The following is a 40641-nucleotide window of genomic DNA, read 5'->3' as shown; positions in this document are numbered from 1 at the left end:
ACCGATGGATGTGCATTCTACAGCATTTCAGTTCAGGCGCAACCCCTTTTTCAATTTATTTTCAAAAAAACACTCTGTCTGTTTATTTATTCTACAATTATCGCTTTTTTGATTACTTTCCAACCTAAAATACAAATTGTTTTTTGAGATTACTATCCATCTGTTACGCTTTAAATATATCTTAGAGTTTGTAATCTTTTCTATTTACATAGTTTTTTTGAACTATGTCTCATTTTTTATTAGAATAAAACTATTATTATTCCACTACTATTATTATTGTTATGCGGCTAATTAAATTTAGGCAGTTTATTGTAATTGGAGTTTTGCTCGTATGTGGCAACTTCTCTTTAGCAAACTCTACGCATAATATTTATATGATGACTCTTTCCATTTTAAGTTATGTAAAATGGAGTAATGATTCACCTACTTTATGTGTCATTGATAATAGTAATGCGGTCAAACAATTCAATTTGTCCATGAAAGCACAGAATTCCACATTGATCGTCAAGAGTATTTCTCAAGATGCAATGAAAACAATAGAATGTGATGCCGCCTTTTTTTCAAATACATCAGCCTTAACTGAGCAAAAATTAATTAATACTTCATTTAAAAAAAATATGCTGTCTTTTAGTACAAGTAACAATGATTGTGAAATTGGAAGTTCTTTTTGTTTACAAAATGCAAAAAATGGCAACACCATTTTCAAGGTAAACTTAGATAGCTTGGCACGTACCAAAGTGCATGTCGATCCTCGTGTTTTACTCTTAGCCAAGAATTCGGAGTAATAACAGATGATTCACAAATTTTATAAATCAACATCTTTACAAACATTATTTCGCAAATCTCAATTCATCATTTTTGCAATTACTTTTTTAATTTGCACTTTTACTTTTGCCACTATTTCTGTATTCACAGTTGAATCTTATGCTGAACAAAATTTACAATTGATTAGCCGTACAGTATCTGAGCGCATCCAACCTGCTTTAGTTTTTCAAGACCAAGGGGCTTTAGCTCAAATTTTGCATGAATACACACATCAGCATTCTGTACGCCTGATTGAAGTATATGACACAAATAACCATAAAATTTATGAAAGTATAAAAACGATAGACCATTACTCAACGTTACAAAATCTGTTTGATCATCTTTTTTTACGCAATCCTATTGATGTTGCTGTACTGCATAATGGTCAATATGTAGGTAAAATTATTTTATATGGTAGCTCCAATGAAATTATGATGTTTATTATTAAAATCTTCATTGGCTTAGGCATCGGCATGCTGTTTATGATTTTAGCTTTATGGTGGTCTGTCAATTTAACTTATCGTCATATTATGCAATCTATCCGCCCTATAGTAGATATTGCCCAATTGGTCAGCACACAACGTGCCTATAATTTGCGTTTTCCCAAAAATGATATCCAAGAATTCAACCATGTGAATGGTGTTTTTAATCAACTACTTGAAGAAATTCAATCTTGGCATACACATTTACAAAATGAAAATCAGCAACTTTCTTATCAAGTCCAGCATGATCATTTGACAGGTTTACCAAATCGTAATTATTTTCATCAAGTTCTAGTGAGTTCTTTTAAAAACACCTCAGAAAAACAACCTATTGCATTACTTTTTATTGACACCAATAATTTTAAAGTGATTAATGATCAATATGGGCATCAAGCAGGTGATGCGGTTTTAAAAGAAATGGCAATACGTTTAAAACAAAATATTCGCCAAGATGATTTTGTCGCCCGCTTAAGTGGAGATGAATTTGCGATTATTTTAAATTCTATTCAGCGTGTCGACCACCTCATTTCTATTGCTGAAAATTTAATTAAAAGCGCTGAACAACCTATATTCTATAAAAACCAAAGTATAAATTTTGGTTTTAGTTTAGGTATTTCTTTATCAAATCAAGCAATCTCTCCTGAAGACTTAATCTCACAAGCAGATCAAGCAATGTATAAAGCAAAATCCTTAACTCATCATTGGTTTATTTATCACAATTATTAATCTGGAAGTTTCATTATGTTGAACAGCCTTAAATTACCCCTACTCGCTTTATTTTGTATCGCATTAACAGGATGTTTAAATTTGGGTGGTTTAAAATACAAGCAAGTACAAGCATTAAAAAAAGAAGGTTTCGTTTTGACTGAAGAAGGTTGGAGTCTTGGCTTGCCTGAGCGTTTATTGTTTGATTTTGATAAATCTGAAGTTAAAGATCACAACCGCGCTAGCTTAGTTCACTTATCACAACAATTACAAAAGTATAATTTAACTAAAGTAAAAATTATTGGACATACTGATGATATTGGCTCAAGCAGTTATAATACAACCCTTTCCCAACAACGTGCACAAAGTGTTGCCAACATCTTTATTGCTGAACATTTTAATTCAAATAATATTCAAGTGATTGGTCGTGGTGCAGAACAACCTATAACTACAAATGATAATGAGGAAAATCGTGCTGAAAATCGTCGTGTTTCTGTGATTATTATCCCATAATATTTTTAATGAATTCAAAAGGTCTTTAATAGACCTTTTTTTATTTTCATAATATGTATTTATCAAATTTCAGACATAAAAAAACCGCATTTAAGCGGATAATTTATATTTAAGCTATTTAAAAAATTAACTTAAATTGGTCGGAGCAGTAGGATTCGAACCTACGACCCCCTGGTCCCAAACCAGGTGCACTACCAGGCTGTGCTATGCTCCGATTTCAACTTTTAAGTACTAGACTTAAGAGATTGGGGTGGATGAAGGGGCTCGAACCCTCGACAACCGGAATCACAATCCGGGGCTCTACCAACTGAGCTACAACCACCATTACAACAAGCTTTAGATTCGACAACATCAAGCAACAATGGTGCGCCTGACAGGATTCGAACCTGTGACCATCCGCTTAGAAGGCGGATGCTCTATCCAACTGAGCTACAGGCGCATGACTGATAATTTTCACTATCAATAAACCTTTGCCTTGAAGAATTGGTCGGAGCAGTAGGATTCGAACCTACGACCCCCTGGTCCCAAACCAGGTGCACTACCAGGCTGTGCTATGCTCCGATTCATCTCAGCTTTTCGTATCGAACATGTCGTTCGGTACGGTGTGCATTCTAGGCGTGACGCCCTTGGACGTCAACACCTATATTGAAAAAAAAGTTAAAAAAAACTATCAAATGTATATTTATCAGGCATTTCTATTATTTTTTATACAATTTTAGCGTTTTAAACTCGCACTAAAGTTCAACATACGATCTAAAGGTAATTTAGCACGTTGTGCCAATGCTGAATCAACGAATATTTCTTGATCACCTTTTTGTAAAACTTCTAAAATGCCATCTAATTCATTCATTGCCATCCACGGACAATGTGCGCATGAACGACATGTTGCCCCTTCTCCTGCGGTTGGTGCTTCAATCAGCGTCTTATTTGGAACTGCTTGCTGCATTTTATAGAAGATGCCACGATCAGTTGCCACGATCAATGTATCATGTGGCAGTGTTTGTGCAGCTTTAATCAATTGCGATGTGCTGCCAACAGCATCAGCGACATCAATGACTGACTCAGGTGACTCGGGATGTACCAGTACAGCAGCATTTGGATATAGTGCTCGCATATTTTCAATACCACGCGAACGGAACTCTTCATGCACGATACATGAACCATCCCAAAGCAACATTTCTGCACCTGTTTTCTTTTGAATATAACGTCCCAAATGCTGATCAGGTGCCCAAATAATTTTTTCACCTAAGCTATCTAAGTGCTCAATAATTTCCACTGCACAGCTTGATGTAACTACCCAATCTGCACGTGCTTTAACAGCGGCTGAAGTGTTAGCATAGACCACTACAGTATGATCAGGATGTGCATCACAGAATGCTGTAAACTCATCTACAGGGCAACCCAAGTCAAGTGAACAAGTTGCCTCCAAAGTTGGCATAAGGACCTTCTTTTCAGGAGAAAGGATTTTGGATGTCTCTCCCATAAATTTTACACCTGCAACAACCAGTGTCGATGCAGCATGATCACGTCCAAAACGTGCCATTTCTAATGAATCAGAAACACAACCACCTGTGAGCTCAGCTAACTCTTGCACTTCAGGATCGCAGTAATAATGCGCAACCAATACAGCATCACGTTTTTCTAATTCAGCTTTAATTTGGGCAAATTTTTGCTGTTTTAGCTCAGGACTTAATGTTTTGTCCTTTGGCTCTCCTAGTCGATCCAAATGTGCTGTGACAATTGATTTTGCATCATTGGCAATTAAATTGGTCGCATCATTCATAAAAGCTATTCTCTATTCGCATGCTTGTCACTCAACAAGCGTTCCATGTCATTCACGGGTCAAATTTAGCGTTGGCTGATTTGACCAGTTATTAAAAAAACATCCACTTATAAAAAAACCTCACAACGGAGGCTTTTTCAATTTTTTAAATCTTAAGAGCGATAATCTGCATTAATTTTGACATAGTCATATGACAGATCACAGGTATAAACTGTATCTTTTGCTTGCCCACGTCCCAAATCTACACGAATGGTGATTTCAGTTTGTGCCATGACACGTGCGCCTTCTGCTTCAGTATAATCTACGGCTGCACCACCATCTTTACAGATTTGTACATCATCCAACCAAACTTGGATTTTTTCAACATCCAAATCTTTCACACCCGCATAACCAATCGCAGCGAGAATACGTCCCCAGTTTGGATCTGATGCAAAAAATGCAGTTTTTACCAAAGGTGAATGCGCAATGCTATAAGCAATATCACAGCACTCTTGTGTATTATTACCGCCTTCTACTGCAACAGTCATAAACTTCGTTGCACCCTCACCATCACGAACAATAAGCTGTGCAAGACGTTTCATTACACGTATTAATACATCTAAAACAACAGTATAACGAGCATCATCTACCAATTGGATTTCTGCACCGCCTGCACACCCTGTTGCAGCAAAAATACATGAATCATTAGTCGATGTATCACCATCAATAGTAATACGGTTAAATGATTGCTCTACCGCTGTCTTTAACATTAATTGTGTTAATTCACGTGAAATAGGTGCATCAGTTGCAACAAAGCCCAACATAGTTGCCATGTTTGGGCGAATCATGCCTGCGCCTTTGGAAATACCTGTCATGGTATACACCGCACCATCTAACTCAAATTGCTCAGATGCGCCTTTTGGTGTGGTATCCGTGGTCATAATCCCTGTTGCAGCATCCGTCCAAGCACTTTCATTCAGTGAGTCCAATGCAGGTTGTAAACCTTGCGTTAAACGCTCGATTGGTAGTTGCTCTCCAATCACACCTGTAGAAAATGGTAAAACTTCAAATTCTTCGACCTGTGCCAATTCAGCAAGTTTTAGGCATGTAAATTGTGCATTTTGCATACCTAACTTACCAGTACCCGCATTGGCATTGCCTGTATTAATCACTAAATAACGTGGATTTGCTTGTGCTAAATGTGCTTTAGAAATATGCACAGGTGCTGCACAAAATGCATTTTGGGTGAATACGCCCGCAACATTTGTACCTTTAGAAAATTCAAAAATAACTAAATCACGTCGATTTGGATAACGTACATACGCCTCTGCCGAGCCAATTTTTACACCTTGCACCACATGCATGTGTGGCATAGTTACGTCACCAACAGCCATTTTTTATATCCAGAATCAAATTAAGAAAACAACAGCTTATTAGAAAATGCATTAAAAATCGAGCCTATTCCTCAGTGAATTGTTTTTTATTATCAATCAACCTATTTTGAGTTATTTTTCATGTTGATATTTAAAAAAATCAAAGTGAAACAACATCATAAAACATCATATTTACAAAACAAAAAAGCCAGCATTTTCATTTAAACACTGACTTCAACATTTTTACAATTTTAACTTATTGAGCAGCTGCTTGAGGCTGTGCTTGCACTTGAGCAACAGTTTGCTCTGCAGGTAAAAGCGCTAGTTTTACTTTTTCTTGACTTGAAGTAGACAGTGCTGGATTTGAAGCCACAACACGATTAATTGTTGCTGGAGTTACAGCTGCAATCGCTGCTGTTTTTAAGATAATTGGACGACCACCAGTATTCCCCAAGGTATAACGAATGCCTGTACGTGGACTAATCACTGTTGTTGAATCATTTTTCACTTCCGCTTGCGCTTTCACTGTCCCTGCTGCTGCTTGAAGATTTTCAACGGTCGTAGTTTGTGTCTCTGCAAATGCAAGCACTGGCATTGCCAAAATTGCAATAAATAATGCTTTAGATTGTATTTTCATTATCATTCCTGAATCATTCAAACGGGTTGTGAAAGTAAATAACATTTAATCATGAAAGGTGCAATAAATATTCACCTCATGTAATAACTTGTAAAAAAGCAGAACTAATGTTCTGCTTTTTCTACGATATATTCAATTTTTGAAAAAAATTAAATTTTACCGTGACATTGTTTGTATTTTAACCCTGAACCACATGGACAAGGTGCATTGCGACTTTCTGGCGGTGTAAATGTTGCTTCAGGTTTATTCAAACTTAATTCATCTTCCGTTTGGAAGTTTGCATTCACTTCACCTGTCAAACCATCTACATCATCATGTGCAAAACTCAAACGCATTGCCTCTGCTTGTGCTTGCTGTTGTGCTTCCATCTCTGCAAGCTCTTCTGCAGTCGGAATATGTACACGAGAAAGATCAGTTACAACATCTGATTTGATCACACCAAGCATATTTACAAATAAGTTAAATGCTTCTTTTTTGTATTCTTGCTCAGGATTTTTTTGCGCATAACCACGTAAATGAATCCCTTGTCGTAAATAATCCATCGCAGCCAAATGATCTTTCCAATGGCGGTCTAATGAACCTAATAGGAAATGGCGTTCTAAAGTTGCAGCAGATTCAGCACCCATATTTTCACGGCGTTGACGATAGCGTTCAATCACTTCATCACTGATACGCTCAACTAAAGCTTCTTCATCTAAACGACGATCTTCTTCAAGCCATTGAGCAACAGGAAGTTCAATGCCAAAGTCCATACGCAAGGCAGTTTCCAAACCTTCAATATCCCATTGGTCATGAATAGACTCTGGTGGAATATAAGTTTCGATTAAGCCTTTCATCACTTCTTGATGCATTTCTTCAATATAATCTTGAAGTGTTGCCTCTTCTAAAACTTCATCACGTTGTGAATAAATGATCTTACGTTGTTCATTATTCACATCATCATATTTCAATAAGTTTTTACGAATATCGAAGTTACGCGCTTCAACTTTACGTTGTGCATTTTCAATCGAACGTGACACCATTTTATGTTCAATGGCTTCATTTTCTTGTAAACCCATTGCACGCATCATGGCAACAACACGATCACCTGCGAAAATACGCATCAAATCATCTTCTAAAGATAAGAAGAATCGTGATACACCTGGATCACCTTGACGACCTGAACGACCACGCAACTGGTTATCAATACGACGTGATTCATGGCGCTCTGAACCGATGATATGCAAACCACCTGAACTTAACACCATTTCATTGTTCTTTTCCCACTCGGCACGAAGACGTGTTTCATCTTCCTCAGTTGGGTTTTCAATTTTGGCAAGCAAGGCTTTCCAGTTACCACCCAGCAAAATATCTGTACCACGACCTGCCATATTTGTGGCAATGGTTACTGCATTTGGCGCACCTGCTTGGGCAATAATATCTGCTTCACGTTCATGCTGTTTTGCGTTTAAAACTTCATGATGAATACCAGCTTCTTTAAGTTTTTCTGATAAAATTTCAGATGCTTCAATGGTTGCTGTACCAATCAAAATCGGAGCAACACCTGCGGCATGAATTTTTTCAATTTCTTCAATAATGGCGTTGTATTTACCACCACGGTTTAAATAAATTAAATCGTTTAAGTCTTTACGTACCATTGGGCGATGGGTTGGAATCAACACCACATCTAAACCATAAATTTCTTTCATTTCCGCAGCTTCAGTATCGGCTGTACCTGTCATACCTGATAGCTTTTTGTATAAACGGAAATAGTTTTGGAATGTTGTAGTTGCCAATGTTTGGTTTTCAGGTTGAATTTCCAAACCTTCTTTGGCTTCCGTCGCTTGGTGTAAGCCCTCAGACCAACGACGACCTGGCATGGTACGACCTGTATTTTCATCGACAATGATCACTTCACCATCGTTGACAATGTAGTGCACATTGCGTTGATACAAATAGTGCGCACGAATTGCTGCTGACACATGATGAACAAGGTTCAAATTACCTGCTGAATATAAGCTTTCACCTTCAGCCAATAAACCCATTTGAATCAATTCTTGCTCTACAGTTTCATAACCAACTTCTGTCATTTCCACTGAACGTTGTTTTTCATCAATCCAGAAATGACCACCATCAGGAACTTTTTCTTCTTTTTGTGGGGTTAATTTGGGCGGAATTGTATTCATCAATTGATAAAGCTGTGATGAATCTTCGCTTTGACCTGAAATAATCAATGGTGTACGTGCTTCATCAATTAAGATCGAGTCAACCTCATCAATGATGGCATAAGTGAGTCCACGCTGTTTTTTTTCAGCCATGGAAAAAACCATATTGTCACGCAGATAGTCGAAACCAAACTCGTTGTTTGTTCCATAAGTAATATCTGCTGATAAGCTTCAGCTTTTTCCATTGGTGCTTGCATCGAATAAATCACACCAACCGTTAAACCTAAGAACTCGTACAATGGACGGTTTAACTCAGCATCACGTTGTGCTAAGTAATCGTTCACAGTAATGACGTGTACGCCTTGTTCACTGATTGCGTTGAGATATACAGCCAAAGTCCCCATCAGGGTTTTACCTTCACCTGTACGCATCTCAGCGATTTTACCTTCATGCAAGGTGATACCACCAATGAGCTGTACGTCATAGTGACGCATACCCATCACACGTTTACCCGCTTCACGACAAACAGCAAATGCTTCTGGCATCAACTGATCTAGGCTTTCACCTTTTTTATATCTTTGTTTAAATTCTTCAGTTTTTGCAGATAAGTCAGCATCACTCAAAGCAGATATGGTCGGCTCAAGCGCATTGATCTTATCGACAATTTTACGCATGCGTTTCAGTTCACGCTCGTTTTTAGTACCGAAGATTCCTCCGATCAGGCTTGCCAACATATAGACTCTCTAAAACTTGCTTATCAAAATAAATTTTTCTCAGACGTTATTATGGTGTTAGAAATTTGAAGTACAAGGTTTTTACACAAAACCAATTAAAAAAAATCTGTACACCGACTTTCGCGTGTATGAGTTTAGGCGGTCTAATGTAGCAAATTTGCACGACTGACAGATAGACTCTGTCGATAGAATTTCATATTTTTTATGCAAGTTCACATCATTTTATGAAAAATATTCATAAAGAAATATAAAAACACTATTTTTAATTATAAGAAATTTAGGTAATAGTAATTTTGACGAGCAAAGATACATTTTAAACCATTCTAAATTTTGAGGTAAATCCAATGACCATCCGTTTAGGTGATATTGCACCTGATTTTGAACAAGACTCAAGTGAAGGTAAGATCCATTTTTATGATTTTTTAGGCAATGATTGGGGCGTTTTATTTTCACATCCAGCAGATTACACACCTGTATGTACGACTGAACTGGGTTATACCGCAAAACTCAAAGATGAGTTTGCAAAACGTGGGGTAAAAGCCATTGCCCTATCTGTTGATGATGTGGAGTCGCACAAAGGTTGGATTCAAGACATTAATGAAACTCAGGATACCACAGTGAATTTCCCGATCATTGCAGACAAAGACCGTAAAGTGTCCGAGCTGTATAATTTTATTCATCCTAATGCCAGTGAAACCCTGACAGTACGCTCTTTAATTATCATTGACCCAAATAAAAAAGTCCGTCTAATCATCACTTATCCTGCTTCGACAGGGCGTAATTTTAATGAAATTTTACGGGTTATTGATTCTTTACAACTGACAGATCATTATAAAGTTGCAACACCTGCCAATTGGCAAGATGGCGAAGATGTGGTGATCGTTCCCTCACTTAAAGATGAGGCTGAGTTAAAAGAACGTTTCCCAAAAGGTTATACGGCGGTTAAACCCTATCTGCGTTTAACACCACAGCCGAATAAAAACTAATTTTCAGTAAAATTAGAATAAAAATTGATAATTTTCTCCATGAACTCCAATATTTCAGTTGGAGTTCATTTTATTTTAAATATCATAGAATTAAATCCAAATATTTCATACATAGATATTCATTTATTCTCACAAAATCATACCTCTAAGGCACTACATGAAAACGTGTTCTTTGCATTGACTCACGCTCTGCAACCATTTTAAGCCATGTTGCGAGTTGTGAATGCTGACTTTTCCAATCACTGTCAGGAAAACGAAAGTCGATATATTCTAGCAAACACGCAACTGCAATCTCTCCTATTCCAAAATGTTCAGTAAAGTTATCTAAATGTTGTTCTAACCATACTAATGTACTGTGCTGACTCGCTGCAAAACGTTGCATCATCGCTTGTGCTTGTAACTGCTCAGGTTTCTGTAATTCTGCATATAAGCGCCCTACGGCTGCCATTGCGCCATCTGCCAATGCCTGTAAACGTAAACTTTTAAAATAAGACACTCGTTCTGTTGGATAAACGCAATTTTTCTCTTTCAATGTACTCAAATATTCACAAATTAATGCAGAGTCAAACAGAACTTCTTTGTGATTCAATACCAAAGTCGGCACTTTACACAATGGATTGATTTGTCTTAAATCTGAGTCAGTCCACGGGTCAATTTGCAACAAATCAAATTGGTCTTGTATTTTTAATTCATTAATCAAAACTCGAACTTTACGAGCAAAAGGCGATGTTGCTGAATAGTATAGTTGCATCTTCCTACTCCTTATTCTTGTTCATTTAGATACAGTATGCGACATAAAATGATGAAATTAGAGGATTATTTTGCTTGTTTTGTAACCATTGGTTCTGACTGAAAAATAGGGTATAAATGATTTAGAAAAATTTAAAAATAGCGATTATGATCTATAACATTCACCATTTACACTGTGGCAGCATGTGCCCCATGTGTGCACCACTTTTCGGGCAAAAAGGTTTAAAAGCCAATTTGGTCTGTCATTGTTTACTGATTGAAACTGATCGTGGTTTGGTCTTGGTCGATACAGGCTTAGGCTTACAAGACTATTTACGTCCGCAACAACGTTTAGGCAAACTAATGTCAAAAATGAGTGCGCTTATTTCTGATCCTAACTTATCTGCTTTTCATCAAATTCAGAAATTAGGTTTTAATCCCAAAGATGTTCAACATATTTTGGTCAGTCATTTAGATTTCGATCATGCAGGTGGTATTAGTGATTTTCCTCATGCGACAGTACATATTTTGTCGAGTGAGTTTAATGCTGCACAAGCATTTTCAGGTAAAAATAAATTGCGTTATCGTCCACAACAGTTCAAAAATCATGCCTATTGGCATTTTTTAGAACATGAAGCAGGTGAAGCTTGGTTTAATTTTCAGCGTGTGCAAGGCTTTAATATTTTTAAAGACGAAATTCTAATGATTCCTCTTGTTGGGCATACAGCGGGTCATTGTGGCATTGCCATTCGCCAGCAAGATCAATGGCTAATGTTCTGTGGCGATGCCTATTATTCTCACTTGGAACTTGATCCGCATTACAAGTCTTTAGGCTTAAATTTGACGGAACGCATGTTTGCATTTAATAATCAACAACGTCTACATAGCTTAAAAGCCATTCAAAGTTTGGCACAAAATGAACCGCAGATTGAACTAATTTGCGCCCACGATCCTTTTGAATTAAAGCGTTATTCTTCTTTATGAAATTACATTTTTTAGCAATTTTACTCACTTCAAGCATGATGACAGGCTGTATCACCTCATCCACGCTTCCACAAGAACAACGTCCACAGCAGTGGGGAGATCTAATCCAAGAGTCTTCTAATTTTTATCAAATGAGTGATACCGTGTTCCGTAGCGAACAACCGAATGCTCAACTCATCCCCTTACTGAAAAAGCATCAAATTGATGTGGTGATTAATTTACGTAGTCGTGATAAAGACTCGACTACATTGGCAGGACAGGACTTGAAATTGGTGCATATTCCAATTCATACATGGGCACTTGATAAGCATGACCTATTAAGTGTGATGCAAAGCATTCGAACAGCTCAACAAAACAATCAAAAAGTTCTAATCCATTGCTATCATGGTTCTGATCGTACAGGTGCAAGTATTGCGATGTATCGAATTATTTTTGAAAATTGGTCAACTGAAGATGCTTTAAAGGAAATGAAACACGGTGGTTATGGTTTTCACCCGATTTGGGTCAATATCGAAAAGCAATTTAGCCCTGAAAATATAAAATGGATTCGTGAGCAACTCACAAATCCATCAGTTTAAGTCACAGACTCTCTAACTTTATGTTAGAGAGCCTTGATGTGTTGAACTTAACGGCGATCTAAAGGCACCCAATCAATTACCCATGCAGACTTCATACCTAAGCTTGCATCTGAATTGATTTTTTTACGTGTTGCATCCGCAGTTTCTCGGTCTTTCGATGGTCCAACCATGATACGGATTCCTTTTGAAGTTGGGCTTTTGGTTACACGATAACCCTTAGCACGAAGCTTTGCAGCAACAGCATCAGCATTGGCTTCATTTGCTGCTAATGCGACTTGCACCATCCATTGCTTATCACCATTTTCTAAAAGATCACGGGCTTTGTCAGCTTCAGCTTTCTTCTTCGCTTCTTCTGCTTTACGCTTCTTCTCTTCAGCTGCTTTTTTCTCGTCAGCAGCTTTCTTGTCTGCATCTGCCTTACGCTGTTCTTCTAGTTTACGCTTCTTGTCTTCAGCTGCCTTTTTCTCTTCTGCTTTACGTTGTTCTTCAAGACGTTGTTTTTTCTCATCCGCAGCTCTCTTTTCTGCTTCAGCATGACGCTTTTTATCCTCAGCGGCTTTTTTCTCTGCTTCTGCGGTAGCTTGACGCTTCTGCTCAGTTAGCTTTTTTTCAGCTTCAGCTTTTTGTTGTGCTTGTTTTTGCTGTTGTAGCTTTTTATCTGCCTCAATTTTTTGCTGTGCTTTGGTTTTATCATCAACATTCAACTCAGGAGGTATGTTATCTGAACTCTCTTGTGCCGCTTTACGACGTGCATTGGCAGCTGCATATTCTTCAGCAGCTTTACGTGCAGCATCTGCTTCTGCTTGTTGCTGCATACGCAAAAATTCAGCTGCTTTGGCTTCTTGCTCAGCGACTGCTTTTTCTCGTGAACGGCGTTGTTCTTCAAGCAAACGTTTTTCAGTTGCCACATCTACAGTAAGTGGTTGTAGTTGTACAGTCTCCTCAGTAGGCGCAGCTTTACCTTGCTGTTGGACATTGGCTACAGGTGGGGTTGGGGTTTGGTTTTGATAAATTTCTTCTTTGCCTTTTAGAAGCAATGCCGCTAATAAAACACCACCACCTAATAAAACAACGCCACCCATCCAACGTTGTTTGTTATTCATTGACATTCTTCTAAATACTCCCAGACCGCTTCTAAGGTATGGAATGAACCGCATACCAAAATCAGTTGATTATTTTTTGTTTCTTCAAGCGCTGATATAAAGGCTGCTTGTACATTTTCAAACGGTTCAACTGTTTCACCCTGCAAAGCTGATCTTAATTGATCCATCGATGCCGCACGAGCTACAGTCAATGGCGCAATTTTCCACTTTAATACAGTGTTTTTCAATAACTTGACCACAGATTCTATATCTTTATCGGTCAACATTGAAAAAACAGTGATAACTTCTGTGTACTGTTTATTGTATTCCATGAATTTTCGCAATTGCTTTAACAAAAATTCAACACCATGCGGATTGTGTCCTGCATCAAAAATCACCGTCTTGCCACGGATTTGTTCTATTTCAAAACGACCTTGTAATTTGGCATTTAAAATGCCCTGTGCGATCGCATTTTGTGAAACTGCTAAATCACTGAGTAAAATCGCTGCCACAGCAGTAGAAATATTTTCAAGTGCAAGCTGACCAACAGGAAACTTTAAAGTTAAACCTGATGTCGCAAAATTCCATGATTGACCATCGGCTGCATTATCATAGAAATAATCTCGATTCACCACATGCAGTTTTGCCTGACAATCTTGGGCTTTTTTTGCAATCGCAAGTGGTAATTGCTGTAATCCACCAAAAACCACAGGAATATTTGGACGGATAATCCCCGCTTTTTCAAAAGCAATCTTTTCAATTGTATCACCGAGCCAATCGGTATGATCCAAGCCAATATTGGTGATGACTGCAACATCAGGATCAATGACATTGACCACATCCAGGCGACCGCCTAAACCTACTTCAAGCACCCAAACATCACATTGTTTTTGTTTGAAAATAACAAAAGCCGCCAAAGTGGTTGCTTCAAAAAAAGATAAACTGAAATCACATTGACGACGTGCTTGATCCACCAAAACAAAGGCATCAATCAAAGTCTGGTCAGAAACTTCTTGCCCTGCGAGTTTGACACGTTCATTAAAACGATAAATATGTGGGGATTGGTACAAACCTACATTGAAGCCTTGCGCATTTAAAATCGCTGCCAATGTGGTCGTGGTTGAGCCTTTACCATTGGTTCCTGCAACAGTAAAGACTTTTGCCTTGGGCTGCGTTACACCCAACGCTTCTGCGACAGGAATGACGCGCTCTAAACCTAAATCAATCCCTGTAACGTGAACATGGCTCCAATAATCGAGCCATGTTTGTAAACTATCAGTATTTAATGGTGCAATGTTGTTCAAGGCAAATTCATCAGCTTCGCTACGATGCGATATACAGTATCACGTAATGCATGACGATGAACAATTTGATCGACCACACCATGATCAAGCAAGAATTCTGCACGCTGGAACGGTTCTTCCAGTTTTTCACGTACAGTTTGTTCGATCACACGTTTACCTGCGAAACCGATCATTGCTTTTGGTTCTGCGATATGCACATCACCCAGCATTGCCAATGATGCAGTTACACCACCATATACAGGATGAGTTAACACCACTATATAAGGTAAATGCGCATCTTTCATTTTTTGGATCGCCGCAGAAGTACGTGCCATTTGCATCAAAGACAACATGCCTTCTTGCATACGTGCACCACCAGAAGCTGCAAAACAGATCAAAGGTTGTTTATCCTTAATCGCTTTTTCAGCAGCCTGCACAAAACGGTCACCGACCACAGTACCCATTGAACCGCCCATAAAGTCAAATTCAAAGGCACATGCAACTAAAGGAATATTTTTCAACTGACCCTGCATCACCACAAGAGCTTCAGTTTCGCCTGTTTTATCCTGTGCTTCTTTTACACGTTCAGGATAAGCTCGGCTATCTACGAAATGTAATGGATCTTTAACCGCAAATTCCTGACCAAGTTCTGTGGTCACATTGTCAAAGAACCAATTTAGACGATCACGTGCCTTCATTTTCAGATGCTCATCACATGATGGACAAACATAAGCATTGAACGACATCGCTGTACGAGTCACTAAAGCATGACACTCAGGGCACTCAATAGTTGGTTCAGTAAATGTTGCTTTGAGTGTTTGTTGCTGATCAGGCATATGAATGCCTGGAATCGAACGTTCAGTCCACGGCGTTGCTGGGCTGAGAATTTTCCCTGATTTCACTTCTTGATTCATACTAACTCATCGAGCGCTGCTCGAAGCTCCTTGACTTTATTCACTGCTTGTTCAGCAGCTTGTTCGGGTGCTAAGTTTGCAAATGGTTTTACAAATGCACTTCCCACAATAACCGCATCGGCAACCTGTCCAACCGCTTTTGCAGATGCTGCATCACTAATCCCAAAACCGACACCAACAGGAATATCTGTTACGATTTTGATTTTTTCAATACGTGTTGCAACTTCTGTAGTATCGAGTGTTGCTGCACCAGTTACCCCTTTGAGTGATACATAATAAATAAAGCCACTCGCTTGTTTGACTACACGTTGAATACGCTCATCCGTCGAAGTTGGCGCAAGCAAGAAAATTTGATCCATACTGTATTTTTGTAATACTGCATCAAAATCTGCTGCTTCTTCTGGTGGTAAATCCACTAAAAGTACACCATCTACGCCACAGTCATTCGCATAAGCTACAAACTTTTCATAACCAATCACTTCAACAGGATTTAAATAACCCATTAAAACTACAGGTGTTGTTGTGTCTTTTTGACGAAATTCTTTGACCATATTCAAAGCATCAAGGGTATTTGTTCCTGCTGCTAAAGCACGCTCTGCTGCAAGTGCAATCACTGGTCCATCTGCCATTGGATCGGAAAATGGTAATCCGAGTTCGACAACATCTACGCCCGCTTCAACCATTTGATGCAACAAAGGTACTGTTACATGTGGTTGAGGATCACCCGCCATGACATAAGAAACCAATGCTTTACGCTGTTGAGATTTAAGCTGTGCAAATCGGGTGGCTAAACGTGACATAGGGTTGTACATTCCTTGAATTGTTAAACTTGAGGAGTTGATTTTGTATAAATACAAGACTTTGCATTGTAACGCTATTTTTTACTCATTGAATAGAGTAACTCAGTAGCACAATGTTATCTCATATTAATACAAAATAACGAACAACCTATGGCGTACATTTAGCGCTATTTATGTTTTTTCGACAATGATCAAAGCTACCTATTTTTGGCTTTTTTAAAATTCGCAAATAAATATAAAAACTTAAGTTAAATCATTTAAATAACATCAGAATCAGACATAAAGCGCCTACATTTTAATTTTTAAGAAATTGCAAAAGCTGTTTATACTATAGCGGCTAATCTTTTTTATTTTTTGAATATGACCACTCCCCCACACAGTCAAGTGCAAGCTCGTGGGCTTGCGCTGCTGCCACTTATTGTATTTTTAGCCATTTTTTTAGGCAGTGGTATTTACCACACAATCATTGGCACTGAGTTCGCTTTTTATCAAATGAAAGCCCCTGTTGCTGCACTGCCTGCGATTATTTTAGCGATTTTAATTTATCGTGGAAAAATCAACACGGCAATCGACACATTCTTAAAAGGTGCAAGCCATCCCAACCTGATTTTAATGTTTATGGTCTTTATGCTCGCAGGTGCATTTGCGAGTGTGTCAAGCACCATTGGCAGTGTCGATGCAACAGTACAGTTTGGTTTATCCATTATCTCGCCTGAATTTGTATTGCCCATGTTGTTTGTGATTTCAGCCTTTATTGCCACAGCAATGGGGACATCCATGGGAACGATTGCTGCCTGTGCGCCGATTGCCTTTGGTTTCTCACAAGCAACTGACATTCAACCGATTTATGCGATTGGTGCGGTGGTCAGTGGGGCAATGTTTGGCGACAATTTGTCGATGATTTCTGATACCACCATCGCAGCGACTCGCAGTTTAAATGTTGAACTTCGAGATAAATTTCGGGTCAATGTTTGGATCGCACTGCCTGCGGCAATCGTCACCATTTTGATCTATATGTTCAATACGCATGCATCACAACACATTGAATATAAAGATTATGATTTATGGTTAATGCTACCTTATTTGGCTGTATTTTTCTTGGCATTTACCCGTTTGCATGTGCTTGCTGTTCTCACCATTGGCATTGTGTTATCAGGTGTGATGGGCTTGCTCGAACAGCCCACTTTTGACATTTTAAAACTCAACAATGCGATTTATAATGGCTTTGTCGGAATGTTTGAAGTGGCATTATTGTCCATGTTCTTGGGTGGTTTATCTGCCATCATGCAAAAAGAAGGTGGCTTGGAATGGCTGATTCAACGCATTTATGCCATGACCCGTTTATTTAAAGTCGGTACGCAACGTGCGGGTGAAATTGGCATCAGCTTTTTGGTGATTTTTTCCAACTTATTTGTGGCAAATAATACCGTTGCGATTATTTTATCGGGTGATATGGCTCGTGAAGTTGCCAAAGAATATGGCGTTGATCCGAAGCGTGCTGCGGCATTGATGGATATTTTTTCTTGTGTAGTACAAGGCATTATTCCATATGGTGCACAGCTTTTGTTGGCATGTTCAATTGCAAAACTTTCCCCTGTTGAGCTGATTGGCTCAATTTATTATTGTTGGATTTTGGCAATATTTGCGATCATTGCCATTATTTTTAGAATTCCAAAGTTAAAAACAGCCTAAACATTTTTTAACAATCAAAAATGAGTCATACTCATGGCTCATTTTTTGTTTATCATTAAGCAGTTGAAAGTATGATCAAAAGAATAGTGAAATGAGTATTTCAATTAAAAAAAGACAACCTAACTATATTCCCTCTCAAGACTTAGATATCACACCGTTATTATTTAAAATCGTCATCCTTGGAGGCATGCTCTATGTTTTATATTTTTTTGCCTCATTTGGCATCAAAGATATTTATTCCAATTTAATCAGCAACACAACTCAAGCTAAAGTCGTTGGTTTTAATGAAGGGCGTGCAGGAAGTACTATCATTGAGCATCCTATTTTAGAGGTCTACACCCCCGCAGAAACCATAAAATACGAAAGCTATGGCAATGAAACTCAACTCATATCACTAGAACAAGATCAAATTGTAAATGTGAAATATTTGTTAAATCCACAAGGAAAAATTGAATATCTACGAGTGAATACATTTACTGCACTTTGGTTTATTCCATTGATTGCAATAATCGCATGTTTATCGCTTCTATTCATAATGTTTAAATTATTTCCCTTTCATTATTTTTATTGGACACGGATAGATAAAAGATTTCAAGCATTAAAACAAAATGCTGTAAGCGCAATAGCAATTGTAGATAAAGTTCAATTCGTTGGACTCAGTAAAAATGCAAATCATCTCCAACTCATCAAATTATATGTACATGTCGATATTCACCATCAAACCCATCAATATATTAGCTCAGAAATCGAAGTTCCTTTTGATTTTAAAATGATGCATCCAAAAGTTTTTATTTATATCGACCCAGATTATAAACAGCATTTCGAGCTTGATATTATTACATTTTTGAATAAAAACAATGTATTATAGATAATTTAAAATTTAATCATCATTTTTCATCTTTCAATTGCTGTTTCTTTTGTAATAAAGTCTGCCCGCTAAAAGCTTTATATGCTCTCGCCAATGCAGACTGATCAGAATAGTCCAAACGCATCGCAATTTCAGTCAGATTTACATTATCCAAAAGTAATTGTTCACAACGCTTCATACGCTCAATTTCTAAAAGCTTCTTAAAAGAACTATCCAAATCACTTAATTGGCGCTGTAAAGTCCGCACTGAAATATTCAAACGTTCTGCAAGATCTTCAATTTTAGGCGCATGCTCATGTTGTCTGAGATCATCCGCAATCAATTGCTGACAATGTTGCACAATACTGTCAAAACGAGGTTTTGATGCAATCGCCTCTTCTGCCTGTCTCAGCAAAAGTTGCATTAAAGATGGATCAGCATCTTCAATTTTCAGATTTAAAGCATCCAAACTCAACACAAAACTGTATTCAGCTTGATTAAAATTAACCTCACAAGCATAAAATTTTTGATAATGATAAATCGCCATCTGTGGGGCATGCGCAAAATTCACACAACGTAAAGGGAAATAATGCGGTGGCATCATTTTACGTGCCAAATGCACCATTAAGGCATTGGTGAGTTCATTCACAAAATAATATTTTTCATGTAAAAATGGCCAAATTAAATGAATATTTTGGTCTTTTTTGAGCATTTGCATTGGCGTAATTTCATCACCATCAATCACCAAACGACTAAAACGCAAAATATATTGCAAGGCTTCCGCAAGGCTGTTGCTGCGGGTCGCCATATAACCCAACACACCAAAATGTTCAGGGCGTACATGTTCTGCCATTGCAAAAGCCAACTGCGGACAATCAAGCTCCTGTTTGGTTTTTTCAATAATTTGGCTAAAAAAACCATAGGTACTTTGTGTATCAATTCCTTGATTTAAAACTTGTTTTATTTTTAATTTTTCATCCTCGGAAAATGGCAGACGAAATACATCAACGCCCTGTGCATTCAGATACGTCTGCCAAAGATGATAATAACCATTGGGTATTTTAAGTTCTTGCATGGCATTGCTCGCTTTTTAGTCATGCAGTTTGACATGATGAATTTTCACTTTGTCGTAAAATGTATAAAAATTGGCAATAACTGTCAAAACAAACTTGACGAAGCACGACATACTCAAAGTATGAAAGCCATGTCAGTAAAATAAAATGAATGCTTTAGTGCAATATCAAGTTGACCCTGTGGTCAGAAGCAAACTGAATTTTAAGTTGGATGAAGTACCACGCTTTTGGTTTGGTGGCGATCCCTTTAAAACCCGTATGTTTGATGCGTTGAGCCTGACTTTTCCTGATGGCGAACGTTATTTTATTGAATCTGTTCGTTTATTTCGTGACAAAATTACCGATTCTGACTTACAACAACGGGTGGCTGATTTTATTCGTCAGGAAGCACAGCATGGTATTGCACATGACAAAATGAATGAAGAAATGCGTAAACAAGGCATGCCTCTTGATCAATTCATCAGCTTTTTACAACGTTTATTTAAATCTGAGCTGAAAAATCGCTCCCCACAATACAACATTGCCATGACAGCTGCGGCAGAACATCTCACGGCGTTGATGGCGGACACATTTTATAGCCAAAAATCAACCTTGGCAGATGCGCATCCTTATGTGCGGGCGTTGTTTGCATGGCATTCAATTGAAGAAATGGAACACCGTGATGTAGCTTTCGATGTCATGCAACAAGTCGGTGAAGTGCCTGAATCTTTAAGAAAATTCACTTTGGCTTTGACCACCGTTGCCATGATGGGGTTTACCACCTATCGTGCCAATGTGATGTTGGCACATGATGGTTTTAATCGCACTCAACGTCTCAAACTTGCCGTAAAAGGTATGCCGTGGCTTTTTGGCAAACAAGGTGTATTTACCCGTATGCGCAAACCGTATATGGATTGGTACAAAAAAGGTTTTCATCCAAGTCAGCACCCTATCATTGCACAATATCAAGTGTGGGTGGACACCTTGGCGGCAAGTCATGATCCGATTGCAGCAGGTGAAGCATTTTGGCAGGCAGGTCAATAAAATATTGAACTGCTCTATATTTAACTTATTCAATTTGCGAGAAATAAAACAATGAATGCATCTCTGAAAGTACAACATGTCAAACATCAAGTTGACCCTGTGGTTCGCAGCAATCTGGATTTTAAACTGAATGAAGTGCCGCGTTTTTGGTTTGGTGGCGATCCCTTTAAAACCCGTATGTTTGATGCCTTAAGCCTGACCTTTCCTGTCGGTGAACGCTATTTCATTCAAAGTGTGCGTGCCTTACGTGACAAAATCAACGATCCTGAGCTACAACAAAAAGTTGCTGATTTTATTAAACAAGAAGCACAACATGGCATTGCCCATGACAAAATGAATGAAGAAATGAAACGACAAGGGATGCCTGTCGATCAGTTTGTAAAATTCATGACAGCTCATTTTGACTATATTTTAAAAAATCGCTCTAAGCAGTACAACATTGCTATGACCGCAGCAGCAGAACATTTAACTGCACTGATGGCTGAAACCTTTTATAGCCAAAAGGAAACATTGGCAGAAGTACACCCCTTTGTACGTGCGCTGTTTGCATGGCATGCCATAGAGGAAATGGAGCATCGTGATGTCGCATTTGATGTCATGCAACAAGTCGGTGAAGTGCCTGAAAATTTACGTAAATTTGCTTTGGCATTTACCACAATCATGATGTTTGGCTTTACCTTTTATCGTACCAATATCATGTTGGGTTATGATGGATTTAGCCGCTTAGAGCGTGCAAAAATGGCAGTGAGAGGCTTGCCGTGGTTCTTTGGTAAACAAGGTAAATTGTCTGCGATGCGTGAACAATATATGGATTGGTTCAAAGCTGATTTTCACCCAAGTCAGCATGCAGTGATTCGCCAATACCAAGTTTGGGTTGATACATTGGCAGCAACTGATGATCCAATTGCCGCAGGTGAAGCTTTTTGGCAAGCGGCTGTATAAATTATTGATCAGTAACTTATAAATAAAAAGCCTGTAGTTGAAATACTTTCCCCGACATAAGAATGACCGTTCTCTTATGTCGTTTTTTATTTGCCATGTACATTTTCAAATTATCTAAAAAACAAACACAAGCTGAATTACCACTTGGCATAGTGTTGTTCTAATAAACCATATTCTTGGTCTAAATAGATCATCTCTCCTGTTTCAGTTTCAATCGTACCACTAATTTTGGATTGCCACTGACTAAATTGACTGCCAACCAAACGTAGATTTAAATTTTCAAAACGCCGCCAGCCACTGTGTACTTCAAGTTTTAGCTTTTCATCAAGCGAGCGAATCGTCCAGTGCTGATCTGATACCTTTTCAAAAAGAACATCCGTGAGTGGGTATAACAAGCCATTTACCCAAAGACAATTTTCATTACCAAAGCTTTCATTCACTCCAGAAGCAAGATTTAGCCCCACACGCTTACCTTGCTGATCCCAAAAATTACAAGACAACCAAAACCACGCCGTTTCAGGACGTAAAAATCCACAAGTATCATCCAAAGATGCGAAGCTTTTTTCATTGAAATGTATCGTTTCGTTTTTCTTATTGATGAAAAAACCTTCCACGCCCAATGTGGTGAGTTTTTGCGTATATGTCCAACCATTAATCCCTGTCGGACTACATAAACTTAAAGGATCTGTTGCTGCACAAAAAATACGCGCTTTGAGTTTTTCATCACCATGTTTAGTGATCCGAATGTAACGTACACCATTGGCATGTTGCATCTCGATTTGAAAAGGTGATTTTTTAAATAGACTTTGATTGTAAAGAGGTTGTTCATCGACCAATGTATGATGCCCCAAAATATTATTGGAGTTCCACTCCAAAACCTCATCATGCTCATGATCATAAATATAAATAAAAGCATGCCCTGCCCAGCCCATATCGACGATGGCAAAACCAATACTATAATGCTCGTGTTGAATGCTACAAAATTTAAATTTCTTATATTTTAAATTCTTACGCCAACCTTTTAAAGTTTGACCATAAGGGGTTTTATAAATATAACGATCAATATTAATAGAGCTGGGTAAAGTGATAAAGCGTCCATAACGAGGTAATCCATTCGCCTGTATTAAATCCATTTTTAACCCAATCCTTCGTTTTAAAAATTCTTAGACTTTAGTCTCAATTTTGATTATCACTCATTTTCTAGTCAATACACAATATTTCTCAGCCTTTTATAGATATATTTAAAACTGTGCTTTTATTATTCGATTTTTCTTGTGAATACTCGTTGAATCAGCATTGAGATATTTATACACAATAAAAAAGCCTGACGAATTAGGCTGTTTTTATTTCAATAAAATGATCTTGATTACAAGATTATTTTTTATCAGGTAAGGCATAAGCCACGAGTGAATCACCCATTTTAGTACCAAATGAACCATGACCACCAGCCATGATCACAACATACTGTTTACCATTTGATTCATAAGTCATCGGCGTTGCTTGACCACCAGCAGGTAGACGACCTTTCCAAAGCTCATCACCATTGCTGACATTGATCGCACGGATGTAGTTGTCTTGCGTAGCACCAACAAACATCACGTTACCTGCTGTTGAGATTGAACCACCCAACATTGGCACACCCATTTTAAATGGCGGTAATGGAATACCAGGTAAGCTGTCGCGAATGGTACCAATACGGCGTTTCCAAGCAATGTCATGAGTTTTCAAATCTACACCCGCTACATAACCCCATGCAGGTTGTTTACAAGGCAAGCCAAACGGTGAAAGGAATGCACTGATTTCAACACCATATGGAACGCCATACATCGGTTGCACGCCTGCTTCTGTACCTGCACCTTTAGCAGTTTGTTTACGGTTTGGATCAGCTGGGATCAGTTTGGTCACAAACGGTAAACCGATTGGATTCATCACCGCAATTTGACGGTCTGGGTTGACGGACATACCGCCCCATTCAAACACACCTAAGTTACCAGGGAAAACCAATGTTCCATTTTCAGAAGGCGGTGTATAAATACCGTCATAATTGAGTTTGTGGAAAGACACACGACAAATCAACTGATCAAACATGGTTGCACCCCACATTTGTTTATCGGTTAATTTATCTTTTGGTGCTAAGTCAAAATCTGAAAATGGCTGTGTTGGAGAATAGCGTTCACCTTTGGTTTGAGGACCAAGTTTTACCGTTTGTGGCACTGGTTTTTCAGTGATCGGAACAATCGCTTCACCTGTACGACGATCTAAAACAAAAGCATTTCCTGTTTTGGTTAAGACATAAATTGCAGGCACGGTTTGACCTGCTTTGTCTTGAATGTCTGCAAGAGTCGGTTGTGATGGTACATCCATATCCCATAAGTCATGATGCGTCGTTTGGAAATTCCACACCAATTTACCTGTGGTTGCATTGATCGCAAGCATTGAGTTTGCATAACGTTCATGTAACTCAGTACGGTTACCGCCCCAAATATCTGGTGTTCCTACACCAGTAGGTACATACACGATATCTAGTGCTGCATCGTATGCTAAAGGCGCCCAAGCGTTTGGTGAGTTTTGGACATATTTTTGACCTGGACCAGGGATTTTGTTCGGATCCTCAGCGCCTGTATCAAAGACCCATAACAATGCGCCAGTATTCACATCATAACCACGGATCACACCCGATGGTTCTTCAGTTGAATAGTTATCTGTGGTTGAACCCGCAATGATAATGGTTGTACCTGTGACAACAGGAGGAGATGTTGGGATATAACCACCTGGATAAGGGAAAGGCATATCTTTTTGTAGATCAACTTCACCATTATGACCAAAGTCTGTACATGGTTTACCTGTCGTTGCATTAATTGCGACTAAACGACCATCATTGACAGGTAAAATCACTTTTTGTGGACATTGTTCAGAGGTTGATTTTTTCGCAGCTAAACTCGCTTCAAAACCAACAGTATTGTTGGCATCAAAATAAGATACACCACGACAAGTTAAGTGCTGGAAGGTATTATCCGCTTTTAACTTCGGATCAAATGTCCATTTGGCTTTACCTGTTGTTGGATCTAAAGCAACCAATTTTTGGTGAGTTGTACAAATGTACATGTTGTCACCCACTTTAATTGGGGTCACTTGATTGGTGGTTTCACCAGAGTCTTGATCTGTCTTAAAGTCACCCGTGTTATATGTCCAAGCGACTTTTAAATCTTTAACATTCTCAGCATTAATTTGTGTTAATGGAGAATAACGCAAACCTGATTGAGTACGACCATAGGCAGGCCAATCACCCTCTGCAACGCCTGCAATTGCTTGTGCTGTTGCTGGTTGTTGACTACTTAATGTTCCACGAATTTCTTGAGGATCATTAAAGATAGAATAAATCATCACTGCTATAGTGATTGCCAATGAACCTGTTAAGGCAACTTTTGCACCTTTACTATTCACAAAGCCACGTGTCACCGCAGGAATCAACAGGAATAGACCAAATAAACCTAAAATGTCTAAACGTGGTGCAAGTGCAAAGAAGTCAGAACCAACTTCCCACAAGCCCCAAACCACTGTACCTAAAACCAAAACCGCATAAACAATCAATGCGGAGCTTTTTAATTTCTGTAATAAAAATGCTGTAATAAGGAAAAGTAAACCTGCAATGATGTAGTACCAAGAGCCACCAAGCACTGCAAGATAAATCCCTCCAATCAGCAGTACTAAACCAAAAATTGCGGCAATCACTGCTGCAATCGTTTTAAGTACTGATCCTGAAGATGGAGTATTCATATTGACCACCTCTATGCTTTAAACCTGTTAAATGTGTTCCATACATCTTTCTCAAGAATTATGGTGTTCATTAATGAGTTTCTAGATTTAAAATACCTAAAATCATTCAAGAAAAATCAAATGCCAATCACCTAACATTTGATCCATAAGTATTCACAATCTAAAAACTAGAATGCTGTTTGTAACTTAATGCCACCCACCCACGCATTTTCACCATTCTTATACGCACCCACATGGCGAATATATTGAACGTTCGGGCGGATGGTCAGCCAATCGGCTGCATGAATGCCGTAATAAATTTCAGCATCATATTCTTCATTTTGTGGACGTTGTTGATGATCATTCACATCATCATTGATACTGATTCGAGCTAAACCAAACGCAATTTCATCTTTAGGACGAGCATCCAAAGCACCTTTATAAACAAGACCAATATTTTGCATATTGCCTACAGTGTTGGTGTCTGAGTCATGTACAGTGACATTGACAAAACCAGTTAAACCACGATTTTTGTCATCTTGATGAGCAGTGATTTGTTGCTTCGCCACAATCCACATACCTTGTTTATGTGATGTTTGCTCAGGATGGTTAATTTCTTGCGCATCAGCTGTACTGTAGTAATAACCAGCACGATATTCACCATCGAGTTTTTGTGCACCAACTTTCGGTGTCCATACCACTTCGGCAGGAATAATTGCACCATGTGAACCATCAGTACTGAGGTTAAAGCCTTTGCCACGCTCTAGATTTTCAGGGTTATATTCATAAACCCCAACTTGCGCATAAAGCTCAGGTTGTAAATTATATTTAACCCGTGCTGCCAACTGACTGACAGGCCAGTTGTACCATTGATCACCCACCCAGTTACCGACTTGTGAACCACACAATGCAAGATTCTGAAAGTCACAGTCAAAACTGTTGAAATCTTCACCTTCACCAAAACGCCCCACTTTAATATCTAACTTTTGATCTAAAAATTTCTTTTTGATCCAAAAATCAGTCAAACGCCATGTTTGCTCACGCCCCCAAACTTCTTGGCTTGAACTTAAATGCCCTGCCAAAGCATCAGATGTTTGTGAAAGTGAACGACCATTACGCTCTGTAACGGTAATTTGTGCTTCGGTATCTTGCCAGCCTAAGATTTTTTCTAAATCGAGATGTGCGCCAATGGCAAATTGATCAGCATATTCGGTACCATGACTTGAAGCATGTTTAGCATGCAGCAAAGTCGCCATTTCACCTGTATAACCCAAGCTAAAATCATAGCCTTGTTGCTGTAGTTGCGTTCGTTTTCCATTCCAATCGCCAAACATCCATTGGCTATTTGCATCAAAGGCATCAGCTGCATAAACAGATTGAAAAACACTACTTAAAGATAAAAGGCTCACAGCCCAATATAAACAATCACGCGTTTTTTTCATATTCAGTGACCTTTATAACAAAACTGTAACTAATTATGCATAATACTCTCATTTTGCTACAAAGTGATAATTAATTTAACCACAACAACCACAAATAAAATTACAAATTATCACTAAATGAAACTTTACTATAAACAAATAAGCACTTAAATATTGATAAATTGAATTTCAAATTCTTTTAGAAAAACAACATTTATATGTTTTTATTACTTATTTTAATTTTGAAAAATTTACCCATAAAAAAAAGTAATCTCCTCGTTTCCTTAAAGATTACTTGATTTTTTATTTACAAATCATCTAATTTGTTAACAAAATACTCGCTTTGTAATTTTATTTATCTGAGTATTTTTTAAGCAGATATTACGCTTACCACTGCCCTTCACCCAACTCTTGACCAATATAGTCATAACGCATTTGCGAACGTGAAAATTTAATCGGACATGCCAATTGCACCTCTGTTTGCTCAGCATTGGCTTTCAATGGTACTTCAACCACCCAGTTACGCTGTTGTGCCAAAGGTGAACTTAAAGCCTCATCCAAACTCAGCACTGGCTCTACACAAAAATCCAATTGTCCAAAGATTTCATTCCATTCTGCCCATGTTTTACTGAGGATTTTTTCTTGAATGGCAGCTTTTACCGCTTGACGGTCTTCTGCATCAAAAGAAGCTCCTTTTTGTAAAATAATCGGTAACTCCAAGGTTGCTGCCAAACCACTCATAAATTGTGGCTCTAAACTTCCAACTGAAATATAACGCCCATCTTGAGTACGATAATAGTCATAGAAAGTGCCACCGTTGAGCTGCTCATTTTCAACTTTTTGCTGCTGACCACCTGCCAAACTTGCCGCAGCCGCCATATTATTTAACCCCACCACACAATCGGTCATGGAAATATCAATATATTGTCCCAAACCACTTGTATGGCGTTCTGTCACTGCCGCCAAAATTCCAATCACAGCATGTAAAGAACCACCAGCAACATCGGCGATTTGGATCCCCATTGGCGGCGGACCGCTGTCTTGACGACCACTATGCCCCGCAATACCAGACAAAGACACATAGTTAATGTCATGTCCTGCTTTATCTTTATACGATCCTGTTTGTCCATAACCTGTGATCGAGCAATAAATCAATTTCGGGTTAATTTCTGCCAAAGTTTGATAATCCAAACCGAGGCGTTGCATCACCCCTGGGCGAAATTGCTCAACAACAATGTCAAATTCAGAAATTTTTTGTTTAATCAATTCAATATTTTTAGGGTCTTTAAGATCAAGTGCTACCGATTGTTTATTTCGATTTAAATAACTATGTGAAGTTGCTTGCCCATTGGCATAAGGTGGAAATAAACGTACTAAGTCAGGACGTGTTGGCGATTCGACATGAATCACTTCTGCACCCATATCTGCCAGATACATGGTGGCAAATGGTCCTGGTAATAATGTGGAAAAATCGAGTACTTTCAATCCATTTAATGCACTTGTCATAATGATATTTACCATTTTTATGTTGATTTTTAATCTATATTAGAAATATAAAACTAACATAACAATGTCATGTTCAGCCATTTACCTTGATCATTTCGGCAATTTAAGATGTAAAAAGGCAATTCACACTGTTGTAAATCGCCAATCCAACATTTTTTAGAGTGTATTAGGTCAATCGCTAGTGAACATCAAAGAATCAGAAGGATTTAACATGAGTCGTGATACGATCAGTATCCATTTCGTGAATGCAGCGCTCACAGGTGTAAAACGCCTAGGCATGGATGTCGAAACATTACTGTCACATGTCGGAATTGAAGCAGAGTTACTGCGCCAACCCAAAGCGAGAATTTCACCTGAGCAATACACTCGTTTTGTGAAAATGCTCTGGATGGTCACCCAAGATGAACATGTCGGTTTTGATATTCAGCCTCGTCGTTTGGGTTCTTTTGCCATCATGTGCCAATTGATCATTCATGCAAAAACCTTAGGTGATGCCTTAGAGTTGTCATCACAATTTTATAAATTGTTTGGTGATGAATGGTCTGTTGCGGTTGAACGTGATAAGCATGAAGCGCGCCTAGTTCCGCTCATTCCAAAAACCATGGATCCTGATCATTTCATTACTGAAAGTATGTTGATGATTTGGCATGGTTTAGCCTCTTGGTTAATCGAACGCCGTATTCCTCTAGAACGTGTACATTTTGCTTATCCACGCCCAAATCATGCAGATGAGTATGATGCATTGTTCTTTGCGCCTGTGATGCAATTTGACATGCCACGCACAGAGATTACCTTTGCAGCAGATTATTTAGACCTACCCATTCGTCAAGATGAAGCCAGCCTAGAAGAATTCTTAAAAGCTGCACCTGCACAGTTATTGGTTAAATTCAAAAATACTAACTCGCTCACCTCTCGTATTCGTGAAGTATTAAAGAGTCAGATTGGTGAAGAAATGCCAACTTTGAATGATGTTGCTTCAATGTTGTATTTATCGCCACAAACTTTGCGCCGTCGTTTGGCAGCTGAAGGCAAGAGCTATCAAGGTGTAAAAGATGCTTTACGCCGTGATGCAGCCATTCACTTGTTGCTCAATCCAGATTTAACCTTAGAAGATGTCGCACAACAAGTTGGCTTCAGTGAAACCAGTACATTCCATCGTGCATTTAAAAAGTGGACAGGTGTCACACCAGGTTTATATCGTCAGTTACATGGTTATCACTGATTTTTAAATATTCAGTTTTACCTCCGCCCAAGTATAGCTTGGGCTTTTTTTATCAAAAAAATGGATGTCATCTATGCACTCTATAAAATCGTACTTTTAATATTGAAATAATACTTATGCTGAAAATTCGTAAAACATTCCCCTCAGACATTCCTCTGTTGATAGAAATTGAATACTCTGCCAATCAAGCCTTTACTCAAATTCCACAGTTAAAATGGCTTGCCGAAAGTGCGGTCATGTCAAGTGATCAACATTTAGATTTGATTCAAAATCATGATGCTTTTGTTGCTGTGAATGTACAAAATCAAGTGATTGGCTTTTTATATGCCGAAAAGCAAGCGCAGGATTTATATATCATTGAACTGGATGTTGCTGCTGAATATCAACAACAAGGCATTGGTCGTCAGCTCATGACATATATGATTGATTTTGCCAAACAACAAGGTTTTCAAGCAGTGACATTGACCACATTTACAGATGTGGCTTGGAATCGTCCATTTTATGAAAAATTAGGCTTTGAACTGTTAAATCCGCAAAATTTAAAACCTTATTTAAAACAAAAAATAAACAATGAAGTTGAGCATGGTTTTGTTGGTGACAGTCGTTGTGCAATGCAATTCATCTTATCTTGATTGTAAAACCAGATGAAAATGGTTAAAAAATTGCAACATAAATGAGCGATTTGCTATTTCTACCAAATATAACTTCAAACAAAATTCATAAGATTTTGATTTATTTTACAAATGCTAAAATGAGTTCAATAACGAATTGACAAAAAATATCATTGAACTGTTTCGTTCTCGTCATTGAACTCTAAACTTTATAAAGTACACTCAAAGTCACATAACAATTTTAGAAGTCATAAGAAGGAACAGCTATGAGCGAGGCTTACATCATTGATGCCATTCGCACACCACGCGGAAAAGGAAAGAAAGATGGTTCACTGTACAGTGTCAAACCAATTACCTTACTCACTACATTACTCAATGAATTAAAAGATCGTCACAATTTAGATACCTCTAAAGTAGACGACATCGTACTGGGCTGTGTGACCCCGATTGCAGACCAAGGTGGTGATATTGCCAAAACTGCTGCGATTGCTGCAGGTTGGGACAATGATGTTGCTGGTGTGCAGATCAACCGTTTCTGTGCATCTGGTCTAGAAGCTGTGAACATGGCTGCGCAAAAAGTCCGTTCAGGCTGGGAAGACGTGGTTGTTGCTGGTGGCGTAGAGTCTATGTCACGTATCCCGATGGGTTCAGATGGTGGACCGTGGGCGCTTGATCCTGAAACCAACTTAAAATCCAACTTTGTCCCACAAGGCATTGGCGCGGATCTTATCGCAACTCTGGATGGTTATACGCGTTCCGATGTGGATGAATTTGCTGCAAATTCACAGCGTAAAGCAGCTGCTGCACAAGCGGCAGGTCATTTTGATAAATCCATCGTGGCTGTAAAAGACAAAGCAGGCGTAATAATTTTAGATAAAGATGAATTTATCAAACCAACGACAACTGCTGAAGGCTTGGCAAAACTTAATCCAAGTTTTGAAATGATGGGGGGCATGGGCTTTGATGCGGTTGCTCTTCAACAATATCCTGAAGCGCAAAAGATCAATCACGTGCATCATGCAGGGAACTCATCAGGTATTGTGGATGGTGCTGCGGTGGTACTGCTTGCTTCAGAAAAAGCAGTCAAAGAACAAGGTTTAAAACCACGTGCCAAAGTTTTAGCAACAGCACTTGTAGGAACAGACCCTACAATCATGTTGACAGGTCCTGCACCTGCTGCACGTAAAGCTTTAGCTAAAGCAGGCTTAACGATTGATGATATTGACCTGTTTGAAGTCAATGAAGCCTTTGCTTCTGTGGTAATGCGTTTCATTAATGAATTAAATGTTCCTGTGGAAAAAGTCAATGTAAATGGCGGCTCGATTGCCATGGGTCATCCATTGGGCGCAACAGGTGCAATGATTTTAGGTACTTTGCTTGATGAACTTGAGCGTCAAGGCAAAAAACGTGGTTTAGCGACATTGTGTGTAGGTGGTGGCATGGGTATTGCGACCATTATTGAGTTGGTATAAGGAGAATAAGAATGAGCGCAATTCAATATGAAAAAAATGCGGATGGCATTGTTATTCTGACTATGGATTCTCCAAACCAATCTGCAAACACTATGAATGCCGATTTCCAAAAGGCACTGACTGAAACAGTCGAAAAATTTAAAGCGGATTCAGGTGTAACAGGCGTTATTTTCCGTTCAGCGAAAAAGACTTTCTTCGCAGGCGGTGATTTGGATGACTTAATTCAGGCTCGCCCTGAAGATGCCAAAGAATTCATGGCAATCGTTGAGCTGATGAAAAAAGAACTGCGTTACATCGAAACTTTAGGTGTGCCTGTGGTTGCAGCATTGAACGGTACAGCGCTTGGCGGTGGTTGGGAAATTGCTCTCGGCTGTCATGCACGTATTGCCTTAAATGATCCAAAGTCTAAATTTGGTTTACCTGAAGTGACTCTAGGTTTACTGCCAGGCGGTGGCGGGATCGTGCGAATGGTACGCCTGTTGGGCTTACAAAACGCATTCCCATTCCTGATGGAAGGTAAGCAGTTCGGTGTTGATAAAGCCAAATCTTTAGGTCTAATCCATGACACGGCTGACTCAATTGACGAATTGATGGAAAAATCAATTGCATGGGTCAAAGCTAATCCGAAATCACAACAACCATTTGATGTGAAAGGTTATAAAATTCCAGGTGGTGATCCGAAAACCCCTGCGGTGGCTCAGATTCTTGCGATTGCTCCTGCAATGCTGCGTGATAAGACCAAAGGTTGCTATCCTGCGCCTGAAGCGATTATGGCTGCTGCGGTTGAAGGCGCTCAGGTTGATGTTGATACAGCACTGACCATTGAATCACGCTATTTCACTTATCTTGCAACAGGGCAAGTGGCGAAAAACATGATCGGGACATTCTGGCATGGACTGAATGCGATTAAAGCGGGTGCAAGCCGTCCGAAAGATGTCGCAAAATGGCAAGCAACTAAGGTCGGTGTATTGGGCGCAGGTATGATGGGTGCAGGTATTGCTTATTCAACTGCTTCTAAAGGGATTGCTGTTGTTCTGAAAGATGTTTCTGTTGAAAATGCAGAAAAAGGCAAAGCATATAGCCAAAAACTTTTGGACAAAAAAGTGTCTCAAGGGCGTATGACGGCTGAGAAACGTGATCAAGTGTTAAGCTTAATCACTGCAACGGCTGATGCATCTGATCTACAAGGCTGTGATCTGATTATTGAAGCGGTCTTTGAAAATCAGGAACTCAAAGCCAAAGTCACCCAAGAAGCAGAAGCATTCCTTGCTGATGGTGGTGTATTTGCATCAAATACTTCGACATTGCCAATCACAGGTTTAGCAAAAGCCTCTAAAGACGACAAAAACTTTATCGGTTTACACTTCTTTAGTCCTGTCGACAAAATGCCTTTAGTTGAAATCATCAAAGGACAAAACACGTCAGCTGAAACTTTAGCCAAAGCCTACGATTATGTTCAGCAAATTGGTAAAACACCAATTGTGGTGAATGACAGCCGTGGTTTCTTCACCAGCCGTGTATTCGGTACCTTTGTGAATGAAGGTCTACGTTTACTTGCGGAAGGCGTACACCCTGCACGTATCGAAATGGCAGCACTTAAAGCAGGTATGCCTGTAGGTCCATTGGCAATTCAGGATGAAGTTGCATTAACTTTGTCTGAGCATGTGACCAATGAAACCCGTAAGGCGCTGCAAGCAGAAGGTAAAGACTTGCCGCATTCTCCATCGGAAGATGTGCTGAAAACCATGATTCATGAGTTTGGTCGTAAAGGTAAAGCGGCAGGTTCAGGTTTCTATGATTATCCAGAAGGTGGCAAAAAGCATCTTTGGGATGGTTTGAGTCATTGGAAACAGGATGTCGATATTTCTGAACAGGAAATGATTGACCGTATCCTCTTTGTTCAGTCACTCGACACTTTACGTTGTTATGAAGAAAATGTCCTTGAGTCTGTGGTCGATGCCAATATCGGTTCGATCTTTGGGATTGGTTTTGCACCGTGGACAGGTGGAGCAATTCAGTTCTTAAATCAATATGGTTTGGACAAAGCTTTAGCACGTGCCAATGAACTCGAAGCCAAATATGGTGAGCGTTTCAAAGCACCACAATTGCTCAAAGACAAAGTTGCAAGCGGAAAAATTGACTGATTTTTAGCATCAATCCATTGAAAGAGAAGAGGCAAATGTGCCTCTTCTCTTTTTTTTAAATATGTATTTTGTACCTTAAATAACCATAATTTTATTAAGACTTTTATATGAAAAAATCGGATATTTTTTGTTTTTGTGTTATAACATTACATAGATTCTCATTTTTTCAATTTGGAATACTCCCATGTCAAATGCTGTTGAGTCTCAAAAATCTGCTGATGAAAAGAAAGGTTGGAAAGGCTTACTCATCGCTTTTATTTTAAGTGCGCTTTTTCTCATCATTTTCTACCTCGCAATACAAAATGAACCTGACTATATGCCTAGTAAACAGCAGGAAACCAATCAAACCTCATTTAAAAATTCGCCTGTGATGTCACAAGAAGCTTTAGCAAATGCTGAACAAAAAAATCAAGCTGCAACAACATCACATCATATGTCTGATGCTGAAATGAAAAATATGCAGCATGATGAAACAAGCGAACATCACTCACATTAATGGTTATCATTACTTAGGTTTTATATCGCTTTAGATGTAAAACCTTTTTCTTGTAATTTTTGTATCATGTCCCATACATCTGCATAGTCATGTAAATTTGCATCAGCATGTTGTGAACAAGTCTGTGTATCGGGATTGAAAAAAATGCTTTTCATACCCACAGCTTTTGCACCTTGAATATCTGCATTTTCATTATCACCAATAAAAATACAGTGTTGAGTCTGTACCTTGAGTTTTTCACACGCCAATTGAAAAATAGCCGCATCAGGTTTACGCAAAGCAACCGCCTCAGACACCAACACAATCGAAAAATATTCTGCTAAACCTAAAGCCTGAAAATTATGTTCTTGAAATGGCGTTTTACCATTTGAAATTAAACCTAACAAATAGCCTGCTTGATGCAATCTTAAAATTGCACTTTCCACATGTCCAAAGCTGCGACAAAACTTATTAAAATCCTGTATATAGGATTGCAAAAGGAACTGTTCGCTATAATTCTTAATGGCAAAATCTTGAATTAATTGACGATAAACGACATCTTTCCACACTGAGCCATTGGCATCGAGTTGTATGAATTTTTCAATAAAATCAGCTTTTTGTGACTGAGCAACGAGTTGGAAAAAATTCACCTGCCAATTTAAAAAATGTCTAAGTGAATCTGTTCGATCCAATAAAGTCTGATCTAAATCAAAAAGAATGGCTTTTATTGTCATAGGTTTTACCTTTTCAAGCCTTTATTTATATAAAACCCTTTGAATTACACCAAGCTACTGAGCAAACTGCCATTTGTACAGGCAATGTCACGATATCTAAAACCACCGCCACAGGAACCAATAGATACTGACCAACGACTTTACTTGCAGAATAATGATCACTCACAATATTCATGGTGATCGGAGCTTTTAACTGATAATTTAATGATTGAATATTCTTGATTTCAGGTGCAATCGTCAGGTTTAAGCTCATACGACCTGTACACTCACTGATCCCATAAGCATTTTGCTCACAGTTCATGTCTAACTCTCTCATCAGTTTATTTTCTGCGGCTGTAATCTTTGCGGTTTCTTTAGAATACGCAAATGCTACCATCGTACTAAACTGTGAGACATTTTTGATACTGACATCATCTGCAACTCGAATATCCCATGTTGTGCTGTTATATTTTTTCTGGGTCTGAAATTCATCACTTTCCAATAAATAGGTCAATTGTGCTGGTGTAGGGCGAATATACAACTGTCCCATGTTCAACCCTTGTACCAACTTAATTAACTTATCATTCACGGCGATCGGCTTTCCCTGTCCATCCGTGTCTACACTTTGCGTGATATAACTAAACTTTTGACCAACGGCAATGACTGCATTTGGATAGTCCTTTAATGGCAGTTTATTCATCCCTACTGCAATAATTTGATCGGTAAATATGGTTTTTTCTTTATATTTATCATCAAGACTATTCATTGCACCTGTTGTCATTAAACAACCGCTGAGACCAAGTAATGGTAAAAAACTCAGTGCTTTTAAAATTCCATTCATATCTTTTCCTTTTCTTATTTTGATAAAATGCTACAAAAATTTATAAGTCATACATCTGCATATCAACATGGGGAATGCCACAATCTAGATAGCTTTCACCTTCAACTGAAAAACCTAAATTTTCATAAAAACCAATTGCATGTACCTGTGCTGACAGTTTTAAAAAGTCTCTTTGTTCTGTCGCTGCAACCGCAATGATCTGCTGCATCAGTTGTTGACCAATGCCCTGTCCTCGATAATTTTTTAGCACAGCCACCCGCCCAATACTGTTATTTTCCAGTAAACGTGCTGTTGCAATTGCTCGATTTTGATCATACATCACGAAATGTAATGACTTTGCGTCCTCTGCATCCCATTCATCATGTTCAGCAATGTTTTGCTCTTGAATAAATACTGCTGTACGTACTGTTTTGGCATCTGCTTCTAAAACATTCCAACGATCGCTACGCATTGTATATGCTGACATCACGTTTCCTTTTTTACCTTATATTCAATTTTAAATAGTGTAAAACAGCTTTAACTTAAATCTACTTTTTATTCACGATTAAATTGCTTAAATTAGTGCTGCTTTAAATCTTAAATTTGAATCTTTTCAAATCACTTTATTTCTCATTGATCTATACAACAAACCAAAAGATGACAACTATGAAAATTCATGCTCATTTCAAATATGCCTTGCTTGCAATGACTTTATCCATCAGTACATTTTCCCAAGCTGCACCCACTGAAGCAGAGCGTGCAAAAATGCTTGCGCAGCAAACGATAAATTTATTTTCAGGCTATACCAAAGACAAAGTTATTAAATATGGGGCTTTAATCCATAATTTAACTGAAGAAGATGCTCGAAAAAGCTATGAGGAAAATCTCAAAAGTAATCCTGAGGCTATATCTGTAGATCCTAAAATTGCGCTTATGAATACGTTAAAAGAACAATTTAAAGGAAATGATTTAAAATTGGTACAACCCGTTTTTGAAAAACAATTCAAAATACAAATAGATGCATACACAAGCTGCCAACTGACAGGAAAAATGTCACAACCGACAAAAACCAGTTACCAGTTCCCTCTCATTTGCCAAATACCAATACTTGATGTCAATTCACTCCAAGAGCCAACCAAAGCAAAAAATGAAAGTGATGCTGCTTTTTTTGCAAGAGCCTTAAATATGATGATTGATCAGCTCAGTTCAGCACCAAAACAAAAATTTGCAACCAATCTTTTAATCCATGTCGATAAAGATTTAGATATTTTACAGCCTGAACTTGATGATAATGCCTATTTTCCAACAAGCGTGACCAACAAAATAATGGGAACAACACAAGAAGAATTAGCGGAAGAAAATTCAGCCAAATAATATTGAGTATTTAACCAACTACAACAAAAAAGATGCTCATCACCAAGCATCTTTTTTTAATCACCTTAACATTTACAACCAATATCTTGTTGATCCCATTGATCATTAAGCAATAATTCTAAAGAATGTTGTTGAATGCCATACATTTGTTTTAATGCTGCAATTTGTGCCAAAACTTGCTCATCAGGTGTCGTAAAGTTTTTACGTTTGGTCGCCAAAATCATTTTATTTTTACTGGTATGTTCCAATGCTACAAACTCAAACACTTTGGTGTCATAGCCATAGGCATTGAGCAATAAAGCACGAATCGTATCCGTCAGCATTTCCGCTTGTTGCCCTGCATGAATGCCAAATTGCAACATTGGTGCAAGTACTGTTGGACTTTTAAGCTGTGGACGTAGCTCTTTATGGCAACATGGCGCACACATAATCATCTGTGCATTCAAACGAATGCCTGTATGAATCGCAAAATCGGTTGCCACATCACAGGCATGTAGTGCAATCATCACATCCAACTTTTCAGGCGCATAAGTACGTACATCGCCTTGAAAAAAGTCTAAATGTTGAAAATCAGATTGTGTTGCGACTTTTTGGCAAAATTCCACCATTTTCGGATTCAGTTCAACCCCTGTCACTTGAGGCTGTACTTTATGCTTTGCTAAATAATCGTATAGTGCAAAAGTTAGATAACCTTTACCTGAACCGAAGTCCACCACGTGCAATGCCTGTTTCGGTTGCTCAATTTTCTCTAAAGCACCTGAAAATATTTCCACAAATTTATTAATCTGTTTCCATTTTCTTGCCATGCTTGGAATGATTTGCGCTTTGGCATCCGTAATGCCCAACGGCTGTAAAAAATAACTCTCTTGCTCAACATAACGTTGTTTTACCCGATCATGCTGCTCATTCAGATTTGATTTCTGTGGTGCTACTTTGCTATAGCTGAGTAAGGCTTTCTTTTTATTTTTTTTCAGTTGAATTTCTTGTTCATGGCTAAATAAATTGGCTTGTTTACACTGCATAAAAAGTTGTTGCATCACCTCAAAGCAGTCATCCATAGGATAATTTTTAGTAACATCTTGGGTTTTATAACGATATAAACAGCTCATCATGGTTTGATTTTGTAGCGAAATAACTCGAAAGGTCATTTTTTCAAGCTGTTCAAGTTCGCCTTTGTATTGACTCAAGATTAAACGCTCAAAACTTTGTGTTTCAATGGCTTGCTGTACAGCATTGATAAATTGTTGTTCCTGCTCGGACATCGAAGCCACCTGTGACATAGTACAAACTCATATTGATACAAGTTGTCATTTTAAATGTTCTTACTTTAAAGGTAAAACTCCATTACGATACAGTTGTATTTTTAAGAAAATGACACAGATGAATTCAAACTTGATTCAGGTCTATGCACCACAAGAAGAACGCATTAATGCCATCAGTCATGCGATTGGTGCTGTATTGGCTGCGATTGCCACTATTTTTATGTTGATCAAAGGCAGTTATTTACCTACTTGGCAGTTTTTTGGCTTGGTTGTGTATGGTCTCAGCATGGTATTGTTATTTTCGAGTTCTGCGATTTACCATTTTTCTGTCGATGAAAGAAAGCGTCAGTGGTTTAAAAAACTTGATCATATGGCGATTTATTATCTAATCGCAGGCACCTATACTCCGTTTCTCGCAATTGCGATTCCAACTGCCAAAGCACATTATTTACTGCTTGCACTATGGGTCATCGCTGCGATTGGTACACTTTTCAAGTTAGTTTTCATTCATCGTTTTCAAAAGATTTCTCTGATTGCTTATTTGGTCATGGGTTGGCTTGCTGTACTTGTAATGGATGATATGCAAAGGTTTCTAAGTAGTGGTGCATTGAAATTATTAGTCATCGGTGGGCTTGCATATACGATTGGTACATTGTTTTATGCCTTAAAAAGAGTAAGATATACCCATGCTATTTGGCATATTTTTGTTTTGATCGGGGCAGGATCACATTTCTTCGCCATCTATCTTTACGTCATTTGATCCTTAAACATTCATATATCAGTGACCCTGATCGAATGCATTTGGATTGATCTCGTTGTTTTTTTAAGAAATTACGCCTTTTTTAAAAAGATTACGCTTTAGAAAACTAGTTTTTACTTTTAAAAGTGTAAGGTTCACCATGGCGTCATCAAATACGACTCTGACTGACGAAGTTCAGACAAATTCAAAAACACGTGTACTTTTTGCGAGTCTCGTAGGTACAACCATCGAGTTTTTTGATTTTTATATCTATGCAACAGCAGCAGTCATCATCTTCCCTCATCTGTTCTTCCCTGCGAGTACAGATCCGACTACGGCAACCATTCAGTCTCTTGCGACTTTTGCCATTGCCTTTATTGCACGACCAATTGGTGCTGCATTATTTGGACATTTAGGCGACCGTATTGGTCGTAAAGCCACATTGGTTGCAGCACTCCTTACCATGGGGATTTCAACGGTCTGTATCGGTTTACTACCGACTTATCATCAAATTGGAATCATCGCACCACTATTACTGGCACTTTGTCGCTTAGGTCAAGGGCTTGGGCTTGGCGGTGAATGGTCTGGTGCAGTACTGCTTGCCACTGAAAATGCCCCTGAAGGCAAACGTGCATGGTATGGCATGTTCCCTCAACTTGGCGCACCGATTGGTTTTATTCTTGCCACAGGTTCATTCTTAACACTTGGCGCTTTCATGTCTGAAGCGGAGTTTATGCAATGGGGTTGGCGTATTCCATTTATTGCCAGTGCTGCTTTGGTCATCGTAGGCTTATGGATTCGCTTGAAATTGCATGAAACACCTGCGTTCCAAAAAGTGTTAAACAAACAAAAAGAAGTGAATATTCCATTTAAAGAAGTGTTAACCAAACACTGGGGAATGCTCATTTTAGGAACAATCGCTGCGATTTGTACCTTTGTTGTGTTCTATTTAACCACAGTATTTGCATTAAACTGGGGTACCACAAAACTCGGTTATTCACGTGCAGAATTCTTAGAACTTCAATTGCTGGTGGTGTAT

34 protein-coding genes, 4 tRNA genes and 2 pseudogenes are annotated in these 40641 nt (G+C 38.6%); 18 read left to right on the top strand and 22 right to left on the bottom strand.

What is annotated here, in order from left to right:
• Positions 1–374: 374 nt before the first annotated feature.
• The 3 genes from AVJ19_RS14265 to AVJ19_RS14255 are packed head-to-tail and all read left to right on the top strand — an operon-like array spanning position 375 to position 2504.
• The gene (locus tag AVJ19_RS14265) at positions 375–785 is read left to right on the top strand and encodes a YfiR family protein (protein ID WP_228203368.1); all 411 of its coding nucleotides are present in this window, start codon (positions 375–377) and stop codon (positions 783–785) included.
• Between the two features lie 6 nt (positions 786–791).
• Complete coding sequence (locus tag AVJ19_RS14260; protein WP_111860336.1) at positions 792–2012, top strand: sensor domain-containing diguanylate cyclase; 1221 nt, start codon at positions 792–794, stop codon at positions 2010–2012.
• 12 nt (positions 2013–2024) lie between these two features.
• Positions 2025–2504 (top strand): OmpA family protein, encoded by a 480-nt coding sequence (locus tag AVJ19_RS14255; RefSeq protein ID WP_171334221.1) that lies wholly within the window; start codon positions 2025–2027, stop codon positions 2502–2504.
• A gap of 137 nt (positions 2505–2641) precedes the next feature.
• Here AVJ19_RS14255 and AVJ19_RS14250 read toward each other — a convergent pair.
• The 8 genes and pseudogenes from AVJ19_RS14250 to secA form a co-directional block, all read right to left on the bottom strand.
• Positions 2642–2718 (bottom strand) — tRNA-Pro (locus tag AVJ19_RS14250).
• A 32-nt stretch (positions 2719–2750) separates the two neighbouring features.
• A tRNA-His gene (locus tag AVJ19_RS14245) sits at positions 2751–2826 on the bottom strand.
• A gap of 40 nt (positions 2827–2866) precedes the next feature.
• Positions 2867–2943 (bottom strand) — tRNA-Arg (locus AVJ19_RS14240).
• Between the two features lie 45 nt (positions 2944–2988).
• Positions 2989–3065, bottom strand: a tRNA-Pro gene (locus tag AVJ19_RS14235).
• 154 nt (positions 3066–3219) lie between these two features.
• A complete protein-coding gene (nadA, locus tag AVJ19_RS14230; protein ID WP_111860334.1) occupies positions 3220–4287 on the bottom strand; it encodes a quinolinate synthase NadA in 1068 nt (355 codons plus the stop codon).
• A 152-nt stretch (positions 4288–4439) separates the two neighbouring features.
• Entirely contained in the window at positions 4440–5660 is a 1221-nt protein-coding gene (gene argJ, locus AVJ19_RS14225) for a bifunctional glutamate N-acetyltransferase/amino-acid acetyltransferase ArgJ (protein ID WP_111860333.1), read from the bottom strand.
• Positions 5661–5895: 235 nt separating this feature from the next.
• Positions 5896–6276 (bottom strand): hypothetical protein, encoded by a 381-nt coding sequence (locus tag AVJ19_RS14220; RefSeq protein WP_111860332.1) that lies wholly within the window; start codon positions 6274–6276, stop codon positions 5896–5898.
• 149 nt (positions 6277–6425) lie between these two features.
• Positions 6426–9154 (bottom strand): annotated as a pseudogene (gene secA, locus AVJ19_RS14215) (preprotein translocase subunit SecA).
• A 344-nt stretch (positions 9155–9498) separates the two neighbouring features.
• On the opposite strand from secA, the gene AVJ19_RS14210 reads away from it, so the two are divergent.
• Positions 9499–10140 carry a peroxiredoxin gene (locus tag AVJ19_RS14210; RefSeq protein WP_111860331.1) on the top strand — a complete coding sequence of 214 codons (642 nt, stop codon included), beginning with the start codon at positions 9499–9501 and terminating at the stop codon, positions 10138–10140.
• A gap of 145 nt (positions 10141–10285) precedes the next feature.
• On the opposite strand, the gene AVJ19_RS14205 is transcribed toward AVJ19_RS14210, so the two are convergent.
• Positions 10286–10891 (bottom strand): glutathione S-transferase family protein, encoded by a 606-nt coding sequence (locus AVJ19_RS14205; protein WP_111860330.1) that lies wholly within the window; start codon positions 10889–10891, stop codon positions 10286–10288.
• 146 nt (positions 10892–11037) lie between these two features.
• Here AVJ19_RS14205 and AVJ19_RS14200 point away from each other — a divergent pair, with 146 nt between their 5' ends.
• Together AVJ19_RS14200 and AVJ19_RS14195 are read left to right on the top strand one after the other, a co-directional pair.
• On the top strand, positions 11038–11853 hold the full coding sequence (locus AVJ19_RS14200; RefSeq protein WP_111860329.1) for an MBL fold metallo-hydrolase: 816 nt from the start codon (positions 11038–11040) through the stop codon (positions 11851–11853).
• Positions 11850–12431 carry a dual specificity protein phosphatase family protein gene (locus AVJ19_RS14195; RefSeq protein WP_111860328.1) on the top strand — a complete coding sequence of 194 codons (582 nt, stop codon included), beginning with the start codon at positions 11850–11852 and terminating at the stop codon, positions 12429–12431. The genes AVJ19_RS14200 and AVJ19_RS14195 overlap by 4 nt, the downstream gene beginning before the upstream one ends.
• 47 nt (positions 12432–12478) lie before the next feature.
• Here AVJ19_RS14195 and AVJ19_RS14190 read toward each other — a convergent pair whose 3' ends face one another.
• The 4 genes from AVJ19_RS14190 to trpA are packed head-to-tail and all read right to left on the bottom strand — an operon-like array spanning position 12479 to position 16510.
• Complete coding sequence (locus AVJ19_RS14190; protein WP_111860327.1) at positions 12479–13540, bottom strand: SPOR domain-containing protein; 1062 nt, start codon at positions 13538–13540, stop codon at positions 12479–12481.
• Positions 13531–14817, bottom strand: coding sequence for a bifunctional tetrahydrofolate synthase/dihydrofolate synthase (gene folC / locus AVJ19_RS14185; RefSeq protein WP_111860326.1), 1287 nt, complete (start codon positions 14815–14817; stop codon positions 13531–13533). The genes AVJ19_RS14190 and folC overlap by 10 nt, the downstream gene beginning before the upstream one ends.
• Positions 14814–15710 (bottom strand): acetyl-CoA carboxylase, carboxyltransferase subunit beta, encoded by an 897-nt coding sequence (accD, locus tag AVJ19_RS14180; RefSeq protein ID WP_111860325.1) that lies wholly within the window; start codon positions 15708–15710, stop codon positions 14814–14816. Before accD ends, folC begins: the two co-directional genes overlap by 4 nt.
• Positions 15707–16510: a tryptophan synthase subunit alpha gene (gene trpA / locus AVJ19_RS14175; protein ID WP_111860324.1), complete on the bottom strand. Its 804-nt coding sequence runs from the start codon at positions 16508–16510 to the stop codon at positions 15707–15709. Before trpA ends, accD begins: the two co-directional genes overlap by 4 nt.
• Positions 16511–16870: 360 nt before the next feature.
• Here trpA and AVJ19_RS14170 point away from each other — a divergent pair, with 360 nt between their 5' ends.
• Together AVJ19_RS14170 and AVJ19_RS14165 are read left to right on the top strand one after the other, a co-directional pair.
• Positions 16871–18202: a Na+/H+ antiporter NhaC family protein gene (locus tag AVJ19_RS14170; protein ID WP_111860323.1), complete on the top strand. Its 1332-nt coding sequence runs from the start codon at positions 16871–16873 to the stop codon at positions 18200–18202.
• Positions 18203–18293: 91 nt separating this feature from the next.
• Positions 18294–19070, top strand: a complete 777-nt coding sequence (locus AVJ19_RS14165; RefSeq protein ID WP_111860322.1) for a hypothetical protein — start codon at positions 18294–18296, stop codon at positions 19068–19070.
• Positions 19071–19089: 19 nt separating this feature from the next.
• Here AVJ19_RS14165 and AVJ19_RS14160 read toward each other — a convergent pair whose 3' ends face one another.
• Positions 19090–20124 (bottom strand): AraC family transcriptional regulator, encoded by a 1035-nt coding sequence (locus tag AVJ19_RS14160; protein WP_111860321.1) that lies wholly within the window; start codon positions 20122–20124, stop codon positions 19090–19092.
• A 145-nt stretch (positions 20125–20269) separates the two neighbouring features.
• Between AVJ19_RS14160 and AVJ19_RS14155 the strand changes: the two genes are divergently transcribed.
• The gene (locus AVJ19_RS14155) at positions 20270–21145 is read left to right on the top strand and encodes a metal-dependent hydrolase (protein ID WP_111860320.1); all 876 of its coding nucleotides are present in this window, start codon (positions 20270–20272) and stop codon (positions 21143–21145) included.
• Between the two features lie 51 nt (positions 21146–21196).
• Positions 21197–22087, top strand: a complete 891-nt coding sequence (locus AVJ19_RS14150; RefSeq protein WP_111860319.1) for a metal-dependent hydrolase — start codon at positions 21197–21199, stop codon at positions 22085–22087.
• A 137-nt stretch (positions 22088–22224) separates the two neighbouring features.
• Here the strand turns inward: AVJ19_RS14150 and AVJ19_RS14145 are convergent, their stop codons facing one another.
• The 4 genes from AVJ19_RS14145 to AVJ19_RS14130 all read right to left on the bottom strand — a co-directional run bounded on the left by AVJ19_RS14145 (position 22225) and on the right by AVJ19_RS14130 (position 28770).
• Positions 22225–23220: a DUF2804 domain-containing protein gene (locus AVJ19_RS14145; RefSeq protein ID WP_111860318.1), complete on the bottom strand. Its 996-nt coding sequence runs from the start codon at positions 23218–23220 to the stop codon at positions 22225–22227.
• A gap of 241 nt (positions 23221–23461) precedes the next feature.
• Positions 23462–25864 (bottom strand): glucose/quinate/shikimate family membrane-bound PQQ-dependent dehydrogenase, encoded by a 2403-nt coding sequence (locus tag AVJ19_RS14140; RefSeq protein ID WP_111860317.1) that lies wholly within the window; start codon positions 25862–25864, stop codon positions 23462–23464.
• A 167-nt stretch (positions 25865–26031) separates the two neighbouring features.
• Entirely contained in the window at positions 26032–27285 is a 1254-nt protein-coding gene (locus AVJ19_RS14135) for a carbohydrate porin (RefSeq protein ID WP_111860316.1), read from the bottom strand.
• Positions 27286–27651: 366 nt separating this feature from the next.
• Positions 27652–28770, bottom strand: coding sequence for a CaiB/BaiF CoA transferase family protein (locus AVJ19_RS14130; protein WP_111860315.1), 1119 nt, complete (start codon positions 28768–28770; stop codon positions 27652–27654).
• 211 nt (positions 28771–28981) lie between these two features.
• Between AVJ19_RS14130 and AVJ19_RS14125 the strand changes: the two genes are divergently transcribed.
• The 5 genes and pseudogenes from AVJ19_RS14125 to AVJ19_RS22885 all read left to right on the top strand — a co-directional run.
• Positions 28982–29992, top strand: coding sequence for an AraC family transcriptional regulator (locus tag AVJ19_RS14125; protein WP_111860314.1), 1011 nt, complete (start codon positions 28982–28984; stop codon positions 29990–29992).
• A gap of 116 nt (positions 29993–30108) precedes the next feature.
• On the top strand, positions 30109–30624 hold the full coding sequence (locus tag AVJ19_RS14120) for a GNAT family N-acetyltransferase (protein ID WP_111860313.1): 516 nt from the start codon (positions 30109–30111) through the stop codon (positions 30622–30624).
• 245 nt (positions 30625–30869) lie between these two features.
• Positions 30870–32075: an acetyl-CoA C-acetyltransferase gene (locus AVJ19_RS14115; protein ID WP_111860312.1), complete on the top strand. Its 1206-nt coding sequence runs from the start codon at positions 30870–30872 to the stop codon at positions 32073–32075.
• An 11-nt stretch (positions 32076–32086) separates the two neighbouring features.
• Positions 32087–34219: a 3-hydroxyacyl-CoA dehydrogenase NAD-binding domain-containing protein gene (locus tag AVJ19_RS14110; RefSeq protein WP_111860311.1), complete on the top strand. Its 2133-nt coding sequence runs from the start codon at positions 32087–32089 to the stop codon at positions 34217–34219.
• Between the two features lie 184 nt (positions 34220–34403).
• A pseudogene (locus AVJ19_RS22885) lies at positions 34404–34548 on the top strand (hypothetical protein); the annotation flags it as partial.
• Between the two features lie 187 nt (positions 34549–34735).
• On the opposite strand, the gene AVJ19_RS14100 reads toward AVJ19_RS22885, so the two are convergent.
• Genes AVJ19_RS14100 through AVJ19_RS14090 form a run of 3 tightly spaced genes read right to left on the bottom strand, consistent with a single transcriptional unit; the run spans position 34736 to position 36714 of the window.
• Positions 34736–35428, bottom strand: coding sequence for an HAD family hydrolase (locus tag AVJ19_RS14100; RefSeq protein WP_111860310.1), 693 nt, complete (start codon positions 35426–35428; stop codon positions 34736–34738).
• A gap of 25 nt (positions 35429–35453) precedes the next feature.
• Positions 35454–36248 carry a hypothetical protein gene (locus AVJ19_RS14095; RefSeq protein ID WP_111860309.1) on the bottom strand — a complete coding sequence of 265 codons (795 nt, stop codon included), beginning with the start codon at positions 36246–36248 and terminating at the stop codon, positions 35454–35456.
• 40 nt (positions 36249–36288) lie between these two features.
• On the bottom strand, positions 36289–36714 hold the full coding sequence (locus tag AVJ19_RS14090; RefSeq protein ID WP_111860308.1) for a GNAT family N-acetyltransferase: 426 nt from the start codon (positions 36712–36714) through the stop codon (positions 36289–36291).
• Between the two features lie 179 nt (positions 36715–36893).
• On the opposite strand from AVJ19_RS14090, the gene AVJ19_RS14085 reads away from it, so the two are divergent.
• Positions 36894–37601 (top strand): hypothetical protein, encoded by a 708-nt coding sequence (locus tag AVJ19_RS14085; RefSeq protein WP_111860307.1) that lies wholly within the window; start codon positions 36894–36896, stop codon positions 37599–37601.
• A 65-nt stretch (positions 37602–37666) separates the two neighbouring features.
• Here the strand turns inward: AVJ19_RS14085 and AVJ19_RS14080 are convergent, their stop codons facing one another.
• The gene (locus AVJ19_RS14080; protein ID WP_111860306.1) at positions 37667–38881 is read right to left on the bottom strand and encodes a class I SAM-dependent methyltransferase; all 1215 of its coding nucleotides are present in this window, start codon (positions 38879–38881) and stop codon (positions 37667–37669) included.
• 100 nt (positions 38882–38981) lie between these two features.
• On the opposite strand from AVJ19_RS14080, the gene trhA reads away from it, so the two are divergent.
• Entirely contained in the window at positions 38982–39623 is a 642-nt protein-coding gene (gene trhA, locus AVJ19_RS14075; protein ID WP_111860305.1) for a PAQR family membrane homeostasis protein TrhA, read from the top strand.
• 139 nt (positions 39624–39762) lie between these two features.
• The coding region (locus AVJ19_RS14070) for an MFS transporter (RefSeq protein WP_111860338.1) at positions 39763–40641 on the top strand (879 nt) is incomplete at its 3' end.

Source organism: Acinetobacter sp. CFCC 10889 (assembly GCF_003268395.1).
Taxonomy (GTDB): domain Bacteria; phylum Pseudomonadota; class Gammaproteobacteria; order Pseudomonadales; family Moraxellaceae; genus Acinetobacter.
This window is presented reverse-complemented; position numbering and strand designations above follow the sequence as displayed.

Bases quoted from the DNA above. Each gene is read 5' to 3' on its own strand.
- AVJ19_RS14125 (WP_111860314.1), top strand. From the start codon at position 28,982: ATGAGTCGTGATACGATCAGTATCCATTTCGTGAATGCAGCGCTCACA.
- AVJ19_RS14160 (WP_111860321.1), bottom strand. From the start codon at position 20,124: ATGCAAGAACTTAAAATACCCAATGGTTATTATCATCTTTGGCAGACG.
- AVJ19_RS14205 (WP_111860330.1), bottom strand. From the start codon at position 10,891: ATGCAACTATACTATTCAGCAACATCGCCTTTTGCTCGTAAAGTTCGA.
- AVJ19_RS14200 (WP_111860329.1), top strand. From the start codon at position 11,038: ATGATCTATAACATTCACCATTTACACTGTGGCAGCATGTGCCCCATG.
- AVJ19_RS14165 (WP_111860322.1), top strand. From the start codon at position 18,294: ATGAGTATTTCAATTAAAAAAAGACAACCTAACTATATTCCCTCTCAA.
- AVJ19_RS14085 (WP_111860307.1), top strand. From the start codon at position 36,894: ATGAAAATTCATGCTCATTTCAAATATGCCTTGCTTGCAATGACTTTA.
- AVJ19_RS14210 (WP_111860331.1), top strand. From the start codon at position 9,499: ATGACCATCCGTTTAGGTGATATTGCACCTGATTTTGAACAAGACTCA.
- AVJ19_RS14155 (WP_111860320.1), top strand. From the start codon at position 20,270: ATGAATGCTTTAGTGCAATATCAAGTTGACCCTGTGGTCAGAAGCAAA.
- nadA (WP_111860334.1), bottom strand. From the start codon at position 4,287: ATGAATGATGCGACCAATTTAATTGCCAATGATGCAAAATCAATTGTC.
- AVJ19_RS14135 (WP_111860316.1), bottom strand. From the start codon at position 27,285: ATGAAAAAAACGCGTGATTGTTTATATTGGGCTGTGAGCCTTTTATCT.
- AVJ19_RS14150 (WP_111860319.1), top strand. From the start codon at position 21,197: ATGAATGCATCTCTGAAAGTACAACATGTCAAACATCAAGTTGACCCT.
- AVJ19_RS14265 (WP_228203368.1), top strand. From the start codon at position 375: ATGATGACTCTTTCCATTTTAAGTTATGTAAAATGGAGTAATGATTCA.
- AVJ19_RS14110 (WP_111860311.1), top strand. From the start codon at position 32,087: ATGAGCGCAATTCAATATGAAAAAAATGCGGATGGCATTGTTATTCTG.
- AVJ19_RS14115 (WP_111860312.1), top strand. From the start codon at position 30,870: ATGAGCGAGGCTTACATCATTGATGCCATTCGCACACCACGCGGAAAA.
- AVJ19_RS14090 (WP_111860308.1), bottom strand. From the start codon at position 36,714: ATGTCAGCATATACAATGCGTAGCGATCGTTGGAATGTTTTAGAAGCA.
- AVJ19_RS14100 (WP_111860310.1), bottom strand. From the start codon at position 35,428: ATGACAATAAAAGCCATTCTTTTTGATTTAGATCAGACTTTATTGGAT.
- trhA (WP_111860305.1), top strand. From the start codon at position 38,982: ATGAATTCAAACTTGATTCAGGTCTATGCACCACAAGAAGAACGCATT.
- accD (WP_111860325.1), bottom strand. From the start codon at position 15,710: ATGAATCAAGAAGTGAAATCAGGGAAAATTCTCAGCCCAGCAACGCCG.
- argJ (WP_111860333.1), bottom strand. From the start codon at position 5,660: ATGGCTGTTGGTGACGTAACTATGCCACACATGCATGTGGTGCAAGGT.
- AVJ19_RS14190 (WP_111860327.1), bottom strand. From the start codon at position 13,540: ATGTCAATGAATAACAAACAACGTTGGATGGGTGGCGTTGTTTTATTA.
- AVJ19_RS14130 (WP_111860315.1), bottom strand. From the start codon at position 28,770: ATGACAAGTGCATTAAATGGATTGAAAGTACTCGATTTTTCCACATTA.
- AVJ19_RS14220 (WP_111860332.1), bottom strand. From the start codon at position 6,276: ATGAAAATACAATCTAAAGCATTATTTATTGCAATTTTGGCAATGCCA.
- AVJ19_RS14260 (WP_111860336.1), top strand. From the start codon at position 792: ATGATTCACAAATTTTATAAATCAACATCTTTACAAACATTATTTCGC.
- AVJ19_RS14170 (WP_111860323.1), top strand. From the start codon at position 16,871: ATGACCACTCCCCCACACAGTCAAGTGCAAGCTCGTGGGCTTGCGCTG.
- AVJ19_RS14145 (WP_111860318.1), bottom strand. From the start codon at position 23,220: ATGGATTTAATACAGGCGAATGGATTACCTCGTTATGGACGCTTTATC.
- AVJ19_RS14080 (WP_111860306.1), bottom strand. From the start codon at position 38,881: ATGTCACAGGTGGCTTCGATGTCCGAGCAGGAACAACAATTTATCAAT.
- AVJ19_RS14195 (WP_111860328.1), top strand. From the start codon at position 11,850: ATGAAATTACATTTTTTAGCAATTTTACTCACTTCAAGCATGATGACA.
- AVJ19_RS14095 (WP_111860309.1), bottom strand. From the start codon at position 36,248: ATGAATGGAATTTTAAAAGCACTGAGTTTTTTACCATTACTTGGTCTC.
- trpA (WP_111860324.1), bottom strand. From the start codon at position 16,510: ATGTCACGTTTAGCCACCCGATTTGCACAGCTTAAATCTCAACAGCGT.
- AVJ19_RS14140 (WP_111860317.1), bottom strand. From the start codon at position 25,864: ATGAATACTCCATCTTCAGGATCAGTACTTAAAACGATTGCAGCAGTG.
- AVJ19_RS14120 (WP_111860313.1), top strand. From the start codon at position 30,109: ATGCTGAAAATTCGTAAAACATTCCCCTCAGACATTCCTCTGTTGATA.